48 protein-coding genes (2 of these 48 cut by a window edge) are annotated in these 57,671 nt (G+C 61.3%); 27 read left to right on the top strand and 21 right to left on the bottom strand.

Annotation, left to right across the window (positions count from 1 at the left end; translation table 11 throughout):
- The 4 genes in view from AC097P_RS04550 to AC097P_RS04535 are tightly spaced (at most 38 nt apart) and all read left to right on the top strand, a layout consistent with a single transcriptional unit that may run on beyond the window.
- On the top strand, positions 1–770 hold the 3' portion of the coding sequence (locus AC097P_RS04550; protein ID WP_479609169.1) for a c-type cytochrome. 538 nt of this gene lie to the left of the window's left edge; the window shows 770 of its 1,308 coding nt (coding positions 539–1,308); the start codon falls outside the window, past its left edge; the stop codon is at positions 768–770.
- A gap of 38 nt (positions 771–808) precedes the next feature.
- Positions 809–1,537 (top strand): phytanoyl-CoA dioxygenase family protein, encoded by a 729-nt coding sequence (locus tag AC097P_RS04545; RefSeq protein ID WP_479609168.1) that lies wholly within the window; start codon positions 809–811, stop codon positions 1,535–1,537.
- Positions 1,538–1,573: 36 nt separating this feature from the next.
- On the top strand, positions 1,574–3,598 hold the full coding sequence (locus AC097P_RS04540; RefSeq protein WP_479609167.1) for a sensor histidine kinase: 2,025 nt from the start codon (positions 1,574–1,576) through the stop codon (positions 3,596–3,598).
- Entirely contained in the window at positions 3,555–4,220 is a 666-nt protein-coding gene (locus tag AC097P_RS04535) for a response regulator transcription factor (protein ID WP_479609166.1), read from the top strand. The genes AC097P_RS04540 and AC097P_RS04535 overlap by 44 nt, the downstream gene beginning before the upstream one ends.
- Before the next feature lie 27 nt (positions 4,221–4,247).
- On the opposite strand, the gene AC097P_RS04530 is transcribed toward AC097P_RS04535, so the two are convergent.
- Both AC097P_RS04530 and AC097P_RS04525 read right to left on the bottom strand, forming a co-directional pair.
- Entirely contained in the window at positions 4,248–5,750 is a 1,503-nt protein-coding gene (locus tag AC097P_RS04530; protein ID WP_479609165.1) for a S10 family peptidase, read from the bottom strand.
- Positions 5,751–5,781: 31 nt separating this feature from the next.
- Positions 5,782–6,453 (bottom strand): TetR/AcrR family transcriptional regulator, encoded by a 672-nt coding sequence (locus tag AC097P_RS04525; RefSeq protein ID WP_479609164.1) that lies wholly within the window; start codon positions 6,451–6,453, stop codon positions 5,782–5,784.
- Between the two features lie 218 nt (positions 6,454–6,671).
- Between AC097P_RS04525 and AC097P_RS04520 the strand changes: the two genes are divergently transcribed.
- The 8 genes from AC097P_RS04520 (at position 6,672) to AC097P_RS04485 (ending at position 12,697) form a co-directional block, all read left to right on the top strand.
- On the top strand, positions 6,672–7,064 hold the full coding sequence (locus tag AC097P_RS04520; protein WP_479609163.1) for a DUF4345 domain-containing protein: 393 nt from the start codon (positions 6,672–6,674) through the stop codon (positions 7,062–7,064).
- Between the two features lie 160 nt (positions 7,065–7,224).
- The gene (locus AC097P_RS04515) at positions 7,225–7,440 is read left to right on the top strand and encodes a hypothetical protein (protein ID WP_479609162.1); all 216 of its coding nucleotides are present in this window, start codon (positions 7,225–7,227) and stop codon (positions 7,438–7,440) included.
- Positions 7,440–8,108: a signal peptidase I gene (gene lepB, locus AC097P_RS04510; protein ID WP_479609161.1), complete on the top strand. Its 669-nt coding sequence runs from the start codon at positions 7,440–7,442 to the stop codon at positions 8,106–8,108. The genes AC097P_RS04515 and lepB overlap by 1 nt, the downstream gene beginning before the upstream one ends.
- 126 nt (positions 8,109–8,234) lie before the next feature.
- Positions 8,235–8,996: a hypothetical protein gene (locus AC097P_RS04505; RefSeq protein WP_479609160.1), complete on the top strand. Its 762-nt coding sequence runs from the start codon at positions 8,235–8,237 to the stop codon at positions 8,994–8,996.
- A gap of 170 nt (positions 8,997–9,166) precedes the next feature.
- Entirely contained in the window at positions 9,167–11,518 is a 2,352-nt protein-coding gene (locus tag AC097P_RS04500; RefSeq protein ID WP_479609159.1) for an NADP-dependent malic enzyme, read from the top strand.
- Between the two features lie 152 nt (positions 11,519–11,670).
- A complete protein-coding gene (locus AC097P_RS04495) occupies positions 11,671–12,057 on the top strand; it encodes a guanyl-specific ribonuclease (RefSeq protein ID WP_479609158.1) in 387 nt (128 codons plus the stop codon).
- 35 nt (positions 12,058–12,092) lie between these two features.
- Complete coding sequence (locus AC097P_RS04490; RefSeq protein ID WP_479609157.1) at positions 12,093–12,494, top strand: barstar family protein; 402 nt, start codon at positions 12,093–12,095, stop codon at positions 12,492–12,494.
- Positions 12,473–12,697 carry a hypothetical protein gene (locus tag AC097P_RS04485; protein WP_479609156.1) on the top strand — a complete coding sequence of 75 codons (225 nt, stop codon included), beginning with the start codon at positions 12,473–12,475 and terminating at the stop codon, positions 12,695–12,697. Before AC097P_RS04490 ends, AC097P_RS04485 begins: the two co-directional genes overlap by 22 nt.
- A gap of 73 nt (positions 12,698–12,770) precedes the next feature.
- On the opposite strand, the gene rsmA is transcribed toward AC097P_RS04485, so the two are convergent.
- The 3 genes from rsmA to AC097P_RS04470 all read right to left on the bottom strand — a co-directional run bounded on the left by rsmA (position 12,771) and on the right by AC097P_RS04470 (position 17,478).
- Positions 12,771–13,595 (bottom strand): 16S rRNA (adenine(1518)-N(6)/adenine(1519)-N(6))-dimethyltransferase RsmA, encoded by an 825-nt coding sequence (gene rsmA, locus AC097P_RS04480; RefSeq protein ID WP_479609155.1) that lies wholly within the window; start codon positions 13,593–13,595, stop codon positions 12,771–12,773.
- A 124-nt stretch (positions 13,596–13,719) separates the two neighbouring features.
- A complete protein-coding gene (locus AC097P_RS04475; protein ID WP_479609154.1) occupies positions 13,720–15,033 on the bottom strand; it encodes a peptidylprolyl isomerase in 1,314 nt (437 codons plus the stop codon).
- Positions 15,034–15,039: 6 nt separating this feature from the next.
- A complete protein-coding gene (locus AC097P_RS04470) occupies positions 15,040–17,478 on the bottom strand; it encodes an LPS-assembly protein LptD (protein ID WP_479609153.1) in 2,439 nt (812 codons plus the stop codon).
- A 107-nt stretch (positions 17,479–17,585) separates the two neighbouring features.
- On the opposite strand from AC097P_RS04470, the gene AC097P_RS04465 reads away from it, so the two are divergent.
- The 9 genes from AC097P_RS04465 to AC097P_RS04425 all read left to right on the top strand — a co-directional run bounded on the left by AC097P_RS04465 (position 17,586) and on the right by AC097P_RS04425 (position 28,112).
- Complete coding sequence (locus tag AC097P_RS04465) at positions 17,586–18,710, top strand: aminoglycoside phosphotransferase family protein (protein ID WP_479609152.1); 1,125 nt, start codon at positions 17,586–17,588, stop codon at positions 18,708–18,710.
- A 66-nt stretch (positions 18,711–18,776) separates the two neighbouring features.
- Positions 18,777–19,532 (top strand): 16S rRNA (uracil(1498)-N(3))-methyltransferase, encoded by a 756-nt coding sequence (locus tag AC097P_RS04460; RefSeq protein ID WP_479609151.1) that lies wholly within the window; start codon positions 18,777–18,779, stop codon positions 19,530–19,532.
- 116 nt (positions 19,533–19,648) lie between these two features.
- A complete protein-coding gene (locus AC097P_RS04455; protein ID WP_479609150.1) occupies positions 19,649–20,914 on the top strand; it encodes an iron-containing alcohol dehydrogenase in 1,266 nt (421 codons plus the stop codon).
- Positions 20,915–20,964: 50 nt separating this feature from the next.
- Positions 20,965–23,271 carry a saccharopine dehydrogenase NADP-binding domain-containing protein gene (locus tag AC097P_RS04450; RefSeq protein WP_479609149.1) on the top strand — a complete coding sequence of 769 codons (2,307 nt, stop codon included), beginning with the start codon at positions 20,965–20,967 and terminating at the stop codon, positions 23,269–23,271.
- A 69-nt stretch (positions 23,272–23,340) separates the two neighbouring features.
- On the top strand, positions 23,341–24,513 hold the full coding sequence (locus tag AC097P_RS04445; RefSeq protein ID WP_479609148.1) for an MFS transporter: 1,173 nt from the start codon (positions 23,341–23,343) through the stop codon (positions 24,511–24,513).
- Positions 24,514–24,515: 2 nt separating this feature from the next.
- On the top strand, positions 24,516–25,139 hold the full coding sequence (locus tag AC097P_RS04440) for a paraquat-inducible protein A (RefSeq protein ID WP_479609466.1): 624 nt from the start codon (positions 24,516–24,518) through the stop codon (positions 25,137–25,139).
- Entirely contained in the window at positions 25,136–25,852 is a 717-nt protein-coding gene (locus tag AC097P_RS04435; RefSeq protein WP_479609147.1) for a paraquat-inducible protein A, read from the top strand. Before AC097P_RS04440 ends, AC097P_RS04435 begins: the two co-directional genes overlap by 4 nt.
- Positions 25,849–27,492 (top strand): PqiB family protein, encoded by a 1,644-nt coding sequence (locus tag AC097P_RS04430; protein WP_479609146.1) that lies wholly within the window; start codon positions 25,849–25,851, stop codon positions 27,490–27,492. Before AC097P_RS04435 ends, AC097P_RS04430 begins: the two co-directional genes overlap by 4 nt.
- Entirely contained in the window at positions 27,489–28,112 is a 624-nt protein-coding gene (locus AC097P_RS04425) for a PqiC family protein (protein WP_479609145.1), read from the top strand. Before AC097P_RS04430 ends, AC097P_RS04425 begins: the two co-directional genes overlap by 4 nt.
- 823 nt (positions 28,113–28,935) lie before the next feature.
- Here AC097P_RS04425 and AC097P_RS04420 read toward each other — a convergent pair.
- From AC097P_RS04420 to AC097P_RS04405, 4 genes are all read right to left on the bottom strand, one after another.
- On the bottom strand, positions 28,936–29,700 hold the full coding sequence (locus tag AC097P_RS04420) for a head GIN domain-containing protein (protein ID WP_479609144.1): 765 nt from the start codon (positions 29,698–29,700) through the stop codon (positions 28,936–28,938).
- A gap of 225 nt (positions 29,701–29,925) precedes the next feature.
- Positions 29,926–31,383 (bottom strand): methyl-accepting chemotaxis protein, encoded by a 1,458-nt coding sequence (locus AC097P_RS04415; protein ID WP_479609143.1) that lies wholly within the window; start codon positions 31,381–31,383, stop codon positions 29,926–29,928.
- Between the two features lie 322 nt (positions 31,384–31,705).
- The gene (locus tag AC097P_RS04410; protein ID WP_479609142.1) at positions 31,706–32,548 is read right to left on the bottom strand and encodes a lysophospholipase; all 843 of its coding nucleotides are present in this window, start codon (positions 32,546–32,548) and stop codon (positions 31,706–31,708) included.
- Between the two features lie 34 nt (positions 32,549–32,582).
- On the bottom strand, positions 32,583–34,043 hold the full coding sequence (locus AC097P_RS04405; RefSeq protein ID WP_479609141.1) for a M20/M25/M40 family metallo-hydrolase: 1,461 nt from the start codon (positions 34,041–34,043) through the stop codon (positions 32,583–32,585).
- A gap of 157 nt (positions 34,044–34,200) precedes the next feature.
- On the opposite strand from AC097P_RS04405, the gene AC097P_RS04400 reads away from it, so the two are divergent.
- The 4 genes from AC097P_RS04400 (at position 34,201) to AC097P_RS04385 (ending at position 39,522) form a co-directional block, all read left to right on the top strand.
- On the top strand, positions 34,201–35,205 hold the full coding sequence (locus AC097P_RS04400) for a Bug family tripartite tricarboxylate transporter substrate binding protein (protein WP_479609140.1): 1,005 nt from the start codon (positions 34,201–34,203) through the stop codon (positions 35,203–35,205).
- A 194-nt stretch (positions 35,206–35,399) separates the two neighbouring features.
- The gene (locus tag AC097P_RS04395; protein WP_479609139.1) at positions 35,400–36,554 is read left to right on the top strand and encodes a glycosyltransferase family 2 protein; all 1,155 of its coding nucleotides are present in this window, start codon (positions 35,400–35,402) and stop codon (positions 36,552–36,554) included.
- Positions 36,555–36,557: 3 nt separating this feature from the next.
- Positions 36,558–37,232: a class I SAM-dependent methyltransferase gene (locus tag AC097P_RS04390; RefSeq protein WP_479609138.1), complete on the top strand. Its 675-nt coding sequence runs from the start codon at positions 36,558–36,560 to the stop codon at positions 37,230–37,232.
- A complete protein-coding gene (locus AC097P_RS04385; protein WP_479609137.1) occupies positions 37,210–39,522 on the top strand; it encodes a GtrA family protein in 2,313 nt (770 codons plus the stop codon). Before AC097P_RS04390 ends, AC097P_RS04385 begins: the two co-directional genes overlap by 23 nt.
- On the opposite strand, the gene AC097P_RS04380 is transcribed toward AC097P_RS04385, so the two are convergent.
- From AC097P_RS04380 to AC097P_RS04360, 5 genes are all read right to left on the bottom strand, one after another.
- Positions 39,519–41,063, bottom strand: a complete 1,545-nt coding sequence (locus tag AC097P_RS04380) for a wax ester/triacylglycerol synthase family O-acyltransferase (protein WP_479609136.1) — start codon at positions 41,061–41,063, stop codon at positions 39,519–39,521. The two genes, AC097P_RS04385 and AC097P_RS04380, sit on opposite strands and share 4 nt — an antisense overlap.
- Positions 41,064–41,082: 19 nt before the next feature.
- On the bottom strand, positions 41,083–41,928 hold the full coding sequence (locus tag AC097P_RS04375; protein ID WP_479609135.1) for an esterase/lipase family protein: 846 nt from the start codon (positions 41,926–41,928) through the stop codon (positions 41,083–41,085).
- Between the two features lie 332 nt (positions 41,929–42,260).
- Complete coding sequence (locus AC097P_RS04370) at positions 42,261–43,427, bottom strand: ATP-binding protein (protein ID WP_479609134.1); 1,167 nt, start codon at positions 43,425–43,427, stop codon at positions 42,261–42,263.
- Between the two features lie 694 nt (positions 43,428–44,121).
- Complete coding sequence (locus AC097P_RS04365; RefSeq protein ID WP_479609133.1) at positions 44,122–47,406, bottom strand: response regulator; 3,285 nt, start codon at positions 47,404–47,406, stop codon at positions 44,122–44,124.
- A 25-nt stretch (positions 47,407–47,431) separates the two neighbouring features.
- Positions 47,432–48,652, bottom strand: coding sequence for a lanthionine synthetase C family protein (locus AC097P_RS04360; protein WP_479609132.1), 1,221 nt, complete (start codon positions 48,650–48,652; stop codon positions 47,432–47,434).
- Positions 48,653–48,806: 154 nt separating this feature from the next.
- On the opposite strand from AC097P_RS04360, the gene AC097P_RS04355 reads away from it, so the two are divergent.
- Positions 48,807–50,384: an alkaline phosphatase D family protein gene (locus AC097P_RS04355; protein ID WP_479609131.1), complete on the top strand. Its 1,578-nt coding sequence runs from the start codon at positions 48,807–48,809 to the stop codon at positions 50,382–50,384.
- A gap of 354 nt (positions 50,385–50,738) precedes the next feature.
- Here AC097P_RS04355 and AC097P_RS04350 read toward each other — a convergent pair whose 3' ends face one another.
- Together AC097P_RS04350 and gntA are read right to left on the bottom strand one after the other, a co-directional pair.
- Positions 50,739–51,353: a DUF1989 domain-containing protein gene (locus AC097P_RS04350; protein WP_479609130.1), complete on the bottom strand. Its 615-nt coding sequence runs from the start codon at positions 51,351–51,353 to the stop codon at positions 50,739–50,741.
- Positions 51,343–52,041, bottom strand: coding sequence for a guanitoxin biosynthesis heme-dependent pre-guanitoxin N-hydroxylase GntA (gene gntA, locus AC097P_RS04345; RefSeq protein ID WP_479609129.1), 699 nt, complete (start codon positions 52,039–52,041; stop codon positions 51,343–51,345). Before gntA ends, AC097P_RS04350 begins: the two co-directional genes overlap by 11 nt.
- 269 nt (positions 52,042–52,310) lie before the next feature.
- Between gntA and AC097P_RS04340 the strand changes: the two genes are divergently transcribed.
- The gene (locus AC097P_RS04340) at positions 52,311–52,775 is read left to right on the top strand and encodes a hypothetical protein (RefSeq protein ID WP_479609128.1); all 465 of its coding nucleotides are present in this window, start codon (positions 52,311–52,313) and stop codon (positions 52,773–52,775) included.
- Positions 52,776–52,832: 57 nt separating this feature from the next.
- On the opposite strand, the gene AC097P_RS04335 is transcribed toward AC097P_RS04340, so the two are convergent.
- From AC097P_RS04335 to metX, 5 genes are all read right to left on the bottom strand, one after another.
- The gene (locus tag AC097P_RS04335) at positions 52,833–53,663 is read right to left on the bottom strand and encodes a YiiX/YebB-like N1pC/P60 family cysteine hydrolase (protein ID WP_479609127.1); all 831 of its coding nucleotides are present in this window, start codon (positions 53,661–53,663) and stop codon (positions 52,833–52,835) included.
- Between the two features lie 80 nt (positions 53,664–53,743).
- Complete coding sequence (gene chrA / locus AC097P_RS04330) at positions 53,744–55,117, bottom strand: chromate efflux transporter (RefSeq protein ID WP_479609126.1); 1,374 nt, start codon at positions 55,115–55,117, stop codon at positions 53,744–53,746.
- Complete coding sequence (locus AC097P_RS04325; RefSeq protein ID WP_479609125.1) at positions 55,114–56,013, bottom strand: chromate resistance protein ChrB domain-containing protein; 900 nt, start codon at positions 56,011–56,013, stop codon at positions 55,114–55,116. Before AC097P_RS04325 ends, chrA begins: the two co-directional genes overlap by 4 nt.
- Before the next feature lie 136 nt (positions 56,014–56,149).
- Positions 56,150–56,737: a methionine biosynthesis protein MetW gene (gene metW, locus AC097P_RS04320; RefSeq protein WP_479609124.1), complete on the bottom strand. Its 588-nt coding sequence runs from the start codon at positions 56,735–56,737 to the stop codon at positions 56,150–56,152.
- On the bottom strand, positions 56,734–57,671 hold the 3' portion of the coding sequence (gene metX, locus AC097P_RS04315) for a homoserine O-succinyltransferase MetX (protein ID WP_479609123.1). The gene runs 226 nt beyond the window's last position; the window shows 938 of its 1,164 coding nt (coding positions 227–1,164); the start codon falls outside the window, past its right edge; it ends in the stop codon at positions 56,734–56,736. Before metX ends, metW begins: the two co-directional genes overlap by 4 nt.

Genomic DNA, 57,671 nt, shown 5'->3' with positions numbered 1-57,671 from the left:
AGGTCGCGCTAGCCGTGTGGCGGGCCCTGTTCTTCCGTGCCACGGAGTTCGTGCCCTACCCCACACAGTCGGCGCAATGGAACCGCGGCGCCTACCTGGTGCGGGGCCTGGGTCACTGCGCCGCCTGCCATGCCGAGCGCAATGTGCTGGGCGCCAGCAGCGGCGCGCAAGCACTGCAGGGCGGCGTGATACCGATGCAGCACTGGTACGCACCGTCGCTGGCATCCACCCGCGAAGCCAGCGTGGCCCAATGGAGCACATCCCAGATTGTGGCGCTACTAAAGAACGGCACGTCGGACCACGGCAGCGTCATGGGCCCGATGGCCGACGTCGTGTTCGGCAGCACGCAGCACCTGCCGGATGCTGACCTGCAGGCCATGGCCGTCTTCCTGAAAGCCCTGCCGCAGCAAACCCCGGCAGCACGGGTGGCCCAGGCCCCGGAGGCATTGCAGTTCACAACCGGCCGGAAGGTCTACAAGGAACACTGCGCCAGCTGCCACGGCGAGCAGGGCGAGGGCGCGCGCGGCGCCTACCCGGCGCTGGCCGCCAACCGCGTCGTGACCATGGACCAACCCACCAACCTGGTGCAGATCGTGCTGCACGGCGGCTACCCACCCGCCACCGCCGGCAACCCGCGCCCCTACGGCATGCCCCCGTTCCAGCAGACACTGGACGGCCCGCAGATCGCCGCCGTGCTGACCTACATCCGCCACGCCTGGGGCCACACGGCCAGCGCTGTAACACCGCTGCAGGTCATACAGAACCAGTGAATCGGGCTGTAGCCCTCGTGCAGAAAGCGTAAGCAGCTATGAAAGATGTAGCAACTCTCAAACCTGACATGCACTGTGTCGATGCAGACCAGTCGGCTTCCCAACAGCTGGCAGAGCAGGGTTTTGCAGTTGTTCACCCGGTGCTGACGGTAGCGGAATGTGATGCGTTGGCGCAGCGCATCGTAGGCAGCGCTTGTGCATCGGCTGGCACACGAAGTCTGCTGCAGCACGAATGGTGCCGCGCATTGGCGGTACGGCTGCGCCAGCATCCGGTGTTGGCACCGTTGCTGGCCCGGGAACTGGTCGCCGTGCAGTGCACGTATTTCGAAAAGTCTTCCACCCGCAATTGGCTGGTACCGGTACACCAGGACGTCAGCATCCCGGTGGCGCGGTATGTGGATCACCCCTGCCTGGGGCCCTGGTCCGAGAAAGAAGGCGCGACGTTTGTGCAGCCCCCGGTCGAGCTTTTGGAGCAACTCATAGCTGTGCGCGTACATATCGATGCCTGCACGGCCCACGACGGGCCACTACGCGTAATTCCGGGCTCTCACCGCGCGGGCAAAGTGGATGCGCAAGCGGCCGTTGCGGCTCGCCAAGGGCAGTCTGAGCAGGTATGCACCGTAGCCCAGGGTGGTGCGATGCTGATGCGCCCGCTGCTGCTGCACGCATCGTCCAAAGCGACCGGCACCAGCCAGCGGCGGGTACTGCACTTTTTGTTCGGACCGGCCAGCTTGCCGCTGGGCCTGGCCTGGCGGGACGCGGTATAGGTGTGCCGCAGTGGTGGGCTTCAGTAGACTCCCCCCATGTCCACCCCCGCCATCGCCCACTACGCGCACCACGTGCCAGTGCCGCCATCGGCCGGGCTGTCGCGGTGGAGCCGGTTCCTGTGGGAGGCGCCGCTGCTGCTGTCCATCCTCTTCACCGCCCTGGTCGTGGCGTGGGCGCAAGAGAACGACACACTGGAGCGCGCGGCGCTGCGCCAATCCGTGATGGCGGACACGCTGAGCCTGGAGGCGCAGTTGGCCGCGCGTTTGGAGACCGAGACCGTCAACCTGCGCGCCGCGGCCACGCACCTGCCGCCGGCAGGTAGCGACCCCAACCGCCAGCTCGCCAACGTGCCCGAAATCGCGGCCGGCCTGGACCGGCGCTGGCTGAGTGTGATCTGGCTGGATGCGAACATGCGCATCGTGGCCGAGGCCAGCCGCGAGCAGCTACCCGCCGCCCAGGTGCAGCCGCAGACCCAGGGCATCACGCTGCACCTGATTGCCCCCACAAGCGACCAACGCCGCCCGCAGACCGGGCAACTGATCGCGCGCTATGACCCGGCCGATTTCATCCAGAGCAAGGACTTCTGGTGGCTGGCCGCGCAGTACGAAGTGCAGCTGCTGTCCGGCCTGGGCCAGGTGATCGTGTCCACCGAAAGCCCGGGCCGCGTGGCCCGTGGCGAGACCTATGAGACACCGTTCAAGGCGATACCCGATGCACGGCTGCGGCTGACACAGCGCGTGCGCCAGCCGCACTGGTTCACGACGCTGCCGGTGGTGCTGATGGCGGGTTTTCTGGTGCTGATTGCCATTGCGACGCTGCTGCTGCGCCGCCAGATGCTCCAGGTGACGCGGGCTGAAGCGGCGTGGCGCGGTGAGGCCGCATGGCGCCAGTCGCTGGAAGAGTCTGCGTTGGTGGGCCTGCGCGCCCGCGACATGCAGGGCCGGCTGATGTTTGCCAACCGTACCTTTTGCGAGATGGTCGGCTATTCGGTCGAAGAACTGACCGCCCACGGCCCTGCGTTTGATGAACTGGTGCAGGCCCAGCACGACACGACCGGCCACGCCCCAGAACGCGTGGGGCATGAGACCCGCTGGCGCCACCGCGACGGGCGCATGGTCGATGTCATGGTGTTCGAGTCCCCGCTGGTGGACGGCGCAGGCCGGCAGGTCGGCTGGATGGGCTCCATCGTCGACGTGACGGAGCGCAAGCGGCTGGGCGAACTGGAGCGCCGCCAACGCGAGGTGCTGGCCAACCATGCGCGCCTGTCCACGCTGGGTGAGGTGGCATCGACACTGGCCCACGAACTGAACCAGCCGCTGACCAGCATCGTCAGCTACAGCGCTGGCATTGCCAAGGCGCTGGAGAAGCAACCCGGCACGCAGCCCGATCTGCTGCACGCGGCACAGGCCCTGTCGCGCCATGCGTCTACGGCCGGCGGCATCGTGCACCGCATCCGTTCCCGGCTGGCACGCCGCGAGCTGGTGCTGGAGCCTTGCGACATCAACCCCGTGGTGTCCGACGCGGTGACGCTGCTGCAACTGGAGCTCAAGCGCACCGGCGTCAGCGTGACGGTGGAACTGGACGCATCACTGCCGCCAGTGCGCATGGACCGCATCGGCATCGAGCAGGTCATCACAAACCTGCTGCGCAACGCCTGCGATGCGATGGCCCACAACACCGCTGCGCAGCCCCGCACCCTGCAGCTGCGAACGGCGCTCATCACCACGCCGCCACTGGGCCGCGACGCCGGCTGGATCACGGTGTCGGTCACCGACAGCGGCCCCGGCCTGGACGGGCGCGATACCGAGACGCTGACCGAGGCCTTTTTCTCAACGAAGAAAGAGGGCACGGGCCTGGGGCTGGCGATTTGCCGCTCCATACTCGAATCGCATGGCGGCGTATTGCACGCCGAAGATGCTGCCAGCGGCGGCGCATGCTTCAGCTTTTCACTGCCACCAGACACGGCCGTGGCGACGACGACAACAAAAAAAGACGCGACAACCGCGACACCTCACCATGACGACAACGGAACCCCCGACCATCACCATCTACCTGTGTGACGACGACGAGGGCGTGCGCTCGTCCATCGCCTTTTTGCTGCGCCAGCACGACCTGCACGTGGTTACCTATGCCAGCGGCCCCGAATTGCTGGCCGCATTGGATAGCGCCCATGGTGCGCCGCGTGGCATCGTCATACTGGATGTGCGCATGGAGCCGTTGTCGGGCCTGCAGGTGCACGACGCGCTGATCGCCAGCGACCTGGGCAACCGCATGCCGGTGCTGTTTCTCAGCGGCCATGGCGATATTCCGATGGCGGTGGGTGCCATGGCCAAGGGCGCGTTCAGCTTTGTCGAAAAGCCCTATGCCGACGACGCGCTGGTGCAGCTGATACACAGGGCGCTGGAGCTGGAGGTGAAGTGGCATGCGCGCATGGCACGTATCGATGCGCTGCGCCAGCTGATCGAGGGTCTGTCACGCCAACAGGTGCGGCTGATGCCATTGGTGGCAGCGGGTGAGCTGAACAAGACCATCGCCTGGAAGATGGAGCTCAGCGTGCGCACGGTGGAGGAGCACCGGCGCAAGATTTTTGACCGGCTCAATGTGCACTCGGCCGCCGAGCTGGCCACACTGCTCGCAGAGGCAAAAAACGCGGGTATTGCAATCCCCTCAGGTGAGGTGTAGCCCCCACGCTCCACCGCTGCGCCCAACTTATTCCAACCAAGCCTTCAGGTCAGCCTTCAGCTTCTTCAGGTCATCGGTGCGGGTGTACATCATGTGGCCGGCATCGTAGTAGTGGTGCGTGATGCGGGCCATGACGTCGGGCGGCACATCCATGCGGGCCAGCGAATAGTCACTGGCCGAATAGGGCGTGCCCAGGTCATAGTAGCCGCTGGCGACCAGCACGCGCAGGTGCGGATTGCGCCGCAGCGCGCGGGCCAGCGAGCCGCTGGTGCTGGTGTAGCTATTGCCCTTGGACTCGCCCTGCAGCCAGTTCCACGACTTGTTGACGTCCAAGTTCAGGATTTCATAGCGCTGGTCGGTAACCACACCCAGCTGCTCGCGCATATACGCATTGCTGGCCATTGTGTACGGCCCGACGATGGCTTCGATGCCCGGGTCAAACTCCCAGGTACGCGCCTTGCGGGCGCCCATAGCCCCGGTCACACGCGACTCCAGCCGCCCGACCATACGACCTTGCTCGCGCAGCAGCTCACCGAAGAACAGTTGGTCTGAGATGCGCAGGTCGTTGTCTTCAATCACGTCAGAGCGCAGCCCGGTGAGTTCGGACAGGCGTTTGGCGACGCGGGTCCGCTGTGCCGGCGCCAGGCGCGCACCCTGGTGCAAGGCACTCAGGTAGTCGGTCTGCACAAAGGCTTCGGCCGCAGCCCGTGCCTGCGCGCCAGACTCGCCCAGCGGCCCTTTAAGTTTGCCGTGGTATTGCGCAGTGGCGGCAAACCCCGGCACGAACAGCGCATGGGCAAGGTCGTTCTTGCCTTCAAACTTCAGCGTCTGGATATCCATGGCGCAGCTGACCAGGATGACGCCGGCCAGCGCAATACCCATGTCCAGCAGTTTGTCGGCCAATGCCGCGCCACGGGTCGTGCCATAGCTTTCACCCGCCAGATAAACCGGCGAGCCCCAGCGCTGCGTACGGCTCAGGTGCAGGCGTATGCACTCAGCCAGCGTGTCCACATCGCCATCCACGCTGAGCATCTTCTTGCGCGCCGCCTCGCTGGCAGTCACCGAATAGCCAGTGTGCGGCGGGTCCACGAACACCAGGTCGAAGTGTTCCAGCCACGTGTGGGGGTTGTCCTCCACACCGTAGGGCGGCGGTGGCATGGTGCCGTCGTCGTTGACGGGCACGCGCTTGGGACCAAGCGCGCCCAGGTGCAACCAGACCGATGCCGAGCCGGGACCACCGTTGAATGCAAACAGGATGGGCCGCTGCGCCGCCTTGGGCGCCACGCCCTTGTGCTGCAAGGTGTAGCTGGTCAGGAACAGCGCGGCGTCGGGCTCGCCTTTGTGGCTGTCGGACATATTGGCGACGATGGGTACGAAGCCTGCAGTGGCGCTGTACTGCAGCGCCTTGCCGCTTACCGTGACACTGCCGGTACTGGTTTGCGCCGGCTGCAGCAGCAGGCGCTCCACGCGCTCGCGCTGGCGCTTCTTCTCGTCGTCTGCAAGGGGTTTGTCGCTGTTGCTGTCCGTCATGGTCTGGGCCTCCTGTTGTGCAGGCCGCAGTCTACGGGACATTCGCCACCCGCCGTCGGCCACCCCGCGGCTTGGTCAGCGGGCCCAAGGCACGCAGCGTCAATTGGCGCACCAGGGTGTCGGGGTCTTCCAGCGCAGCGGGCACGTGGTCCAGCGCGCCATCGATCAGCAGGTTGCTCAGTCCGTGCGACAGGCTCCAGCCGCACAGTGCCAACTCGGGGCCCTGCACCGGATCGTGCGCGCAGGCCGCGGCCATGACCAACGAAAAGGCACGCTGCGATGCGACCTGCAGGGCAGGGTACTGACCGGCCAGGTTCAGCTGCGGCGCAAACATCAACCGAAACCGCGCAGGTTGCGCGCGTGCGCAACGCACATAGGCCTGGCCAATCTGTAGCAGACGTTCATGCGTATCCGCCGTGGCGGTGGCAGCTTCCATGGCGTCACCCAGTGCGGTAAAGCCCCGCTCGGCCACGGCAGCCAGCAGGTCGTTCAGGCTGGCGAAATGGTGGTAGGGCGCGGCGTGCGATACGCCGGCCGCCTTGGCAACGTCACGCAGCGTGGTGCCGTGCAGGCCGCGCGCGGCCAGCGTCGCCTCTGCGGCCAGCAGCAGCGTTTCGCGCAGATTGCCATGGTGGTACGCGGCCTTGGTCGCGGGAGCGACGCGCCGGGCCGACTTGGCGACGCGTTTTGCAGTGATGTTCATGCTTGTATCTTGACACGAGAAAGATGGGCATGCAACAATCGCCCTCTATCTTTTCCATGTAAAGATTAACCCGCCATACAAGGGACCGCCATGCTGCTTGCCTCCTATTTGATCTGTGCCAGAGCCGTAGTGGTCGGCCTTTGGAGCCATATGCGACTGTTTCGCGAAGTTCCTTTGGCCACGGCGCAATGCGTCACAGGTCGGGTACAGGGTCTGCCATGAACAGCCGACGCGCCCTTCAAATCGTCAGCGCCATGATGGGCACGGTACCGGTGGCAACCGGCATGGTGCAGCTGATGGGCGTACATGATCCGCTGTACGCCAGTCTGCACCTGCCGGCCGATGCCACGCTGGACAGCAATCTGCGCTTTCTGGCCGGCGTGTGGCTGGGTCTTGGGCTGGCCAGCTGGTGGTTGGTGCCGCGCATCACGCAGCAGACCGCACTGTTTCGGGCGCTGTGGTTGATGATTTTTCTTGGCGGCATCGGCCGGCTGATCTCCATGCAGCAGGTAGGTTTGCCGTTGACGCCGTTCGTCGCCTTCACGGCACTGGAGGTGCTGGGCGCACCGCTTTTTGTCTACTGGCAACACCGGGTCGTGCAAAGCAGCTGACGCCGTAGGGAGCTGGCATTACGCAGCCTGGTGCGCCAATTCACCCGTTCTTCGCGCGGCGGCGCATTCCGTCGCAAGCCGCTGGCGGCGCAAACCCGTCACTCCTACAGTTCGTTCATCGGGTCCCAAAGACCAGCCAACAAACAACCGGAGTAACACCATGCCCTTCACCACCAGCAACCGTTTTAGCATCAGCGCTTTCACCATGGCCGCCATCGCCTGCACCGTACTCCACGGCGGTATGCTGATGGGCTTCAACCAAATCGCCAGCAATGGCCATGGAGCCAGCCAAGCGACCACCCAATTGGCAAAGACCCAGGCTCCTACACCCATCGTGACCCTTGAGCGCGTCATCATCACCACCCGCCGCGCGTAATGAAAAACTTCTTGAAGCAAAACCGCGGCTTTATCGCGTTCCTGGTCTGCTTCGGCTTCTTCCGCTTGGCAATTGCTGACTGGAACCCTATACCGACCGGCTCGATGCGCCCGACCATTCTGGAAGGCGATGTGGTGCTGGTGAACCGCTTGGCCTACGACTTCAAACTGCCGCTCAGCGATGTCACACTGGTGCGCACGGGTGAGCCTGAGCGCGGCGACATCATCACTTTCACGTCCCCGGCCGATGGCGTGCGCTTGATCAAACGCCTGGTCGCGTTACCGGGCGACGTGGTGGCGATGCGCAACGGGGTGCTGACCATCAACGGCACCGTGGCCGAGTATTCCGCCCCCGACGCGCTGACCGAGCCGCTGGACAATGGCAACAGCACAGTGGCGCTGCAAATACACGAGCGCGTTGCAGGCAACGAGCGAACCGTGCAGTTCTTGCCCGAGATGGATGCGGTGCGCAACTTTGGCCCCCTCGTCGTGCCGCAAGACAGCTACTTCTTCTTGGGCGACAACCGAGACAACAGTGCAGATTCACGCTACATCGGTTACGTGCCGCGCCATCTGCTGATCGGCAAGGCCCACCATATCGTCGCGTCGGCTGCGATCAAGGGTGATTGGCTGCCACGATGGAATCGCACCGGCCAACGTCTCGAATAATGACCGCAAAGCGGGCTGGTGACCTTCTGCTACCCGCGGCATCATTATGTAATACTTAGTCGCAACGCTGACACAATCAAGATCCATATTTCTATACTTCAGTGCACCTTTGGACTGGAGAAAAACATGCATGGATTCTGGAATGCGACGAACAAACTGCTTTGGATGGGCCTGCTGGCGGTCGGCCTGTGGCTGCTGGCATCTTGGCTACACCTGCCGGTAGCGCCCGGTCTGGACGCCGCCATTGGCGTTGTCACTCTACTGTGGCTGTACTTCATCGTCACGGTGCCGTGGAACATGTACTTCCAGGCGCAGCAGGTCATGTATGAGGCACAGGTTTCCCGCAGCCGCGGTATCACGGTCGACCCTGCCGCCTCCAGCTACGCACAGCGCTGGAGCCGTATCGCGCTGGGCATTGCGATTGGTCTGCACCTGCTGACGGCGTTGGCATTGTGTGGCGCGGCGCTGAGTGGCGTAGGCTTTATAGGCTGGTTCGGAGCAGGTGCTGCGATTGTGCTCACGGTGCTGCGGCCGGGCTTGCGGGCCTATGCCCACGTACGCGATCGTTTGAATCGCCTGGTGCGAGAGATTGAGGTGCCACGCGAAGATGCCGTGGACCTGCGCCGCCGCGTCGCGCAACTGGAACAGCAATTGAAAGTCTTGTCCCAGCAGTACGAAAGCCTTTCCGAACACAGCGCGCAGCACCTCAACAAACTCAACCAGCGCGCGACCGAGAGTGATGACCGCCAGACTGCGTTCGCCGAGCACATGCGTCTGGAGCTGGTGCGCGTTGAACGCGATGCCAAGAACACGGTGGCGCAAGTGCTAGGCGACGCTGCCGTGGTCGGCCACGTGCGCGAGCTGGTGCGTTTTTTCAAGCAGGCCTGAGGTTTGGCGCGGTTGGTATAAGCCCATGCCAATTCCGCATTGCACTGTGGCAATTACGGGTTGGCAAGGTGACCCGCAGGCAAAGCCCAGGTCTACAATGCAAAGCCCATAACAGGGCACCGGGCCATGCGCCTTCTTCGCATCGGCTGGCGCCGCAGAGGACGCAAGACATGCCTAACCAGACGCCGATTTCCCCCAAGCCACCGGTCTCCAATTCTGCTGAAAAGAGCGCGCAATTGCGCCAAGCCGCGTTGGAGTACCACGAATTTCCGGTACCAGGGAAAGTCGCCGTCACAGCCACCAAGCAATTGGTCAACCAGCACGATCTGGCGCTAGCGTATTCGCCGGGCGTGGCAGCGCCCTGCGAAGAGATCGTCAAAGACCCCAACAACGCCTACAAGTACACCAGCCGGGGCAACCTGGTTGCCGTCATCACCAATGGCACGGCCGTGCTGGGCCTTGGTGACATTGGACCATTGGCCTCCAAGCCTGTGATGGAGGGCAAGGGCGTGCTGTTCAAAAAGTTCGCCGGTATCGACGTGTTCGACCTGGAGATTGACGAGAAGCACGACCTGGACAAATTGGTCGACATCATCGCGTCGCTGGAGCCCACCTTTGGTGGCATTAATCTGGAAGACATCAAGGCGCCCGACTGCTTTTACGTGGAGCGCAAACTGCGCGAGCGCATGAAGATCCCGGTCTTCCACGACGACCAGCATGGCACGGCCATCTGCGTGGGTGCCGCTATTTTGAACGGACTGAAGGTCGTGGGCAAAGACCCCAAGCACGTCAAACTGGTGACCTCGGGCGCGGGTGCAGCGGCATTGGCCTGTCTGAGCCTGCTGGTCAAGTTGGGCATCCCGCGCGAAAACATATGGGTCACCGATCTGGCCGGCCTCGTCTACGAAGGCCGCGTTGAGCTCATGGACGAAGACAAGGCTGTATTCGCGCAAAAGACCAGCCAGCGCACGCTGCGCGAGGCCGTAGCCGACGCTGACATTTTCCTGGGCCTGTCCGCCGGCGGCGTGCTCAAGGCGGACATGGTCAAGACCATGGCAGCCAAACCGCTGATCTTCGCGTTGGCCAACCCCACGCCAGAGATCCTGCCCGAGGAGGTGAAGGCCGTGCGCGACGACGCCATCATGGCGACCGGCCGCACCGACTACCCAAATCAGGTCAACAACGTGCTGTGCTTCCCGTACATCTTCCGCGGTGCGCTGGATGCGGGTGCGTCGACGATCACTGTGGAGATGGAAATTGCCGCGGTGCATGCCATTGCCGACCTGGCCCAGGCCGAGCAGAGCGAAGTGGTGGCCATGGCCTATGCCGGTGAGCAACTGGCCTTTGGTCCCGAGTACCTGATTCCCAAACCATTTGACCCGCGCCTGATGATGAAGATTGCGCCGGCTGTAGCCCAAGCGGCGGCCGACAGTGGCGTAGCCCTGCGCCCAATTGCAGATATGGACGCGTACCGCGAGCGGCTGCAAAGCTTTGTATACGCCTCGGGCACGACGATGAAGCCCATCTTCACGGCTGCCAAGAAAGCCTTGAAAAAACGCGTAGCCTATGCCGAAGGCGAAGAAGAGCGCATTTTGCGTGCGGCACAGATCGTCGTGGACGAGGGCATTGCCTTGCCCACACTGATCGGCCGCCCCAGCGTGATTGCCGAGCGCGTCGAGAAATTCGGCCTGCGTCTCAAAGAGGGCGTGGACTACAACGTTGTCAACGTGGAGCAGGACCACCGCTACCGCGACTTCTGGCAGACCTACCATCAGATGACCGAGCGCAAGGGCGTAACGGCCCAGATGGCCAAGATCGAGATGCGCCGGCGCCTGACGCTGATCGGCTCGATGTTGCTGCACAAGGGCGATGTGGACGGCATGATCTGCGGCACCTGGGGCACCACGGCGGTGCATTTGCAGTACATCGACCAGGTCATTGGCAGGCGGCCGACACAGGGGGACGATGCCAGCCTGGATGTGTATGCCTGCATGAACGGTCTGATGCTGCCCGGGCGCCAGGTGTTCCTGGTCGACACCCACGTCAATTACGACCCCACCGCACCCCAGTTGGCCAAGATAACGATGATGGCGGCCGAGGAAATGCGGCGCTTTGGCTTCAAACCCAAGGTCGCGCTGCTGAGCCATTCCAGTTTTGGCAGTAGCAATGAGCCCAGTGCGCTGAAAATGCGCGAAACACTGCGGCTGCTGCAGCAGCAGGCACCCTGGCTGGAAGTCGACGGAGAAATGCACGGCGACGTCGCGCTGGACGGCGCCGCCCGCAAGGTACTGATGCCCAACAGCACGCTGCACGGAGACGCCAACCTGCTGGTCCTACCCAATATCGACGCGGCCAATATTGCCTATAACCTGCTCAAAACTGCAGCCGGCGGCAACATCGCGATTGGTCCGGTGCTGCTCGGCGCAGCCAAACCGGTGCACGTTCTTACTGCCAGTACGACCGTGCGCCGCATTGTAAATATGACGGCTTTGACAGTGGCAGACGCCAACGCCGTCCGTTAAGGCCGGTACATTAAGTTTGCGCACACTTACTACACAAAATTTTACAGAATCTTTGCCTAATATTTAGGCAAGGTCTTGCTTTTTTTGGCGGAATACGCGACACTTCGCGACTTGCATTTTTCGGGTTTACCCGGAGTCGCTTGAGAGGTTTCATGGTGCGCAGAGGTATTGCCAAGTTAGTGACCGCCAGCTTTTTGCTGGTCCTGGGCGGGGCTTGGGGGGCTGTTGAAGCCAAGGAAACACATTCCGTCGACGCCACTGTTGCGTTGAACCAATTACCCCCGCAAGGCATCGAAACCTACCAGCTGATTCTCCAAGGTGGGCCTTTTCCGTATGGAAAAGACGGTGTGGTTTTTGGCAACCGTGAGCGGGTGCTACCAGCCGCAAAACGTGGCTACTACCACGAATACACCGTCAAGACTCCCCGGTCCCGTGACCGGGGCGCCCGTCGAATTGTGTGCGGTGGCCGAACCACTGTGCCGGATGCCTGTTATTACACGGCCGATCACTATGCGAGTTTTCGCAAGATCGTGCCTTGAACCGAGTTTTTACCTTTTAAGAAAGTGAAGCGGGAATGGATATGCCACTTCGAACAGTCAGAACGAATATCGTTCAATCGATCCGGGCCTTCAGGGTGCCGGATTTGCAGGGAGCTGCCCAGGGCCTGGGCCACCACTTCCTGTATGCCAATCTGGCCGAAGCCCAGACCAAGCAGGACGTGCTGGACATGATTGGCCAGCAATTCAAGCTGCCAGCGCACGTGGGCAAGAATTTTGATGCCCTGTATGACAGCATGACCGACCCGGTGCACAAGTCTGGTCCACAGCCTGGCTTCATCGCCGTGCTGGAGCATATTCCCGCTAACACCAAGTTCGACAAAGAAGCGCGCGAGCAACTGCTCGACATCTTCCGCGACACTGCAGATTATTGGGGGGACCGGAAAATACCATTCCGATGCTTCTATTCTTTTCTGTAGCCCGTTCTGCACACACCAGCCAAGCAGAACGGGCGAACGAGGCTAACGGCACTATTGCCCAACCCGCAGCATCCATTGCAGGTATTGAGATGGCAAACGAGACCGGCGAGAAGATGCCAACCGACAAGTTGTTGGATGTATCTCCCCTGGCGTTGCGCATGAGCAGCCCCTTCAATTCGGGATACTGGCTCGCGGCTGCTTAAACAGGCAGCCTGCGAAAAGACAAAAGCCCACCAAACGGCGGGCTTTTTTACGCCTGGAGATCCAGTGAATGGCTCAGCGTAGGGACGCCTTCACCAGGCTGGGGTGCTGTACCAAGTTCACATACTCGTGCACGGGCACCTCTTCGGCGCGCCGTTGAACGTCAAAGTCGCCCGTGAAACCCTGCTCGTCCAGCCAACGGCCCAGCGTGTTGCGCAACAGCTTGCGGCGCTGGCTGAAGGCGACCTGCACCAGTTCGCTGAGCAGGTTCACATTCAGCACCGGTGGATGCTCCAACGGCAACATGCGCACGACGGCGCTGTTGACGCGCGGCGGCGGATCGAAGCTCTCAGGCGGCACCAGCAGCACATTTTCCATTGCATAGCGCCACTGCAGCATCACACTGAGGCGCCCGAACGCAGAGGTTGCCGGCTGGGCCACCATGCGGTCGATCACCTCTTTTTGCAGCATGAAGTGCTGGTCTTCTATTGCATCCACGGCATCCAGCAAATGGAACAGGATGGGTGTCGAGATGTTGTACGGCAGGTTGCCGACCACGCGAAGCTTATCGGACGCAGGCGGGATGCCGTTAGTTGCTGCTATTAAATCAGTAGCTGGCCACGCACGCTGGACGAGGGCAAAGTCCACTTTTAGTACGTCGGATTCGATGACAGTCAACTGGCCGTGCAAGCGCAGACGCACCGCCAAATCGCGGTCCAGTTCTATCACCGTCAGCTTGCCCAGGCGCTCCACCAGCGGCTGGGTCAGCGCCGCCAGCCCAGGGCCGATCTCGACCATGCGCTGGCCGGGCTTGGGCGCAATGGCATCCACGATGGCATCAATGATGCCGCCATCGGTTAGGAAATGCTGGCCAAAGCGTTTGCGCGCGATGTGCTTCATGCAATGCCCCGGCCCGCGCAGCGGTGGAGCGTGGGGGCAGGTTTCGCCGCCGGGCCGTCCCAAGGCGAAAAGCACCCCCTTGGGGGGCAGCGACCCGCGCAGCGGTGGAGCGTGGGGGCCATACTTACTTGGCTGGCTCGCGAAACTCCACGAAGGCATTGCCCCGTATGTCCTGTGCCCAACTGGTAAATGCAGCGTCGTAGCGGCTGGTGCGCAGCTGGTTGCGGATGGCCTCGCGCACCTCCTGGGGTTTCATTTCCACACGGCGGCGCTCCAGCATTTCGATCAGGTGCACGCCAAACCGCGACACCACGGGAGGGCTGACCTGGCCTTCGGACAATCGGTTCATTGCCTCTTCAAATTCGGGAACGAAGCTGCCAGGGCTCACCCAGCCCAGGTCACCACCCTGAGTATTGCTTCCGTCCTGGGAATGCTCTCGGGCTAAGGCAGCGAAGGTTGCAGTCTTGGCTTCAATGCGCCGTTTGAAATCCGCTATCTTGGCAACGGCGGCTTGTTGCGTCAACTCCGGACCGGTGCGCAACAAAATATGCCGTGCATGACTCTGAACGATAGCCATCGACGGTGCGGCAGGCGCCTTGCGCTCAACGACTTTGAGGATATGAAAACCGGCACCGGTCCGCACTACATCGGAGACCTCGCCCACGGCCAACGCCTGCGTGGCCGTCAAAAAGGCCGGTGGGTAGCGGTCCGCACGGCGCAGGCCAAGCTGCCCGCCGTTGGCGCGGTCCGCCGCCGAGGACTCCTGAACCACAGCTGCAAAACTGTCACCAGCGCGGATACGGGCCAGCAATTTTTGCGCTTGAGCGAACTGCGCTGCGGCCTGTTCGGTACTGGCGTTTTCGGGAACCGCCACCAACAAATGTGCCAGATTGACCTCTTGCGCCATCGGATCATTAGCACTGCCCTGTTGTTCGGCCAACGCACGGTCAATGTCCGAGTCGGAAATACGGATGCGCGCCTCGACCTGCTGTTCATGCAAGCGCGACAAAATCATCTGGTCGCGCAGCTGCTTGCGAAATTGGGCTACCGAGAGGCCGTCTTTGACGACGCGCTTGTGCAGCTCGGGCACATCGACCTGGTTTTGGCGGGCCACGGCCTGCTCAGACTGCTCCAGCGCGGCGTCATCCACACGGATGCCGGCCTCAGCCGCAACCTGCAGTTGCGCACGTTCGTTGATCAGGCGCTCCAGCACCCGCCGGCGCAACTCTTCAATGGGCGGTGGTGTCTGGCGTTGGGCCGTGATGTCGTTGATGATGCGCTGCAGCGCGATGCGCACCTCGCTGTTGGTGATGGGCTCGGAGTTGACAACAGCCACAATGTAGTCCGCCTGCTGCACGGACTGAGCGTGTACGCCCGCAGCCAAAACGCTGCACACAACGGCCAAGACGGGGGCTGCTGCCCAAAATCTAAAATTCATGGTCTCTCAATCGTAGTTGCTAAAGCGGCTGGTCGTGCCGCCCGAATCACGCAAATTTTGGTAACGCGAAATGTTTTGGGTCAGGGACTGTATGGGATTGCCGCCCAGGCCCAACCGGGTAAAGCCAACAAACTCCAACTGGAACATCACACGCCCGGTTGCCGTGGAGGTACTGGTTTGCGTCCGCTCGAGAACGACCCGCGCCAGCCAGCAGCCCGCATCGTACTCGACGCCTAAAACGGTGTCGACCAGGCGCCGTTCGTTCAAACTGTAGTTCAGGCGCCCCACGCTGTAAAAGCGGCCCTCGCCCTGTCCACGGCCGGAACCCAGTTCCTGACCGGCATCGCCCCACAGGTTGTTGAGCGGCCACTGCCAGCTGACATCGAGCTGCTCGCTGACGTCACGCTGGAAGCGGTAGGCCGCGTTGACCACCCGGTAGTTGCCGGGGTTGTAGCGTGCACCCACCGTGGAGCGAATGGAGCGGTCGGTCTTGCCGTTGTACTGCACCGTGGAATCCAGCGACCAACGCTCAGACAGGTTGACCGACGCGCCCAGCATCACATCGCTGAAGCCGGACTGTTCAGGGGCATCCGTCGGGTTCAGCGTCACGCGCTGTTCGTCAAAGCGCAGGCGTTGGGCCACACCAAAACGTGCCAGCTGGCCACCGGTGTCTGCATCCAGGTAGCGCGTGGTCAGACCCAGTGTCAACAGGTTGTTGTCCGATATCTTGTCGTGCCCGACGAAGGCGTTTTCCGTGAAGATGGTCGCGAAGTTGAAGTCGTTGGTGGCCGTGTCGTAATTGGGCTGCGCGCTCTGGTTGCGGTATGGCGTGTGGACGTAGAAGGCACGCGGCTCCAGCGTCTGCACCAGGTTGCGCCCAAACAGCTGGGCTTCGCGCTCAAACACCAGGCCGCCGTCCAGGCTGAACGTGGGCACAACGCTGTCCGCAGTTTGGGAGCCATTGCCCAGCAGGCGGTCAAACTGGTAGCCGGTGGCATGCAGTTGCAGCTTGGGGGTCACAAAACCCTCGGGCGCCAGCCAGGGGCGGCTCACCTGCAACAAGGCCACGGCGCGCTGGGCATTGGGCTGCAGCGTGCGACGGCTGTCGGCCTCAAACTGCGTGAAGTCGCCGTCCAGCGACCAATCGATGCCATGCACATTGGTCAACGCATAGCGCGCCGAAATCTGCGGCAGGCGGTCGTATGGCGGCACGATAGGGGCCGTCAAGTCCTGCAGGGTCTGCCACTTGAGCACACGAACCGCGCTGGAAAACGCGCCCAGCCCCCAGGTGGCGTTGAAGCCCGAAGGCAACAGGCGCGGGGTCGCCGCCACACCCACACTGGCGCTGGTATTGGCGATGGCGTTGGCAATGGCGCCGTTGCTGGTGAAATCCCGCCAGTAGTTGTCATCGCTAACGCGGTTGATGGTGGCTTCCAGGTTCACCGGCCCCAGCGGGGTGCCGATCTGGCCCCGGTGCAGGAAAGACAGGCCCCAGCGGTCTGAGTCGGTCAGCTTGTCGCCCGGCATGTAATTGGCGCGGACAATGCCGGTATAGGTCGGCTCCAGGTAGCGGAATTCTGCACCGAAGTCGATACCGCGGCGCGTCATGATGGTCGGCGTAATCGTCGCATCGCGGTTGGGCGCGATATTCCAGTAGTAGGGCAGCGTCACTTCCAGGCCACTGTCCGCGCCGACGCCAATTGTGGGCGGCAGCAGGCCCGACTTGCGCTTGTCGGACAGTGGAAAGCTGATGGCCGGTATCGGCAGCAGCGGCACGCCCTTGAAGCTCAGCAGGGCGCCCTCGGCGGTGCCGACATCTTCATCGTTGTCCATGCTGATACGGGTGGCGCGCAGCACCCAGTCTGGCAACCATTCGGGACCGGGCCTGCGCCTGCAGGTCGTGTAACTGGCGTTGTGGATGACGGTGTGGCTTTCGCCGACAAAATCGGCGCGGTCAGCCTCGCCTTGGCCATCGTTCTGCAATAAGTGGTAGCGCGGCGCCTCAATAAAGCCTTCAAAGGCGTCGACCTTGAGCTCCAACAACGGGCCCTCAAACACGTTGCCCTTGCGGTTGATGCGCACATTGCCACTGGCCTTGGCCTGGTCGCTGGGCTGGTCGTACTCCAGCCGGTCAGCCCGGATCACGGTACCGGTCTTGCGCAACTCCACGTTACCTTCGATCACGGTCTCCAGATCGGGGCGGCCGGACATGCGGTCGCCCTCCACAAAAATCGGAAGCCCATCGGCCTGGTCCGGCGGCAACTCCTCTTGCAACTGGCTGCTGGATTTAAGGGGGATGGCATCGGTGGACACCGCGCCCGGCGCGGGCTGGGCCGTTTGCGCACGCAACCCACCCGCGGCGCACACCAAACCCACCAGCACCACCAGAGGGGATAGCGCAAAGTGGGGGCCGGGCGTACGCGAACTCAGACGCGGTTGGCGCATAACAGCAAACGGGGGAATGAAAACGGCATCAGCAGGTGACAGTAGTTTCTGCGCGCTAGGGCGCGGCGAGCGATGGATCCTGTAGGGCTTTGTAGAATGGATTATCCATGAGCCCAATCCCCCTCCCCCCGACACCGGCACAGCCACAAATTCCCGAATGGACCGATGCGTCCCGCCAGGCCCTTTTCGAGTCCTGGTTTGCCAGCGTGCAGGAAACGCACCAGCTGGCCCCGGCCACGCTGCGCCTGGCCTCGGCCGATGCCAGTTTTCGACGCTACCTGCGGGTCGACCGCGTGGCAGAGAGTGCCGCAGCCACCAGCGTGGTCATCATGGACGCGCCACCGGACAAGGGCGAATGCAGGCCCTTTGTGGCGGTTGCCAAACTGATGGCCGACGCCGGCCTGAAGGTACCCGAGGTGCTCGCCTGGGACGAGTCCAACGGCTTCATGCTGTTGACCGACATGGGTACCCACACAATGAAAGACGTGATACAACCGGCCGCCCCGCCGCCGCTGGACCTGTACCTGGACGCGGTGGAAACACTGGTCCAGTGGCAAAAGGCGTCGCGTGAGGGCGTGTTGCCCGTCTATGACCGTGCGTTTGTGATGCGGGAGATGGAGCTGTTCCCCCAGTGGTATGTAGCCGAATACCGCAAGTTCACATTGGACGGCGCGCAGCGCCAAGTGCTGGACAAGACCTTCGCCGCCATCGCGGACAGTGCCCTGGCCTGGCCCAGCGTGTTCATGCACCGGGATTTCATGCCCAGGAACCTGATGGTGAACGACGCTGGAACCCCGGCTTCCACCAAACCCTCTGCCACTCGGCTCGGTGTATTGGACTTCCAGGACGCCGTCTATGGCCCCATCACCTACGACATCGCCAGCCTGCTGCGCGACGCCTTTCTGAGCTGGGAAGAAGACTTCTGCCTGGACGTCACCATCCGCTACTGGGAAAAGGCCCGCAAGGCCGGCTTGCCGGTGGGTGACGACTTTGGCGAGTTCTACAAGGGCGTCGAGTGGATGGGCCTGCAACGCCATCTGAAAATCGCCGGCCTGTTCGCGCGGCTGACACTGCGCGACGGCAAACCGGTCTACCTGGCGGACACACCACGCTTCATCACCTACATCCGCACCACCTGCACACGCTATATGGAGCTCAAACCGCTGCTACGCCTTGTGGAACGCATAGAAGGCATAGAGGTCCCAAATGCCTACGCCTTCGGCAGGACTTAAGCCAAACGGGCCTGCAGCCCTCGTGGAATGAGCGTAAGCCGCTCCTAATTTGATAGCGTTTGTAGTATGCCCCGTTTCTACTGCCCTGCCCCTCTAGCCGCCGACGCACTGCTGGACTTGCCTGCTGGCGCCGCCCGGCATGTGCAGGTGCTACGCCTGCAGCCGGGCGACAGCATCACGCTGTTCAACGGCCGCCACGGCCTGTCGCCTGATGGAGCCGACGCCTGGGCCCGCCTGGGTGGTGAGTTCGAAGCCACCATCACCCACATGGGCCGCAGCGACGTGCAGGTACGCGTGGTTGCCCACAGCGCAATCGAACGCGAGGCCGGTGCCACCGTGCACCTGGCCGTCGGCATGCCGGCCAATGACCGCATGGACTGGCTCGTGGAAAAAGCCACCGAGCTGGGCGCAGCCAGCATCCAGCCGCTGATGACCGAACGCAGCGTGCTGCGCCTGTCTGGCGAGCGGGCAGACAAGAAGATCGCCCACTGGCAAAGCGTTGCGGTTGCATCGTGTGAGCAATGCGGCGGCAACCGCGTGCCGCTGGTGCACAGCGTGAAGACACTGGCCGGTTGGCTGCAGTCGCTGGCACAACAGGCATCTGACACCCGCTGCCTGCTGTCACTGGCCGATGGCTCCGTTGCCTTGCCACCAAGCAACGGCGAACAGCACACTACGTTTCTGTCAGGCCCCGAAGGGGGCTTGTCTGCGGCCGAAGAAGCGGCCGCCATCGCCCGAGGTTTTGCACCCGTGACGCTGGGTCCACGCGTGTTGCGCGCCGAAACGGCTGCATTGACCGCCCTCGCACGCCTGCTGGCGTAGCCACCACATCAGGGTTTGTACGCGTCTAGGTTGGCGCCCCAACTCCTGCATGCATGGGCATACTACAGTGACGCCTTTGGCCCACTTGCAGGAGACATTTCTTGATACCCGAAGCTATGCGCAACACCGTTCGATCCACAGGTCTGGGCGCTCTGATGAAGGGTGCAGGCCTGCTGACCCGCTTCATACCCATCCCGCAACCTACCCTGCTGGTAGGCCCCGGCTCCAGCGGCCGCCTGGGGCAGGCGATTGCAGGATTTGGGCACCGCAAGATCCTGATCGTCACCGACAGCATCATCTCCAAGCTGGGCCTGCTCAACAACCTGACCGATGCGCTGACCGCCGGTGGCGCGCAGTTTGTCGTGTTTGACGAAATCACGCCCGACGCGCCGATCCCGCTGGTGCAAAAAGGTATCGACTTCTACAAGGACCAGGGCTGCGACGCCATCGTCGCCTTTGGTGGTGGTTCGTCCATGGATGCCTCCAAGGCGATAGCCGTGGCCGCCTCCAACCCCAAGCCGCTGAATCAGTTGGCCGGCTACCTCAAGGGCCTGCGCGCGCCGGTCAAGATTTACGCAGTGCCCACCACCGCCGGTACCGGCTCCGAAGTGACCGTGGCCGCCGTGATCTCCGACCCGGTCAACCACAAGAAGCTGGTCATTGTCGACCCCCGCATGGTGCCCAAGATGGCCGCGCTGGACCCATCGCTGATGACCGGCCTGCCACCCCACATCACCGCGGCCACCGGCATCGACGCGCTGACGCATGCCGTGGAAGCCTTTGTTGGCAACTGGACCACGCCGTACTCGGATGGCATGGCGCTGTCTGCGGTCGGCCTGATCTTCGAGAACCTGCGCACCGCGTATACCGACGGCAAGAACCTGGAAGCGCGCGAGAAGATGTCGCTGGCCTCCACCTACGCCGGCTTTGCGTTCACGCGCGCCAATGTGGGCTATGTGCACGCCATCGCCCACCAGTTTGGCGGCCTGTACCACACGCCCCACGGCCTGGCCAACGCCATCATGCTGCCGCTGGTGCTGAAGTATTCGCACCCGGCCATCGTGGACCGTCTGGCGCTGCTGGCGGTCGCTGCCAAGATCGGTACCGAGGGCGACGACAAGGACGAGTTGGCGCAAAAATTCCTGGATGCCGTGGACCAATTGAACCGCGATCTGGGTATTCCCACTTTCCTGGTGGCATTGAAGGAATCCGATATCCCCGCGCTGGCCAAGGCCGCTTGCTGGGAGGCACATACCGGCTACCCGGTGCCGCGCTATATGTCGCAGGAAGTGTGTGAAGATCTGATCCGCAAGGCGCTGCCACCCAAGGCTCCCAAGGCCGCCGCGGCGCCTACGAAAAAGAGCAAGAAGGCAGCGGGCTAAAGTTGCGGTTGTTGATGAAGACGGTCTAGAAACGATAAGAGGAGCGGTTGATGAAAAAAGTAGTGACAGTGACACTGGGTTCGTCCAAACAGGATTTCGAATTCAAGACCCAGTTTTTGGGCCAATCCTTCTCGGTCCGCCGCATGGGCGCAGACCAGGACACCGGCAAGGCCTGGGAGCTGATGCGCCGCCAGCAGGCCACGGCCGATGCCATTGGCCTGGGTGAAATCCCTGACCACTACCAGGTCGGTCTGCGCACTGTCATCAACAAGGAAACCCAGCGCCTGCTCAACGTCGTGACCCGCGTGCCGGTGACCACTGGCGCCACGCTACGCCGCCTGTTGCAGGTGCGCGCCGTGCGTTATGTGCAAAAAGAACTGGGCCACTATTTCAACAACAACCTCGTACTGTTCCTCTCGGGCATGCGCAATTACGACATGGCTGTGGCGATGTCCGACTACACCAAGAACCTGAGTTTTGCCGACGCGCTGTTCCAGACCGGCGCGCCGACGATGCTGGGCTCGCTAGACCAACTGGAGCTGTACGCCAAGGGCAGCAAATACATGCTGCAAGGCAAGTCCGGCCAGATGCTGGAAGCAGCCATGGCCGGCTTCAAGAACCGCATGGTGGCCGATGTGGTGGCCAAATCCCACGTCATCGTCGGCACCTTTGCGGAACTCAAGGCGGTCAGCAATGCCACCAACCTGGAAGGTAAGACCATCATCACCTCGGCGGTGGACGACGAGCGCCAGGCCTTCTTCACCAAGTGCAAGGTCAACCTGGTCATTGACGTGTCGCCCAAGCTGTTCCCCGAAGTGGTGGGCATTAATACCATCGAGGCCATGATCCTGGCCACGCTGGAGAAGCCGCAAGAGGAAGTGTCAGACGACGACTTCGACGAAATTCTGAACGAGCTGGACATCAAGCCACGCCTGTTGCACCCCACTGGCAAGTTCCGCAACATCCGCCGCTTTGCGTTTGTAATCCACCCCTTAAGCCAAAACTACATCCGCAACGCATTCCCCATTCCAAAGTCCACGCCCAAGTTCGTCATGGACAAGGTCGAGACCTTTGCAGCCCATATGCCACCCATGGTGTATTGCAAGATGAGCAACATCGTCTCGCCCAGCGGCGCCGAGGCCGAGGGCTGGCTGATCAGCGTGGGCGGCACGCCCAAGGAAATGCTGTCGCGCAGCCCCGAGTTCACCTACCGCCGCCTGCTGCAAGCGTCCAAGATCGCCGAGAAGATGGGTGCGCAGATCATGGGCCTGGGCGCGTTCACCAAGGTGGTGGGCGATGCCGGTGTCACCGTGGCACGTCGCTCCAGCCTGCCGATCACCACCGGCAACAGCTACTCCGCATCGGGCGCACTGTGGGCTGCAGCCGACGCCATGCGCCGCATGGGCCTTGTGCACGTCAACAAACAGAACAAAAAGGTCGCGGCCAAAACTATGGTTATCGGCGCGTCAGGCTCCATCGGCTCGGTCAGCGCGCGTCTGTTGGCCATGTCGTTTGACGAGGTCTATCTGGCCGGCCGCACGCTCTCCAAGCTCGACGAACTGAAAGCCTCCATCCTGAAGGAAACGCCAGACGCCAAGGTGTTCACGACCATCGACTACAACGACCTGCTGGCCGACATGGACATGATCGTCACGTCCACCTCCGGCGCTGGCAAGGAGATTCTGGACATCATGCGTGTCAAACCCGGCTGCGTCATCACCGACGTGGCGCGCCCGCTGGACCTGCCCGCATCGGACGTGGCAAAGCGCCCCGACGTGCTGGTCATTGAGTCTGGCGAGATTGATTTGCCCACCAAGGTCAAGGGCTTGAAGAGCATTGGCCTACCACCCAACGTGGTCTACGCCTGCCTGGCCGAAACCATTGTGCTGGCGCTGGAAGGCCGCTTTGAAGTGTTCACGGTCGGCCGCGACACCGAGTGGGAAAAGGTCAAAGAGATTTACAAACTGGGCCTGAAGCACGGCATGAAGCTGGCGGCCATTTCCGGCGTGAACGGCGTGTTCTCGGACGAAGACATTGCCAAGGTGGTCGCGCGTGCCAAGAAGGCACGGTTGACCTGGAAGGACGGTGGCAGTGCCAAGGCCAGCAAGCCCGCAGCAGAGAAAGCGCCAGCGGCCAAAGCACCAGCAAAAACTGCTGCCAAGGCACCGACCCAGGCGCCTACGAAAACGGCCACCAAAAAGGTCGCTGCGGCTCCAGCCAAAAAGGCCAAGGTCGCAAAAACCGCTGGCAAACCGGTTGCCAAAAAAGCCCCGGCCAAGAAGGTCGCGGCAACTCCCGCCGTAGCCAAGAAAGCGGCGGCTAAAAAAGCCACGCCACGCAAGGCCGTTGCAGCCTGAGTTGACTATGGCCTCTGACCAGCCTCGCACGCGCGGGCTAGTCCGTGGCGCCGCACGTACACTGGGCGCATGAACCGCAACCTCTGGCTGCTGGCCCTGTGCCAAGGGCTTTTCCTCACCAATAACGTCGCCTTCATCGCCATCAACGGGCTGGTGGGCTTAAGCCTGGCGCCGTTCGGCTGGATGGCCACGCTGCCCGTCATGGCCTATGTGGTGGGCGGCGCGCTGAGCACGCCGCTGGTGGCCCGCACGCAATCGCGTTTTGGTCGGCGTATCTCGTTTCAGATGGGGCTGGCCGTGGCCTTTGTATCAGCCTGCGTGGCGGCTTGGGCCGTGCTCGACAAAAATTTCTGGTTGCTGGTGGCCGCCACCGTGGTTGCGGGCTACTACAGTGCCAACGGCCAGTTGTACCGCTTCGCCGCCGCAGAACTGGTGCCCGCGCCGCAGCGCGAAAGGGCCGTGTCGCTGGTTTTGGCAGGGGGGCTGATTGGCGCAATTGCCGGCCCCAATCTGGCAGCGCGCACGCGTGGTTTATTGGAAGTGCCATTTGCGGGTGCTTATGTCGTACTGGCGGTCGTGGCCTTGTTGGCCATGGTGCTGATGGCCATTGTGCGCTTTCCACATCACATCGTAGCGCCGAAGGGGCAGGACGGCGGTCGACCGCTGAGCGTCATCATGCGCCAACCGGTATTCATCGTCGCCTGCGCCAGCGCTGCCTTGGGCTATGGTGTCATGAACCTGCTGATGGCCGCCACGCCGCTGGCGATGCAGCAGTGCGGCTTGTCGTTTGACGACGCAGCCTTCGTGCTGGAATGGCATGTGATCGGCATGTTTGCGCCGGGCTTTTTCACCGGCGGCTGGATCAAGCGCTTTGGTACGCTGCCCGTGATGGGCGTGGGCGTCCTACTGAACCTGCTGTGTATCGTGATCGCCCTGTCGGGTGTGGAACTGCACCAGTTCACCATCGCCCTGTTCCTGCTGGGTGTTGGCTGGAATTTCATTTTTACCGGCAGCACGGCGCTCGCATTGAACGCCTACCGGCCAGAAGAAAAAGACCGGGCCCAGGCGGCTATCAATTTTTGCGTGTTTGCGGTTCTCGCTATCACCTCATTGGCATCCGGTGCCCTGGTCACAACGCAGGGCTGGAGTCTATTGAACTGGGGCTCACTGGTGCCGGTGCTATTGACGGCTGGAACGCTGGCATGGTTCGCGGCGCAACGCGGCGCAGGACGTCGGGGCTGACCATGGAGCGGGTGGCGGACACCATCGTTTGTGAAGGCTGCGACGCAGTCTACAGCCGTCCCACGCTGCGACCCCGTGATGTGGCGCGCTGCCCGCGGTGCAACTCCGAACTCGACCGCCACAATGGCGAGCAGCATCGACGCATCTTGCCGCTAACCGTCGCGAGCTTGGTCATGTTCGCCATAGCCAACGGCTTCCCGATTGTCGAAATGGAAATGCAAGGTCTTCGCAGCCAGACCACGTTGATGGGCGCCGTGGTAGCGCTTGGTAGCGAGGGTAAATCGCTCGTTGCGCTGCTGCTGCTCGCAACGACACTGCTGTTCCCCCTGCTACAACTGTGCATTCTGGTTTACCTGCTCGTGCCGCTGGCCCGCCGGCGCAGGCCTGCCGGCTTTGCGGTGCTCGTGCGGGCGATGCAGACGCTGCGGCCCTGGGGGATGATCGAGGTTTTTCTACTCGGCGTTTTGGTCGCCATCGTCAAACTCTCCAGCATGGCAACCGTTCTGCCAGGGCCGGCGCTATATGCCTTCATGGTGCTCACCGTGCTGTTGTCGGCGGTGCTGTCGTTCAATCCGCGCGGCTTCTGGGAAATGGCGTTCGACACGACAGGAAAGGAAACCGATTGAAGCACCCCTTCTTTCACGTGTTACCCCAAGACGTAGCCCCGGTCGTCACCGCGGCGGCGCTGGGTCTGGAGGCATGCCCGCACTGTGCGGCGGTGTGGCGCGACGCGAAGGATGGCGAGCCTTGCGGAGTCTGCGGTACGCGGCTGCACACGCGCAAGCCAGACAGCCTCAACCGCACGTGGGCGTTACTGATCGCGGCGTGCATCCTTTATATCCCCGCCAACTTGCTGCCGGTGATGGTCACCAAAAGCTTGCTCGGTACGCAGCAAGACACCATCTTAAGCGGGGTGATCTTTTTCTGGGTATCGGGCGCCTACGGGCTGGCGGCTATTGTCTTCATCGCAAGTTTTTTGGTGCCGCTGTTCAAGTTGTCCGTGCTCATGATTCTGCTAATCTCCGTGCAGCGGCGCAGTGCCTGGCGGCAGCCCGAGCGGGTTAAGCTGTACCGCATCATAGAAATCATCGGCCGCTGGTCCATGCTCGACGTATTTGTAGTTTCGCTGCTGACTGGATTGGTGCAGATCCAAGGATTTGCACAGGTCACTGCGGGCGTAGGAATTGGGGCGTTCGGCGGGGTCGTGGTGTTGACCATGATGGCATCGCTGTCGTTCGACCCTAAGCTGATCTGGGACACCGCCGATCCCGACACACCCGACACACCGGCCACTTCCAAAGTGCTGTCCGAACCAACTGCTGAGACAAAACCCGCATGAGTGACGAACAAAACCCTTCGGCCGAGCCGTTGCCCGCACCACAGCTTCCCGCGCCCACCGTAGAGCGCCGCCGCGACTGGCTGCCCTCGCTGATCTGGCTTATCCCTATCGTTGCCGCACTGGTCGGCATCACGCTGGTCGCCAAGCTGCTGCTCGACCGTGGCCCGGAGATCACGCTCAGCTTCAAGTCGGCCGATGGACTCGAGGCGGGCAAGACTGCCGTCAAATACAAGGAGGTGCAGATCGGCACCGTGCAGGCCATCACGCTGGCGCGGGACCGGCTGACGGTCAATGTCACCGTGCAGCTCAAAAAAGAGGCGAGCAGCTTCACCGCCGAAGACACGCGTTTCTGGGTGGTGCGCCCTCGGCTTGATACCTCGGGCATTTCCGGGCTCAGCACCCTGTTGTCGGGCGCTTACATTGGTGCCGACGCAGGCGTGTCAGAGGAAACCAAGCGTGAATTCGCGGGCCTCGAAGTGCCTCCCATCGTGACGCGCGATTCATCCGGGCAACAATTCCTATTACGAGCCAAAGACATTGGCTCGCTCGATATCGGCTCGCCGGTCTACTTCCGGCGCATCAAGGTCGGGCAGGTGGCAGCTTTCGAACTGGATGGCGATGGCCGGGGTGTGACCCTGCGCGTGTTCGTCAACGCGCCTTATGACAAGTTCATCGGTGTCAATACACGCTTCTGGCAGGCTAGCGGCATCGACGCGCAACTCAGCGCCAGCGGCTTCACGCTGCGTACCCAATCACTGGCAACCATATTGCTCGGGGGTATCGCGTTCCAATCGCCCGATGACGTGATGGGGCCCGTCGCGAAGGAAAACACGGTGTTCAGCTTGGGCGAGGATGAGGCCACCGCGATGAAGGAGCCAGATGGCCCGGCCCAGACACTGCTGCTGTACTTCAACCAGTCGCTGCGTGGCCTGTCACCTGGTGCTGCGGTGGACTTTCGCGGTGTTGTGATCGGCGAGGTCAAATCGATCGGTGTCGAGTTCGACCGTGCCGAGCGAGACTTCCGCATGCCAGTGCTGGTGCAGGTCTACCCCGACCGCTTGCGCCGCAAGGCAGGCGAACCGGGGCGGGTATCGACCGTTACGCAACAGCAGCGTCTGCAGTATCTGATCGGCAAGGGGCTGCGCGCTCAGCTGCGCAACGGCAACCTGCTGACAGGGCAGTTGTACGTTGCGCTGGACTTCTTCCCGAAATCGCCGCAAGTCAAAGTCGACACGACCCAGGCGCTCATCGAATTGCCGACGGTGCCCAACAGCCTGGACGAAATCCAGTCGCAGGTGCAGGAGATCGCCAGCAAGCTCAACAAGGTGCCGTATGAAGAGATCGCAGCCGACCTGCGCAAGACGCTTGCCACGCTGAACAAGACGCTGACGGGTGCCGAGGCGGCGGCGCGCAACATCGACAGCACCGTCACGCCTGAACTCGCGGCCGCCCTAAAAGATGTGCGCAAGACGGTGAACACTGCCGACCGCACCCTCGCCGAGGATTCGCCGCTGCAACTGGACTTGCGCCAGACGCTGCAGGAACTGACACGCGCTGCAGGCTCGCTGCGCATACTGACCGACTACCTCGAACGCCACCCCGAGTCGCTGCTGCGCGGGAAACCGGAAGACAAAAAATGAGATTCCAATTTTTTATCGCGGCGGGTGCGCTTGCCACCTTGTTGATCACGGGTTGCGCGGGCAAGCCCACGCTGTACTACTCGCTGGCGGACAGCGGATTGCCAACCGCCACACCCACAACTACCGGCGCGGCACCGGTTTACCTGGAGATGGCACCTGTCGCGGTGCCCGAGCGACTGGCTCGTCCGCAGATGGTGGTACGCCGCCTGGGCGACGCCAGCGCACAAGTTTACGTACTGGAAGAGAGCCGCTGGGCGTCGTCCTTCGAGAACGAGCTGCGCGATGCATTGGCCAGCGGTGTGGCCGTCCGGCTCGGAGCCATCGATATCACCAAGGGCGGCAGGCAGGCGCCCACGCCGGCCCACCGTATCGCCGTGCAGGTACGGCAGTTCGATGCAACCGAGGGTGTGCGCATCGACGGTAACTTCAGCTGGACCATTCGCCGTACGGACGAGACCCGCGCCACGGTGTGCCAGCTGAGTCTCAGCGAACCGGTGGGCACCGCCGGCATGGACGCAGTTGCGCAAGGCGCGCGGCGGCTCACAGGTAGCCTTGCGGCCGCCATCGCGCGCAGCGTAGCATCGTCGGCAACAGCGCCCGAGGCTTTGTGCGCGATGTGATTCTTTGCCTCCTATTCTGTGCGGCATTTGCCAGATATAGGCTAAAGCCATGGTGAATAAGCCTAGAAACGGCAGTTCACTATCTGCGATAGCCCTCTGACCGAGCATTGGTGCCGGTCGGCTGAATGGGCACGCTACCCGTCATGGCCTATGCCGTGGCCAACGGGCTGAGCACGCCGCTGGCGGCGCGCACGCAATCACGGCTTGGTCGGCGTATCTCGTTTCAGATGGGACTGCCCATGGCCTTCTTGACGGCCTGCGTGGCCGCTTGGGCCGTGCTGGACAAAAATTTCTGGCTTGTGGCTGCTGTTGGCTGCTACCGTGGTTGCGGGTTATTGCAGCGCCAACGGCCAGCTGTACCGTTTTGCCGCTGCCGAGTTGGTGCCCGCGCCGCAGCGCGAAAGGGCCGTGTCGCTGGGTTTGGCAGGTGGGCTGTTTGGCGCAATTGCCGGTCCCAATCTAGCTGCGCGCGCGGGTTATTGGAAGTGCCCTTTGCGGGTGACTATGTAGTACCGGCGGTCGTGGCATTGTTCGCCATGGTGTTGACGGCGTTTGTACGTTGCCCTCCACATGTGGCAGCCGGTGTTTGTCGTTGCCTGCGCCAGCGCGAGCGCTGGGCTACGATGTCATGAATCTGCTGATGGCTGCTATGCCGTTGGCTATGTAGCAATGTGGCTTGTCGTTTGACGATGCGGCGTTTGTACTGGAATGGCACGTGATTGGCATGTTCGCGTGAGGCTTCTTTACGGGTGACTGGATCAAGCGTTTTGGCACGCTGTCTGTCATGGGTGTGGGGACCGCACCACGCCATTCATCGGTATTTCTACATGGTGGGTGCTGTACCAAGGCTGCGAACGGTTGCTTTTCCAGATGTGGACAGGACGGGTTTCACATTACCATAGTAGCTGACGCCAGACGAGCCGCCCAGTGAAAGCTGCAGTGATTCGGTGGCCCACACTACTGCTTGCGCGGAACCACTACTATCGACTGACACCGCGCTAGCCGCAAGTTCTGACGCTTCTACGACAGCTGCACCACCGAGTTCAAACGCAAATTCTTTGGCGGTGCCGCTAACCTTCAGCGCCGTCGCCCCGCCTAGCGAAGCATGCAGCTTACCGATTGAAACCGATTTCAAAGCGACGACACTGGACCCACCCATGCTGAGCCGCAGTGAAGGAAGTTTCAGCTCCTCGACCAATACGGCAACCGATCCCGTCGTTTCGATACTGCTAATGCGCGGTGCGAAAACCACGACCTCAGCATTACCAGACTTGTAGCGCCGAGTATCTGTAATGATAAGAGTATCGCCCTCAACGTACGCCTCAATCAGCGGTGCAATGTTGCCTTCGGCTTGAACCTCGACATAGAAGCGATCGCCCTGCCTGACCACGATCCGCGCGCCCGTGTCCAACTTCAGCGAATGAAAACGGTCGACGCCTCGACTCTCCTTTACGACGGAACCCGCAGCGGTGACTGGCCAGATACGGCTCAGATCCATCGCGGACGTACGTTCGGAAAGCATCAGTGCAAGGCCAAGGATAAGCGCATGGCATAAATGCGGACCCATACGAACTGCGTTTGATTTCATAGGTACCTCGTGATCAGAATGTACCCATCATCGTTGCAGGTCCTGCTTTTGCCAACGGAATACCGACAGGATGCAAAACCGGAGGACAGGCTGTAAATTGACATGCAAAAACTGCGAGCCCGTCACAAATTTTGTGTGTAAGGCTTACGTGCCACCAACGAACACGAATACCAAATAAGACAAGACCCGCCCGTCGGCGTTATCGTCACACCCCTAGTTGATTCACTACCTGAACAAACGCAGTGAAACAGAGGCCTGCGGCCTGTCGTCCGAAGTAAATACCGCCACGGTGTGAACTAGCTCCTGGGCTTGGCCCCTCAGGCTGGAGGCCGCTGCAGCCATTTCTTCTACCAACGCTGCGTTTTGCTGTGTTGCCTGGTCCATCTGAGACAGGGCATCGCCAACTTGGGCAACCCCCGCGGCTTGTTCGTCGCTCGCTATGCTAATTTCACCCACGATTTCTGTAACACGACGAATACTCGATACCACTTCGGTCATGGTTTCACCGGCTTTATCAACCAGTGCTGTTCCCTGTTCCACCCGCTCCACGCTAGAGTTGATGAGTGTTTTAATTTCCTTTGCCGCCTCTGCACTGCGACCCGCAAGCGATCGAACTTCTGAAGCTACTACCGCAAAGCCCCGACCCTGTTCGCCCGCCCGAGCCGCCTCTACCGCCGCGTTCAATGCCAGGATATTGGTCTGAAAGGCGATTCCATCAATTACACCAATGATGTCTGCTATCTTGCGCGAAGCAGTATTGATGCCTTGCATCGTACCGACCACCTGCTCTACAACCTTTCCGCCTCTTACAGCCACTGCGCTCGCGCTTAAAGCAAGTTCGTTTGCTTGTCGGGCGTTGTCTGCAGACAGTCGGACGGCCTCGGTAAGCGCGGCCATGCTGCTCGCGGTGCGCTGCAAATTGCTCGCTGTTTGCTCAGTCCGGTCGCTTAAGTCCTGGTTGCCACTGGCAATCTCCGCCGAAGCTACATCGATACCAGATGCACTGCCTCGCACGGAACCGACGGCAACATCCATGCGGGCAAGGGTCGCCTTCAGAGCGTCCCCTCCCGTAGTGCGGGTCTGAATCTGAGCCACATTCAGGGATATCGCATGGCTGCGATTTACGCTGGACACCAGCACCGCGAGCTCCTCACCCTCTTTGGCCGCACGACTCATTTGCAATGCGAGCACAATTTCTACACCCGACTGGGTCACGACATACAGTGCGTGCAACAAGATGCGTAGGAAATCGGGCTCGGTGGTGCAATAAAACCCCAAGCCCGCAGCCTGTAACCGGTCAAACACGATATGGTGCACCGCAAACAACGCCGCGCCAAAGACGATCAGCTTCCAGTCCAGGTAGACAAGCAAAAAAGCTAACACCACGAAGACGCCGAAGTGCAGCTCAATCATTCCCCGCGCCAACTGAATATGGAGGGCCACAAAAGAAACCGCAACGAAGGTCAAGATGTAACGGCTGGCGATTGTTCCCCGCGATGCAGCGTAACTGCCCCCTGCAAGCACCAGAAGTGAAAGGGTGACACCGATCGCCAAGCTGGAATCTACGAACTGTAGGCCCAAAACGATACTGGCCAGTGCACTGATGCCTATGGCGACCAGAAGCACGCGATCACCTAACAACGCACGGGGCGACAGTGACGAAACACTTGGGCTATTGGTCATTGCAGGTACTTTCGTTCGCTCGACCCACTACGCAAATATGTGCGGAGATAGCGTTCGAGCACGAATGTCAGTATAGGGTCCTACCCCAGGATTATCGGGAGTCCTTCGGGGGCTGCGTCTGATACCGGCAACGTGACTCCCTGGCGGAGAACCGATACACACGGCGGTCGCGCCCTACCAACGTGTGACAACCTTCGTCGCCGACAAAATGCCAACCTGGCTACGCTCCCAGCCGCAAACCATCAATGCATAGGCGCAACGGTTCGCTATCAAAATAATAGCGCGGCGCCCTTATTTCACGAGGGCTCGGAGCCAACTCACTTCAAAACCGCTGATCCAACCACCGCTTGAGCACGGCAAACACTGGCGCCGCGTCCAACTCGTTGAAGATCTCGTGGTACAGCGCGTCAAAGCACTGCGTGGTGACCACTTCCTGGGGCGCCTTCGCTGCAAAGGCGCGGCTGCCATTTGCGTTCAGCAGGCGGTCGTCGCCCGCATACATCAGCAGCGTGGGCACCTTCCACTGTGGCGCGGCCTCCAGCGTCTTGGGACCAGCCTCGGCGATGAATCGCGCCAAGCGCGCAGAGATGCGGTCATGCACCAGCGGATCTGCCTTGTAGGCAGCGACCACGGCCGGGTCGTGCGACACGAACTGCGGCTTGACACCGTTGCCCACGCGCAGGTCGGGTGCAATCTTGGGTAGCACGGAGACCAAAAATTTCTGGAACGCATTCATACCCGCATCCAGTGCGGGCGATGACATGACCAGTCCATCTACCTTGCGCAAACCCAGGGACACAAAACGTCCGACCACCAAGCCACCCATGCTGTGGCCCAGCAGAACCAGCGGTGTGTCTTTGCGCATGCGCGAACGCGTGCTGTCCACAATATCGGCCAGATCATCCAAGAGCCGCGTATCGGACGGCAAACTGCCACGCGCGCCATTCGACTCACCGTGGCCGCACTGGTCGTACCCACGCACCGCGAAACCCCAATCGTTGAGTTGCCGCGCCACGTGGTCGTAGCGCCCGGCATGCTCACCCAGACCGTGGACCACGATGACGACACCGCGCAATTTCACCGTGGGGTCCAGCAACCAGTCCTGGACCATGACGTTATTGCCGTCCGTGGCGGTGAAGGTAGAGAGTTTGGATTCCGTGGTCATGCGGGTGCTTTGCAGGGCTTGTGGGGTACGGGTCTTACGGAAACTGTGCAATGACCTGGGCCACGGCTGCGGTCAGCTTCTTGGCATAGGGAATGTGCAAGAACTCATTGGGGCCGTGCGCATTGCTCTTGGGGCCTAGCACACCGCAGACCATCATCTGCGCGGCAGGGAATCCGTGGGACAGCATGTTCATCAATGGAATAGTGCCGCCCTGGCCTATGTATCCGCACGATGCGCCAAAGTGGGTCTGTGATGCAGCGTTGAGCGCATCTTCAAACCACGGCGCAGTGCTGGGTGCGTTCCAACCAGTAGCGCTGGACAGGCCTTCGAACGTGACCTTGGCCTGGTAGGGTGCGTTGTCTTCCAACAGGGCCTTCAGTTCCTGCACCGCGGTGGCAGCTTCTACCAGAGGGGGCAAGCGCAGCGACAGTTTGAATGCGGTGTAGGGGCGCAGGACATTGCCAGCGTTTTTCATCTCGGGGAAGCCATCGGCACCTGTCACGCTCAGCGTGGGCAGCCAGGTGCGGTTCAGCAATGCTTGCAGCGGGTCGGTGGTAGTGGGCAATGCAAACTGGGTGGAGCCACCGCAGTCGTAATGCGCCCAGGGGAAACGTTTGTAGATTTCATCGCCCAGAATGGCGGCCGTGGCCTTGGCCTGGTTGAGACGGTCGTGTGGCACTTCGCAGTGGAAGCTGGCCGGCAGCAGGCGGCCGGTGGCGCTGTCTTCCAGCCGGTCCAGCACCTGGCGCATGATGCGAAAGCTCGATGGCACCAGGCCGCTGGCATCACCCGAGTGCACACCCTCGGTCAGGATTTCGACCTTGAGCACGCCGCTGGCCATGCCGCGCAGGCTGCTGGTCAGCCACAGCTGGTCGTAGTTGCCGGCGCCCGAATCCAGGCACACCACCAGCCCCACATCGCCCAGGCGAGGCTTCAGCGCGTCGATATACGGCAGCAAATCGTAGGAGCCGCTTTCTTCGCAGCTTTCGATCAGACCGACGATGCGGGGGTGGGGTGCGTTCTGGGTCTTGAGCGTCTGGATCGCGGCAATGGCGGCATAAGCGGCATAGCCATCGTCGGCACCACCGCGGCCATAGAGCTTGCCGTCGTCCATCTTGGGGGTCCACGGGCCCAGGTCGTTGCGCCAGCCGGAGAACTCGGGTTGTTTGTCCAAGTGACCGTACATCAACACGGTTTGTGTGGAGCCGACCTTGGTGGCGGGCACTTCAAAGAACAGCACCGGCGTGCGGCCCGGCAGGCGAATCACTTCCAGCTTCAGGCCGCTGACTTTTTGTGCTTCGATCCACGTTGCCGTGTTACGCACCACGGTGTCGAGGTAACCATTCGCTTCCCAGCTTGCGTCGAACATGGGCGACTTGGCGGGAATGCGGATGTAGTCTTGCAGCTGGGGAACAATCTCAGCATCCCATAGCGCGCTGACCTGGTTCAGGGTTTGTGCTGCATCCAGCACGGTGGGGGGTACACGGGCGTTCATAGGGTGCTCCTTTTGATACTGCCATGTTTGGGCAGGGCAAACCGCCATCATGCCACGGGTAGCCAACATCCGTGGCCCAACGCGGGTTCGCGCGCAAAGCTTGCTACAGTGATGCCGATTTTTACCCCGCACGTCCACCCCCTTATCGGAGTCCACCATGGTTCTTTCGCACCCCCACGTTTTCACCACAACGCTATCCCGCCGATTGGCCATCACGCTGGCTGCCAGCGCGCTGTGTCTTGGCAGCACCCTGGCACACGCACAGCAGACCGGCACGGTCAAGCTGTTGGTGGGCTTTCCGCCCGGTGGCGGCACCGACGCGATCGCCCGCATCCTGGCAGACAAGCTAAAGGAGCCCTTGGGCAGCACCGTTATCGTTGAGAACAAGGCCGGCGCCGGCGGGCAGATCGCAGCCCAGGCGCTGAAGGCCGCGGCACCCGATGGCACCACGCTATTTCTGTCGCACGACCACACCGTGTCCATACTGCCACTGGTGGTCAAGAACCCTGGCTTTGAGCCTGCGCGCGATTTCGTTGCCGTGGGCGGTTTCGCGACGTTTGTGAATGCGTTGGCTGTATCGGGTGGCACGCCAGCCAAGTCCGTGGCCGAATACGTGGCCTGGGTGCAAAAGCAGGGCGCGGGCAAAGGCACCGTAGGCGTGCCGGCACCAGCCTCGGTACCCGAGTTTTTGGTCAAGATGGTGGGTCAGAAGTACAAGCTGGATCTACAGTCCGCCCCCTACCGCGGCAGTGCGCCAATGATGGGTGACATGCTGGGTAACCAGATTGCGGCTGGCACAGGCTCGGTGCCCGATTTCATCGAGAACCACAAGGCCGGGAAGATACGCGTCGTCGCGGTGATGGGCAACGCGCGCCAAGCCACACTGCCCGACGTGCCCACCTTTGCCGAACTGGGCCTCGCCGGCTTCGAAGACCTGCCCTATTACGGCATCTTTGCGCCGGCTGGCACACCCCAAGCCACCATCGACAAGATTTCCGCCGCACTGGCCAAAGTGGTTGCGCTGCCGGACGTGCATGAGCGTCTGACGGCCATGGGACTGACGGTGGCGTATATGACACCACAGCAACTGACCAGCCGAGAGCAGGCCTACAGCCAGACGTGGGCGCGCATCATCAAGTCGACAGGGTTTGTGCCGCAGTAGTGCCATTCGCCCCCTAATAGGATTGGAAGAACCCCATAAACATGGGAGAGACTTCATCTGCACGGCATGCTACCGTCGCCGCCTTTGTGCCTTTACCAGCATGCAAGCTTGATGCAGGGCACCCGCCACGCCCGCTCTGCTGCACGCTGGCCCGCCGCGATATCCCTCGGCGGTTTAAATTAAGAAAGCCCTGCGTGGAACTCACCATCTTGATGCCCTGCCTCAACGAGACAGAGACCCTGTCTATTTGTATTGCAAAGGCAATTGGATTTTTAAAACGCGCCGGCATCGATGGAGAAGTGCTCATCGCCGACAACGGCAGCACTGATGGCTCGCAAGACATTGCACGAGCAAGTGGCGCAAGGGTCGCAAATATCCCTCAGCGCGGCTATGGTGCAGCCCTGATTGGGGGCATAGCTGCCGCGCGCGGTAGGTTTGTCATCATGGGAGACGCCGACGACAGTTATGACTTTTCTCAACTGGACGCCTTTGTAGAGCAACTGCGCAACGGTGCTGAACTGGTGATGGGCAACCGATTTCGCGGCGGCATCGCGCAGGGGGCGATGCCTGCACTGCACCGTTATTTGGGCAACCCGGTGTTGTCGAGCATTGGGCGACTATTCTTCCCCAGTGCGATCCGGGACTTCCATTGCGGCTTGCGCGGTTTTGATCGGGCTGCCATAAAAAAACTCGACCTCCAAACGACAGGAATGGAATTTGCCAGTGAAATGGTGGTCAAGGCCACTGTTCAAGGTCTGCGAGTCGTTGAAGTTCCTACTACGCTGCAACCCGATGGTCGCAGCCGCCCGCCGCATCTGCGCAGTTGGCGCGATGGTTGGCGGCACCTGCGCTTCCTGCTGTTATTTTCTCCCCGCTGGTTGTTTCTCTACCCAGGTTTGACGTTGATGGTCGCGGGGCTTCTGTGCATGTGCTGGTTGGAACCGCAGCCCCGAGAGTTTGGTGGTGTCGTACTAGGAGTGCACACCCTGCTATATGCTGGTGTTGCCACCGTACTGGGTGTTCAGGCTTTCTGCTTTGCAGTCTTTGCCAAGGTTTTTTCCGTCCAGGCGGGCTTGCTCCCTATGGACGCCCGCATAGATTGGCTGATGCGACGGGCAACACTGGAGCGGGGCCTGATTTGGGGCGTGCTATTGGTGTTGTCGGGTTTGACCGGCTCTGCGTATGCCTTGTTCCAGTGGGGCAATGGTGATTTTGGCCCGCTCGTGTCTGACGGCACCATGCGCATAGTGATTCCGTCTGTCGTCGCTGTATTGGTGGGTTTCCAATTGGCTTTTGCCGGATTTTTTCTGGGCGTACTGCAATTGGCACCGCGTCCGAAGGCTCAGTAGATTTTGGCAATTGATTATTTTTCTTTGGGCCATCCGCTTGCGGGTTTGCGCAGCTATTTCGCCTGGCGCGCACGCGAATACATGCTTCAACGCTTTCTGACAGCTCTGCAACCAGGGCCAAAGACGCGTGTACTGGATTTGGGGGTTACACCCGACCTTGTATTACCGGAATCCAACCATTTTGAGCAGCGCTATCCGTTCCCAAACAGTCTGACGGCGGCGAGCATAGAAGACATCACGCCACTTCGCCAACGCTTTCCAAACATCGAATTTGTGCGCGTAGCGCCTGGGCGCTTGGAGTTTGCCGACAACAGCTTTGATCTCGTGTTCTGCTCGGCTGTACTGGAACATGTTGGCAATGAAGAACAACAACGGCAATTTATTGCAGAGGTCATGCGCGTGGGGAAGGCATTTTTTCTCACCACACCCAACCGATGGTTTCCTTTGGAATTTCACACGCTATTGCCGCTGCTGCACTGGTTGCCGCGACCGCGGCACCAGCAGATACTGCGGTCGCTTGGCAAGCCATTTTGGGCGAGCACCGACAACCTCAACTTGCTGTCGGCTGGTCGTCTGCGCGGGCTCTTCCCGGCGCAACAGCCCGTGTCGATCGAACGCGTACGCCTGTTTGGATGGACCTCTAACCTGATTGCCCATGGCCGTGTTGAGCGCGTCTGAGAGCTCTGCCATACGCGCGTACGGGCGCTACCTGGCGGTTGCTACAGTGGTCGGACTGATTACTGTGGGTCTACGCGAGGTATTGGGACTTTTGGCACCCGCAATGCCCGGGCACTACGCTTGGACCATGGTCCTGGCGTACGGGGTAGGCGTGGTGCTGAGCTACTTTGCGCAAGCACGCTTCACGTTCGGCGCAAGTGGCCACACCCCTTCACGTGTAGCCTTGGCCAACTTTGCTGTACTGGCAGTCCTGTCAGCTTTGCTGACTGCCATGACGGCCTATCTCTTACGATACGGCTTGGCATTGGAGACGCTATTGCCCATGCTTGCGGCGCCTCTGGCATTTGCGGTGGCGGCCTTGTTGGTGGCACCGGTAAGCTTTTTACTCGGAAGGCAACTTGTGTTTAGCAAAGGCGTACAACCAGCTGCAGCTACGCGTGAACCGTGGCGGGTCTGGTTGGTACTGCTGGCAATGGTTATTGGCCAGGTTGCACTGTTTGCGCAGGTGACGTTGCGCTACAAGGCCAACGCCGGTCATGATGAGGCGCTGTTTTTGCAACTTGCGCAAAATTTGGTCGATGGTAATTGGTTAGGTGCCTATTCAGCCACAACCTTGATCAAAGGACCTGGGTTCCCGCTGTGGTTGGCGGCAGCTCATATTTTGCAGGTGCCGGTTTCCTGGGCTGCTGCCTTAACCTATGCATTCCCCTGCGCTCTGGTTTTTCTGGCCCTGAGGCCGCTTGTGCACAGTGCGTGGCAGCGCCTGTGTGTCTTTGCGCTTCTGCTGTTGTCACCGGTTGCCCTGAGCGACTTTTCGGTATTGCGAGAGTTGATCTATCCATCGCTAACCCTGACAGTGGTTGCCTGTGGGATTGGTCTGGCATTGCGGATTGAACAGTTGGGCCAACGGCTGCCACCATGGTGTTGGGCGGCCGGATTGGGTCTGTGCTCTGCTCTGTTTGCTCTGACGCGTGAGGAGTCCATCTGGCTGTTGCCGCTGTGGGTGGGGGTGGCGCTACGCGGGGTCTGGATGGGCCGGCGCGGCAACGCCAAGTACCCAGCGTTAGGAGCGGCTGCGGTGCTGACCACCCTGTTTTGCGTTCTGCCAATGCTGGTTGTAGCCAGTCAAAACAGGTTTCACTACGGTGTGTTCACGATACTCGAAATCAACAGCCGCCCGTTCGTCTCAGCCTATGGTGCTCTGGTCAGGGTACGCCACACCGAAGCAGCATCGCAGGTACCGTTTCCGCGTGACGAATGGCACCGCGTGGCGCAAATCAGCCCAGCTTTTGCCGAGGTGCGTGAGCGATTGGAAAGTGGCGCAGCCGATACCTGGGTCCGTGCCACGCCCAGTGTGACCCGGCTTGGGGCTGGTATGGATGCGGACCCCAACTTTAAACGCAAGGCTTTGGACCTGCTGCAGCCCACTCTCCCAACGGGCGATCTGGCCGGAGCTGACTTGCTCAGGTATCTCTACAACAACGAGCCGGCGGTCAGAGGGCGCATTGAGTCGTACTTTGGTGGGTCTGAAAACGCTGAGCGGTTTTTCCATACAGAAAATGAGATTGGCGGAGGGTGGTTTGTATGGGCACTGCGCGACGGTGCAACAGCGGCCGGACATCACATAAACGCCGTGGAGACCAGGGTGTTCTATCAGCGCATGGCTGACGAGGTAAACGCTGCCTGCGCCCAACGCAAACTCCAGTGCGATGCTGAACGCAATAGCTTGCGCCCACCGTTCCGTACGTCTCAACTGACTCCGTTTGGTGTCGCCCTGATCCAGGCCGCGGGCGTTCTCGTGAGCCTGCCCGGCTTAAGCACGGGTGCCCCAACAGGGCCCATGGGGGAGCAGACTGCGCTCATCTCGGCAGAGTCCTTCATGCATGAAAGCCTTGCAGCATCGCAAACAACGCTGGCCCCGGTCGAACCGCTTGAAACACTCATTGTGGGTTACCGCAAGGTATTGCCATGGATTACAGGTATCGCGATGGCAGCCTGGTTGCTGTCAACGCCGTTACCCCACCGCCAAAAAACGACTGCCAAACAACAAACGCTGTGGTTGCTGGGCCTGGTGGTATTGGGCTTGGTCATCGTCCGTCTGGCGCTAGTTGCGCTTATCCATGTGACGTCTTGGCCATCTCTGGACGTCCGATACGTGGCACCCGCTTTGCCTTTGCTTGTGCTTTTTGACACCATCAGTCTGCTGTTGCTGATAGGGGCCCCGTGGACCTCTCAGGCAGCCAGGTTTGACACCCAGGACGGCATGAAGCCAGTCCAACGCCCAAGTTAAGGGGATACCGTCTCAGATTTACCGCCCGCCACCCGGCGGCGTGGCCGGGCCGACTTTGCCGGCACCGCCAGAACCTGGGGCGTTTTGCGGACCACTGCACGTGGCGTGCGAGGAGCGGGTTTGCGCGTCAGTGCCAAGTACTCCTGAAAGCTGTCGCGCAAGCACTGGGCAAGCACATCGGGGTCGGGCAGTTGCTCATAGCAGGACGTGAACGACACCACGATGGTGTCGTTGTAGCCCGTCACCGAAAACACCAGACCCATGCCGTCGGACACGGGCATGATGGCCGACAAATAGGTGAGCCGTGCACCAAGCAGGTACAAAGGCTCGCGCGAGCCCGGCACATTGGTGATGGCGCAGTTGGCCAGCGGTGCCCAATCACCCAGCAAGGCGGAGGCCGAACGCAGCATCTTGCTGGTGGCCACGATGGCCAGCGATGGCGCCTGCTGCGCCAGCAGCGTCAGCTCGCGGGCGCTCAGCGCCTGGGCCATCACTTCGGACGAGGAGCTGGCATGCTGGATTGCCGCCAGGCGCTGCACCGGGTCCGCGATGTCGGTACCCAGCCCGACGCGTACCCACGAATAATTGCCGGTGGCGTCGCTTTCCACGTCACCCTCTATGTCGCTGTGCACGGCGATGGGCGCCGCGGCAACCAGGCTTTGCTGGGGCAGTTCGTCCTGCTTGTACAAATAGCTGCGCAGGCCACCGGCGCACACGGCCAGCACCACATCGTTGACCGACGCACCGGGTACCAGCGCGCGTATGGCTTTGAAATCGGCGAGCGCAAAGCGGCGAGTCTCAAACACACGGTGCGGCGAAACCTCGGTATTGAAGCGGGTAATAGGGAATGCCTGGGGCTTACCCAGAAACTCGCCGGCAAAGGTCTTGACCGTGGCTTTGAGCGCCGTCCAGCTGTTGCTCAGCGGTTGGGCCAAGCGCAGCGGCAGTGTGGCCAGATTCAGCCCTGCCAGCCACAGCAGCTGCAGATTGCCGGGTGCCGTTTCGGGGAACCAGGGCGCGGCAGGTGCCGGTGCGGTAGCGACCGGGGACAGGTCATGCAGCAGGCTGGTAATCTCATTGCCATGTGTAACGTCAATCGCAGCGTGGTGGATCTTTAGCAGTACCGCAAAGCTCCCCACTGGCAGGTCCAGAAAACTGTCCAGCCCTTCGATAACATACATCTCCCACAGCGGGCGCTGCAGGTCCAGCGGGCGCGCATGGATGCGCGAGGACTGGATGCAGAACTGCCGCCAGTCACCCGGCTTGGGCAGTGCGATGTGGCGCACGTGGTATTCAATGTTGAAGTTTTCGTCTTCGACCCAGTAGGGATAGTCCAGGTCCAGCGGCACGCGCAGGATTTTTTCGCGGAAGTTGGGCAGCTTGTCGAGCCGGCTTTCGACGTGGGCCAGGATCTGCTTGAAACGCACCACGCCGCCGGGCGCCGTGGACTGGTCATAAATGTGCAGCAGCGTCAGGTTGGAGTTGGCGTGCGCGTTGTCAGAATAGATGTAGGCCGCGTCGTGTTCGCTCAGTTGGCGCATGCAAAGGTTCTTTCGAGATTCAAGTCCGGCTGTCGGCCGGGCCGTCGCCAGGCTTGGCTCCGGTAGCGTTCAGCACCCGAGCCAGTAGCCCGTGGGGTACAAATGGCTTCCATTGGTTTTCGGGCTGGGCCAGCCGGTCCGCGACGATGGACAGCACGATACCGTTGAAGCCCAGGCCGATGTGGCTACCCGGCACCTGGATGTTTTCGTGCAATGCCGGGTCACCGTCAATCGTTGCCTCTTGCGGCGGTACGACGCCATCGGTGACGGAATACAGGCAACTGGTAGGTATGGCCAAACGGCGGCGCTCACGCATCACCTTGACCTTAGGCTGCATCACGTGGGCGCCAGCACCCAGGCGGTGCGACACCAGCCGGTACAGCGCCTTGACGGCAGTGGGCGACTGGCTGCCCGCAGCATCCACACTGACCGGGCTGCCCAGTGTGATGATGGAACGCACGCAGTCCAGCGAATTCTGTGCGCCGTACATCGAGAACACGCCACCCAGACTCCAGCCGACGAGGCTGACCTTCTTGCCGGTGGTGTAGTGCAAATGGCGGATTTTTTGGGGTAGAGCGTTGGCATGCTTGCTGCGAAAGCCCATGTTGCGGCCCAGGCCCCAGGTGTGCACGTCATAGCCCTTGTTCTGCAGCATCAGCTTCAAGCCGATCAGCGAAGTTTCGCTGGCCATGAAGCCCGGCACCAACAACACCGGGTGGCCGTCGCCGTGGGGGGCCTCCATCAACAAGGGCAATGAAGCAGGTAACAGGGCCATTTCCAGTAGACCCCGGCCTTCCAGCAAAGAGCTCAGCACATGGGGCGCACCCACATGGGAATGGCGGACGACGGGGCGGCGACGGTGCATTTTTTCGAGACTCCTGTTGTGCGGACGTTCCAACACTGCACAGTCTATGACGAATTGGTGACAGCAGAGTTAGGAGACAAGCCTAATACAGCGTCCAGCAAAGCCCGAAAAGGGGCTTGCGCGCACGGGTTTTCGGCATCGCCCGGGCCGCATTCGCCCTGCCTGGTGGCCCACAGAGATCTTTTTTCGAACTCAAATTCAGTTGGCTAAGCCGTCTTTGGGGTTTCCCCGTTACTGTATGCATAAATGGGCTGTAGGCCTCGCGGAAACAGCGTAAGCAGCTATCTTATTTATAGCAAGGTAGAGTCGGCATATTGCGTGGGCCGTGCCACCTATGAAGCTAGGCTTTTCAGACGGCCATCCGCTATGTATTTGCCCACAAACGACTTCACCACAAAGTCCTTGAACAGCCGGTCTTCAATCATGTAGCCAACGGAAGGGGGCTTGGACAAGATGCCGGCCTTGCGCATGCGGTCCAGCGCCACGCGCACCTTGGCCAGCGTCGCCGCCTTGCCGGTGATGCGCGCCAGGGCCTGCAGGCTGTCTCTGCCCATCGGCGCCATGCCATGGGCCAGCACTACCAACAGCGCTTGTTCGATCGGCTGCAGATTAGCCAGAACGCCCTGCCAGGCCGGCACATTGCGCTCGTCGGACATGAAACGGGACAGGGCCTGGCCCACATCGGTGATGCCCTCGGCCGACATCTCCTTGACGATGTCCTTCATCAGCGCCGGCTTGTAGCCGATATGCGCAAACAAATTTTGCAAAGCGGCAATATCCAGGCTCTTGTTGGGGTGCACGCGGTGGTAATGCGCAGCCAGCAATTGCAGGTAGTTGGTGTCCAGAAACGGGAAAGTCAGCAGCTGCGCAAACTGGTACATGGGGCCCCCAGCGGCCATCATCATCTCGCCCAGTTCTTCCTGCGACGAACCGGTGAACACGGCATACACCTTCTTCTTGTGCTTTTGCAACACGGCCCGCACCGCAGCCACCGCCGCCTCACCAGAAGTGGACTGGCCCAGCACCTGGATCTCGTCCAGCATCAGCAAGATCTGCTTGCCTGACTCGCTGGCCAGCCGGCTGATGAGCGCGTCCATGCGCAACTCGGCCTTGTCAGGTAGCGCGCGGCGCGCGGGCTCATCACCCAACTCAACGCTGGCGCCGAGCGCGCCGATCTTTTTGACTGCGGTCTTGGCTAGACGGGCGGCGGACGATTTAGGCACCTTGGCATCATCTAACGCCTCTTCCAGCGCGTGGTTGATGGCGTCCAGCGGCGAGGCGCGGTTGAGCCACAGGTCGGCATAGACCGGCAGCAGACCCACTTTTTCAGCGGCCGGCGCCAGGTCGCCGTCCAGAAAATAGGTCTTGCCCACACGCCGGGGCGCAAACAGCGCAATCGGCCGGCCGGGCTGGGCCTTGAGCAACGCGATATAAGAATCCGCCAGCGCTGGGCGGCGGATGGTGATGTCGTCGAAGGTCTGCATAGGCAGGATTGTCATGTATTGCTATAAAAACAGCAATTGCTATCTTTATGGCAGCAGACAGCAAGCGGAAGATCAGTCTGAGCGTAGCCACCACCTGCGCTAGTCCGCACTAACACTCCCAACAAAAACCAAAACGTCGGTGGGAGCCCAAATGTGCCCAGGCCATGATCGATAGCCGCGAAGCCAAGGAACGCCTTCAATGACGCGAAGGTAGAAGCCTTTGGGCACATCTTCATCTTCTGAGATAGGTTGCGACGCGACGGTCACTGAGCCGGGTGGGGCACAGTTCTGGGAGGGTGGTTGACCCAGGAGTCCTTCCTCTTGGTCAACAAAGGCAAGGCGCAAGTGAGGACCGAGTTCCAACGGGCAAAGAGAGTATCCCCGCGCAAGCGCACGCGAACAGATTTCATCGAAGACTCCTCCTTGGCTAAGTCCAAGCGCAGCGACCGAGATTGGCACTATTGACAGAAAGCGCGGTTCGACACTGGTCTGAAAGCCGTCATGCGAAAACAGTTGAGTAGCGAGGGGGTTGAGTTGAACACCTTTACTGCAAAGCTGGCTGAGCAAGTCTGGCTTGCCCACCCCGCCGACCTGCACTGTGCGTGTGGACTCAAAAGGGAAAGATGGCATCGCGAGAAAGTGGGCTGTGCCGCCGGACGGGTAGAAGTGTGGGCGAACGATGGACCCAAAAGATAGCCATACCGCTTGCCTACACCCGGCTTAAAACTGCAACCGCTTGCTGCAGTGCGTCCTGTGCCACCGCAATACAGGCTTCCAGCCCCGGAATCCCGTCCCGCACAGGTTCCATACTGCCCTGGGTGGTACACGCTTGTTCCAGCCCACCCAGTACGCTGGCCAGGCGATCCAGCCCCAGGGTGGCGGCATTGCCCTTGAAACTGTGCAACAACAGCTTGACGCCTTTCATATCGCTGCCAGCAATAGCTTTGCCCAGGTCTGTCGGTAGCGTGGTCAGCATCCCTTGAAACTGTTCGGCCACTTTCACATACACATCCTGCATGTCACCCAAGCGTGCCAAGGCCGTGGGCAGGTCAATGTCTGGCGTACGCAATGTCTGCGCGCTTGGCTGCCCCGGGAATGGTTGCAGCAGCGCGGGTTGCACCCCGTCAGTCTGGTCTGCTGCCGTGAGCCGCAGCAGCAGCGGGACCAGGTGCGCCATCTCAAAAGGTTTGCCGACGTGCTCATCCATACCGGCGCGCAGGCAGGCCTCGCGGTCGGAGGCCATGGCGTTGGCCGTCAGGCCAATGATGGGCAGCGTGGTCAGGCCCAGTTCCTGCCGGATGAGCTGGGTTGCGGCGTAGCCATCCATCACTGGCATTTGTATGTCCATCAGCACCGCATCAAACTGCACCGTGGCCGACACAATGGCCTGCACGCCCTGCCGGCCGTCAGACGCGATAGCCACCAGCGCACCTTCAAAACCCAGCAGCTCTTCGGCAACCTGCTGGTTGATGGCGTTGTCATCCACAACCAGAATGCGCATGCCCGCCAGTTGGCGCTTGCTGCTACGAGATGGTGAAGGCCGCGCGGACCCCGTTGGCGCGGTCAGGGTTCGCGACGCGGCCATCAGCATCGCTGCCGTCACGGGCTTGACCAAAAACCCGCTCAGCTGTTCTTGCTCTTGTGGCGTGCGCTGCGACAGATGGTCCCGGCCGTTATCTGACAGCATGACAAACCGGGGTGATGGCCCCACCATCGTGCCGCACAGTGCTTGCAACTGTTGCAAGCACTCCCAGCCATCCAGCTGCGACATCTGCCAATCGATGAACACGCAGTGGTAGGGAAAAGCACCGCCCTTGTTGGCGCTTGCGCGTACCTTATCGAGTGCAAGTTGCCCGCTGTAGGCGATGTCCACGGTCCAGCCACAGGCACGCAGCATGTTGGCACTCAGCTCAGCAGCCCTGGCGTTGTCGTCAACGACCAGCACGTTTTGCGGTGCTACTTGCAAGACGGGGGCAGCGTCGGCTGACACGCGCGGCAGGCTCAGCGTGAAACTGAAGCGGCTTCCAACGCCTAATTCGCTGCACAGCACCAGGCTGCCACCCATCAACTCGACAATGCGCTTGCTGATGGCCAGCCCCAGCCCGCTGCCGCCGAAGCGCCGCGTCGTTGTGGATTCGGCCTGTGAAAATTCCATGAAGATGCGGGCGTGGTTTTCGGGGGCGATGCCGATGCCGGAATCCTCAACCCAAAATTCAAGCAGCAGCTGGTCCGCAGTGTCCGCAGCGCTGGCATCGGCCAGCCGCAAGCCCACTACCACCTGCCCGGCGGCGGTGAACTTGACTCCATTGCCGCCCAGGTTGATCAGCACCTGTTGCAGCCGCAGCGCGTCGCCGACCAGCTGCGGGGGAACGCGCGGGTCTATGTCGTACAGCACTTCAATATTTTTGCCGCCAACATTCGCAGAGAGCACCACCGATAGATCGCGCAGCAGCTGCTCCACCTCGAAGGGTTGGGGGTCGAGCTCCATCTTGCGCGAATCGATCTTGGCGAGATCCAGAATGTCGTTGAGCAGGCTCAGCAGCGACTTGGCTGCACCTTCGGTTTTGTTCAGGTAGTCAAACTGGTTGGCATTGAGCGGGGTGTTACCCAGCAGGGTAAGCATGCCCAAGATGGCGTTCATCGGCGTGCGGATCTCATGGCTCATGTTGGCCAGGAATTCGCCCTTGGCGATGGCTGCATCTTCGGCAGCGCGCATTGCATTCGTCAGCTTGCGTTCGTGGGCCTTTTGTTCGGATATGTCTTCTATGATGGACCAGATATAAGGCTCCCCATCTGCCCCCCGTATCAACATGCCGTTGAGCCGCACGGGGATGGTGTGCCCGAGTTTGTGGATATACTCTTTCTCATACGGGCCGTAGGTGCCCCGCGCGCGCAAGCTCTCCAGCTGGGCTTCTTCCTGTTCCGCGTAGTGCTGTGGTGTCATGTCCCTATAACGCATGTCTTTCAGCTCATCTTTGGGGTAGCCAAACAGCCGGCAAAAAGCGGTGTTCACCTCAAAGAACTGGCCGTCCATGCTGTTGCGGACCATGCCCAGCGGGGACAGGTCAAACAGCCCTTGGAACTTGACCTGGCTAGACAGCAGTTCGTGTTGTGCGCGGTGGCTTGCTGTGACATCGCGAAAGCTCCAGACACGTCCCACCACTTGCGTGCCCACCGAATTGGGCTGGGAGTAGCGCTCTATGATGCGGCCGTCCTTAAAGCGCAGCGTGTCGAAACTGGTGCCATCTGGATTCGCATAAATCTCGCCCACCCCACGGCGAAAGCCCTCCGGATCCTCGACCATGCGCATAACCGATGCAAGCATGGCCGCGTCATCGCGCGTGGCGATGAGCTCTGGGGCCACACCCCACATGTCAATGAAACGCTGGTTACAACTTTCGGTCTGACCCGCCAGATCCACAACCAGCAATGCGTCGGACGTGGCCTCGAAAATTGAACGCTGCAGTGCCGCGCCCCGGTGCATTCCCTTGACCAGTTCGGGCACTGGAATCAGAAGCAGCCAACACGCGCCAGCAGCAATAAGCCAACCCTTCAATGGCACACCGGCAAAGTAAGGCGGCGGCGCTAAACCGTAGCGGCCCAGCATGATGAAGACAAACCACGCCAGAAAATACGAACCTGCAAACACCATACCCGCCCGTGGCGAGACCACAACACCAACCATCAGCGCTACCGCCAATGTGATGGCTGCACCATTGGTGGACAGGCCTGCGTAGAGCAGGCCAACCATCGTGAGCCATATAAAACCAGAAAAGAAGAGCAGCGACTTCTCAGGGTAGCCCCGGCGGCTGAAGTACCAGGCAGTAAAAATGCCGCTCAACAAAAACAGCAGGCACAGTGCGGCCGCCATTTTTCTGACAAAGACAAATGGCACCCCTACCACCAACAGCAGCAGGCTGAATACCGTGAACACCATGTAGAAGCGATCCACGATGCGGATCTCTGGCCTTTTGTCGGCGATGCTCAGGTTCATGGGTTCCCCTCTCGGGCGTCAAAGCTCAATCGATGATATCCAGCGCAGGCATGCCGTCCTTGCCTGTGATGCAATGCCACAGGTACACAGCCACGCCCAGGTCACCGGTCCACAGGTTGTAGCGGCCCCTGCCATATTGCGCGTGCATGGTATTGCGCTGCGCAATGGCATGCACCGCGAATGACCGGGCGCGGGCTAGCCACAGTGCGTCGCCGGTACGCTTGTAGAGCTTCAGGAAGGCATAGCCATTGCCCGCCGTACCGTGGCACAGACCAGCGCCCTTGGAAAGCGGGCCTGCGGCCCACACCGCCTCACCCCCAGCCAGCAGCATGGCGTCCATGTCGGCCGATTGCTGCTGCGGATAATCGGCCGCCAGCGCGGTAATCACGCCGGGTGCACCATGGCACCACTGCATCAGTTGGTGGGTGCGACCAGGGCGGGGGGTGCCAATACCCTGCGGCCAATTGGCTTGGTCATTTTCAAACCGACCCGTCCGTTGCAGGGTCTGCACGGTGCGGGTGTACAGCGCGTCGCGCCGGGCGTGGTCCAGCAGCGCCGCACCGCGCAGCAGCGGGTACACGTTGCCGACAAAGCCATGGCCCGCACCCAGTAGCTGCACGATGTTGCCGTACAAGTCTTGTGTCCAAAGGTAGAAGTCTTTGTCGGGTACCGGCAACCAAGTGTTCCACACATGCTCGATGTTCTCGACAAACAGGGCACTCCAGCGCGCATCACCTGTGTGCTCCCACATGTGCCAAGCCGCCACCATGGTGCCGGGCGCGGCCCACAGTGCCTCGTTCGTCGGGTTGGAAATGTTCTGCTGGATGGATGCGTAGAGCCGATCCGCGGCCTCAACCGATCCGGTCAGCCGCCAGTGCACCAGTTCGATACCCACCTCGCCCAAGAAGTAGGACGGCACGACTTCGCCAGTGTCGGGCGCGCTGCGGTAGGCACGCGCTGCCTGGGCAATGGCATGCTGCGTGTCCAGCTGGCAATCAACAACCCCCTCGCGCTGCAGGTACCACAGCGCCCAGATGACACCCGCGCTGCCGAGGTAAAGGCTGTGGAATCGGGTGTCCGGTGGGGGATCGCCACCGTCAAGGTCCAGCGCGTGCACCGGCCAGTGGCCCTGGGGCAGGCGAGCCTGCTCCGCATCGCGCACGATGGCCTGGATCGTCCGCTGGGCTTGCGCCGGGTCCCATTCGGTAGAGCCTAGCGCTTCGTGTCGCTCGGTTTCAAACAGCATGCGTGGCGCCTCTCAAGGATGGTTGTGCAGCCGTGCAAGAGTAGCACGCAGCCGTAGAGCCGGCGGCGCCCCGCGATGGATGCGTCACGCCATTGACATCTGCGTTTTCAAAAATCCGGGTTTGCCATACACACCACACTGGAGAGCTTTAGCCATGGACCGTCGTGATTTCCTTGCCACCACCACCGCTGCCGGCTTGCTGGGCAGCGCCGCCGCACGGGCGGCCACGCCGCTGATCACGCCGGACGCGCTGCGCCCGCAGATGGCACACGGCGTACAAAGCGGCGACCCGCTGGCTGACGGGGCCATCATCTGGACCCGCAGCGACCGGCCCGCGCGCATGTGGCTGGACTGGTCCACCACGGCCAGTATGGCCAACGCCACCCGCGTGCGCGGCCCCTACCTGCTGGAGGACAGCGACTACACCGGCCGCCTGGACCTGCGGGAACTGCCCGCAGGGCAGGAAATTTTTTACCGGGTGGTGCTGCAAGACCTGCACAACGAGCGGGTGCTGTCTGAAGCCTTGCCCGGCCACTTGCGCCTGCCCGCCGCGCTGGGCAAAGCCACACGGGATGTGCGCTTTGCGTGGAGTGGAGACACCGCTGGCCAAGGCTGGGGCATCAACGAGGCGTGGGGCGGCATGAAGATCTACGAACAAATCCGCCAGGTGCGCCCCGACTTCTTTTTGCACAGTGGCGACACGATTTATGCCGATGGCCCGATCACCGCCCAGGTCAAGCTGGCCGATGGCACCCTGTGGAACAACGTGGTCACCGAAGAGGTCAGCAAGGTCGCCGAAACCATCAACGAGTTCCGCGGCCGTTACCGCTACAACCTGATGGACGCCAATGTGCGCCGGATGGCGGCGCAGGTGCCGCAGATCTGGCAGTGGGACGACCACGAGGTCTGCAACAACTGGTCCGACTCCAAAGACCTGCGTGACGACAAGCGCTACACAGAGAAGAACATTCCACTACTCACAGCCCGGGCCAGCAAGGCCTTTATGGAATACGCGCCGCTGCGCCGCACGGGCGGCGACATCGAGAGCCAGCGTGTCTACCGCCACCTGCCCCAGGGCCCGCTGCTGGATCTGTTTGTGCTGGACATGCGCAGCTACCGCGGCCCCAACAGCCACAACCTGCAAACCTCCGAGAACGACGAGAGCGCCTTCATGGGCCGCCCGCAGATCGCCTGGCTGCTGGAAGGCCTGAAACGCTCCAAAGCCACATGGAAGGTTATTGCCGCGGACATGCCGATTGGCCTGCACGTGGCCGACGGCAAGGATGCCCAAGGCCGCGACAAGTGGGAAGCCATTGCCAATGGCGAAGACGGCGCACCGCTGGGCCGTGAGATCGAAATTGCGCGGCTATTGCAGGGCATCAAGAAGGCCGACATCCAGAACGTGGTGTGGCTGACCGCCGACGTGCACTACACGGCCGCGCATTACTTTGACCCGAACAAAGCCAAGTTCAGCGACTTTGCGCCGTTCTGGCAATTTGTCTCCGGCCCGCTGAACGCCGGTGGCTTTGGACCCAACAAGGTCGACGCTACGTTCGGCATGCAAGTCATGTACCAGAAGGCCCCTACCGAAGTAAATGCACCGCCGACCAACGGCATGCAGTTCTTCGGCCAGGTAGACATAGATGCCAAGTCCAAAGCTATGACGGTAACGCTGAAAGACATTGCCGGTGCCGCGCTGTACTCCAAGACGCTGGCACCGCAACACGTCTAACGATTAGAATTTGCTATAAAAGTAGTAGCTGCTTACGCACACTTGGCGAGGGCTCCAGTCCGATTCGGCAATACGCATGGCGAATGCACTTGCTGACACATCGCATCAGGAGCGAGGCCGCATCATGTGCGAGTACATTTTCGCCCAGCATCCTCCACAGCGCCATTTGCCGGCAGAGATCTCAATACCACCCTGGGTGGGCTTTACAGCATGGCATTTACCTGTACACAGGCGGTAGTGGTTTGAAGTGTTCGAGTTCATCTGATTTCTTGGTACCTGAAAATAAAGCCTTAGACAAGAGAGAGAGAGAGGCAATCAAGATATTGGGCAGGCGCAACGGGATGCGCCTGGAGATCACACCGTTACCTCCGCCGTTCGAAGAATGGAATAGTCGATTGGCTTGAAGGTGCCGTTATTCGATTGCTCGGCGGAACATGCCGTCAAACCGCAAACCAAATCCATCTCCGCCCGCAGTTCAATGAAGTCACCTGGCCGTGATGTGGGTGGCAGCACCCGCACGACGCCGTCCGGATCAACAGTCACATTCATAAAAATGTTGAAAGTTGTCGAGATATGCTGTGGCTGAACACCGTGTGGCGCAAACGCGGTACTCAGATTTTCGAAGCAGCTCGGATGGTGGCCCTGGCAGTGGTGGAGCTTTTCAAACATCTCCTGGCTGCACGGCGTCAACAGGAAATCATGTCTACCTACGCTGTCAGCCACGATGGTGAACATGGCTCGGCTGTCATTGGCATACAGGATGTCTCCACAGCTGAGATAGATTTTTCCGGCGTAGTCGATACTGCGGCCGGATGAGAGGCTACAAGCCAGATCGCCGTCGCGGAACGCGAAGAGGTCAGCTACTTGCTCGCCCAGCGGATCGTATATCCGCAGCAAGTCACCCTTGCGCAGCTTGAACGCCGTGCCGCTTTGCGGCGCAATGCGTGATTTTGCGTGCTCAGGCTGCATTTCGACCCCCCGGTCTAAACGGGCATTGCCACTGATTTTCGACGGAGCGCCCCGAATATTGCCGGGCTTCTGAGGCTTCACCAAAACTCTTGAGTACCGGGTTCGCATTGCCTTGCAGGGAAACGTCACGCAAGCGAATGGCGCGTTGCATTTTCTCGAACTTTCCGCTGGCCCGCAGCAGTTCGAACTGGTCATGAAAATTGAATGCAAGACAGGGCACCGGTGCGCGACGCGCGATGCGCGAAGAACGCGGGTGAAGACCCACAATGAAAAATGCCCTGCCTGCAATGCTGAACGAAAACTCCGGTGATTCAGGATCATCGCTGACACCCGGTGCCCAATCGAAGGTGTGGCTGTCGACGCCATGCAGGAGTTGCAAGTGGCGCCAAAGCCGGCGCTCAAAGTCCTCCTCATCGCGCACGTCGTCGTCAAACAGCGCCATATACGTGACAGGTACTTCGCCTGGATCAGAATAAGCCTCTGAGAACTCCATCAAGCTGTCGCACATCGCTTGCAAACGCGTAGGCTCATCGCTGCCCAAGGACCCAAAGCTGCCGAACATAGCGCGGTGCGAATTGACGGCAGAGCGCGCACCCACACAAGGAAAGCTTGCACCCAACACATAGGCTTTCACGCGCTCCAACACAACGGGGTCAACGGAAACAAGGCTTGGCGATGAGGTGTGCATGTCTAGGATTGCAGAACGCTTTGGCTTTAGAGGTACTCACAGGCCACAGGGCCTGCGCAAATTAAATTTATCCTTTCACGTCACTGTGATCTGTGTAGTAGCAGACATAGCGCACACAAGCCTTGTCGGCGATGCAGGCTGGGTATTGAAATACGGTACCCAACATGTCTGCAGCCAATACCCGCTTACATTGCCGATGCTGTACGCGCCAACACCGTCCAAGAATGCACCCACAAGCATGTGCTTGGGCCTTGAGGAAATGTATGGGAATGACACGATCCAGTGTGGGTACGCAACGCCGTGTTGCGATGGCTTTAGGGATGGCCGCAGCTGTGGCCGCACTGTCGGGATGCTATGTGGTGCCGGTCAGCCAGTACCCGTCGCACTATCCGGCAACAACACAGATGGTGGTGCCCATGACGCCGCCTGCGCCGGTCACGTTCGCAGCAAGGCTGTATCCGTCCAACGATCTGGCCACCACATACGGCATGGTCAATGCCATCGTCACCAGCGACCTCAATGGTCGCGGCGCCTTCAACAGCACGATCAATGGCGAGTCGTTTGTCGGTGAGTCCACGCGGCGCGGTGGTGCATCGCGTGACGGTATCGCCAACGGTACAGGCAACCGCGGTAGCTATATCAACTGCGTCTACACAATGAACTCTGCCACGCTGGGCACCGGGAGCTGCACCTTGAACAACGGCGCACGCTTCTCGATGCACGTAGGGCAATAGGCTGTAGCCCCGGCGCTCCGCCGCTGCGCGGGCCGCTGCCCCCCGAGGGGGTGTGTTTCACCTTGGGGACGGCCCGGCATTGAAACCGGCGACCTCGACGTCGGTAGTTGTTGGACCGGCCTTCAGGTGGCCCACATAGTGCAAGGCCTGTTCAATGCGCACCGAGGGAACATCGCCCTCGCGCATGTGCAGCAGGTCGGCCGGGCTGACCAACAGCGGGTCGGCGGTGGTCAGCGGCAGCTTGGCCTCTTGGTAGGCTGCCAGTACAAACTGCGAACAGAAGAAGCGGTCGTTGCGTGCCACGCCGAGCTGGATTGCGGCCAGCCCGCGGATACAGGCATCACGCACAAGGCTGGGGACCAACGGCAATTCGCAGTACTGGCGCTGCAGCGTAAATGGCGCCTGCAGCACGATACCGACCACGTTGTACTTCTTGCCGGCATGCGCCTGGGCAAAGCTGCGCATGGTTTCGGCATGCTCAGCGCGCACACCAGGGTGGCGGAAGGCGACGATCGTGGATTCATCTGCGATGAAGTCCGCAATTTTGCGGGTGCGTATGCCGGAGCCCACGGCCTCGGCGATATCGTCATTGCCCAGGTACAAAGCCGCGTGGCTGACTGGCGAGATGGTCAGCAGACGTATGCCCATTGAGGTGACGCCATTGGTCGACGACAAAATGATGTCCCCGGGTTGCAGCGCGGCCGACGTGACGTGCCGGCCGCCATTGGCCGGCGTCAGCAGCAGGCGGTTCTGCACCTGAAAGGCCGGCGTGCCCGATGCGGGGTCGGTGCCGATGCCAGTGGCGCAGGCACCCAGCAGACTTAGCATGGCGCCCAGCCCCACTATGCATAGCGTGCGCAGCCAGCGGTTGGCCAAAGAAAGGGGCATCGTAGGGTGCATGGGGTGTGCTTCGCGCAAGGGTTAATGTGCCAGTGTAGACCTGGGGGCGGTCGACCCTATTGAGCCATTCAGGCCCACCCGGCCCAGCGGGCCGCCAGCCCTGCCAGCGCACAAGCCGCAATGACCGGAATCACACCGATCTTGTACCGCAACAGCGCCACCGCGGCTAGCGCAGTCAGCACCGATGCCACGACATCCAACCTGGTAACGAATGCACCGCTAGCCCCCGTCCTGATTGCAATATGCGCTATGAAAAATAGAGCAAGACTGGCGATGACACCGACCACCGCCGCGGTGATCGCGGTCAGCGGTGCGGTCAGGTGCAGCTTGCCATGCGTGGACTCCACCAGCGGACCTCCGGCCAGGATAAACAGAAACGACGGCAGAAAGGTGAACCACGTCACCACCGTGGCAGCCAGCGCAGCGCCCAGGAATTGCGCGTCGGGCCCCAGTACTTCCTTGGTCCAGCCGCCCACAAAGCCGACAAAGGCCACGACCATGATCAGCGGCCCGGGCGTGGTCTCCCCCAGTGCCAGGCCGTCGATCATCTGCGCGCCGGTCAGCCAGCCAAACTGCTCCACGGCGCCCTGGTAGACGTAGGGCAGCACGGCGTAGGCACCGCCGAATGTCAGCAACGCGGCCTTGGTGAAGAACCAGGCCATCTGCGCCACCGCGCCATCCCAACCCTGCCATGCCACCAGCACGCCCATGGGCAGTAGCCACAGCGCGGCGGCCGCTGCGAGCACGGCAGCCAGTCGCGAGGGCTTGAAACGGGCATGGGGCGGCGTCGGCGTGTGGTCGCCAATCACCCAGTCAGCCTGGCCGGCGGCGAGTGCCTGCGCCTTGGCCGCTCCATGGCCACCCGCGCCCGAAAACTGCGCTGGCGCCCAGCGTGCGCCCAGCCAACCGATCAGCGCAGCCCCGAACACGATCCATGGAAAAGGCACGTCGAATGCGTAGATAGCCACAAAGCTACTGGCCGCAATGGCCCACAGCACAGGTGCTGTCGTCGGCTTTTTCAGGGTCTTGCTGCCGATGCGGTGCACCGCCTGCAACACGATAGCGGCCACCGCGGGCTTGATGCCATACAGCAGGCCAGCCACCCACGATACGCTGCCAAAGGCCACGTAGACCCAGCTCAGGCCAATCAAGATGAATAGCGAGGGCAGCACAAACAACCCGCCCGCCACCACGCCGCCCCAGGTGCGGTGCATCAGCCAGCCGATGTAGGTAGCCAGCTGCTGGGCCTCAGGGCCAGGCAGCAGCATGCAGTAGTTCAGCGCGTGCAGAAAACGCGACTCCGAGATCCAACGCTTCTGCTCCACCAGCTCACGGTGCATGACTGCAATCTGCCCAGCCGGGCCGCCAAAGCTTATGAAGCCCAGCTTCAGCCAAAAGCGCAGCGCTTCGGAGAAAGACACGGTGGTCTGTGGTGCGCTCATTCAGGGGCTCCAGTAGTCATGTGGGTGGGTTTCCAGTTGTGGGTTTCGTCTTGCGCCGCTACCCGGTCACGGCACCATGCATACAGCGCGTCATACAGCGGCATGGCTGCTTCCAGCATGGCGTGGTCATCGGCCGCATGCAGGCGTGACAAGCCCAAGGAAAGCGCCAGTAGACCAGCCGATTGCGGCGCCAGTTCCAGGTGATCGGTATCCGCGCCGCGCACGATGGTGGCCAGGAGGTCCAGCGCGGCGTCGTGCAAATCAAAACCCTTCAACAAAGCACCAAAACTGCAGAGCGCACCGACGTGGGACACCAGCGCGCCGGGTATGTCATAGGCCACGGCACCCAGTTGCTGGGCCTGCGACAACACTTCACTGACTGGCACATAGAAAAACTCGGCCCGCGTGTCAATGAAGCGGCGCACCAGCCACGGGCAGGCGATGCGGTCGATCTTGGGCCGCTCTCGCGTTATCCAGCGCGAGGGCTGCTCACCCGTCACGCCCCAGTCGGGGCGCTTGGCGAACGTCAGCGGCGGGTTCGCACGCCACTGGGCCATGGCTTGCACATCGTCCACGCCCTCTTGGCCGCCCTCGATACCGCCGGCTACGGCATGGGCACGCCAGCCTGCGGCCTGCAGCGCCGTGGCAGCCTCTTCGCTCACGTTGTGTCCATACACGCAATAGACCACGACCTCGCCGGCAGGCCGAGCAGCAGCCAGCGCCGCCACGTCTTCAGGTGCACAGCGCTGCGCTCCTGCCAGCAAGCGCGGGCTCTCGTCAAAGCGTGCCTGGCGGCGCACGTCCAGCACCAGCGGTGCGCCGGCACGGCCCAGGCGAGCATTGAATGCCTGGGGGGAAATCGGGGGGGGAAAAATAGACGGATTTTGGGTGTCCACGGATAACTCCTGTTGCGTTACCAGCCATTGGATGGGACACCATCTTGGGGCCCTGTGGGGCCCGACACCGGGGAGCTGAAACCCCGATGGGCGGACTTTACCACGGGCTTTCCGGCCGCATCAGTCCAAGCTGAGGCTAGCGCGGTAGCGTCAACTTGTAGACCGAAGTGCCTGCCCGCAGATTGGGCATGAAGCGCACTGTCTGGCTGTTCTGCAGACCAAAACTGTCCTGCACCTGCAGGCCATTGCGGGCGGCCAGCAGGGCCAAGTCGGCGTGGGTGCCCACGCGAATATTGGGCGTGTCGTACCACTGGTAGGGCAGACGCTTGGTGACCGGCATACGGCCTTTCAAAATGCTCAGGCGGTTGGGCCAGTGCGCAAAATTGGGGAAGGCCACGATGCCCACACGGCCGACGCGTACGGTCTCACGCAGCATGACCTCCGCATTGCGCAGGTGTTGCAACGTGTCGATCTGCAGCACCACGTCAAACGACGCATCACCAAAGATGGCCAGGCCCTCGTCCAGGTTCAACTGGATGACATTCACACCGCGCTGGACGCAGGCCAGCACATTGGCGTCGTCTATCTCGACGCCATAGCCGGTGCAGCCGCGCGTTTGCTGCAGATGGGCCAGCATGGCACCGTCGCCACAACCCAGGTCAAGTACACGCGAGCCCTCGGGGACAAGTTGGCTCAGCGCGTGCATGGTATTCATATCCGTCATGCTGTTGCTCCCTTCGCAACGCTCTCAAAATAGGAGCGCACCACGCCCATATAGCGAGGGTCATCGAGCAGAAAGGCATCGTGTCCATGGGGCGCATCAATCTCGGCGTAGCTGACGTCACGCTGGTTGTCCAACAAGGCTTTGACGATCTCGCGGCTGCGTTTGGGGCTGAAGCGCCAGTCGGTTGTGAAACTGACCAACAGGAATTTGCAGGTGGCCTTGGCTAATGCCTTGCTCAGGTCGCCACCGTAGGCACTGGCCGGGTCGAAATAGTCCAGCGCGCGGGTGATCAGCAAGTAGGTGTTGGCGTCAAAGTATTCAGCGAATTTGTCGCCTTGGTAGCGCAGGTAACTCTCGATCTGAAACTCGACATCCTGCGTGCTGTATTTGTACGAGCCCGTGCCCAAAACCGCGTCCCGGAGTTGACGACCAAACTTCTCATTCATGACGTCGTCACTGAGGTAAGTGATATGGCCAATCATGCGGGCAATCCGCAGGCCGCGCTTGGGCACGGTGCCGTGTTCGTAGAAGTGGCCACCGTGGAAGTCGGGGTCGGTGACGATCGCACGGCGCGCCACCTCATTGAAGGCGATGTTCTCGGCGGTCAGGTTGGGTGCACTGGCCACGACGACGGCGTGGCGCACGCGGTCGGGGTACTGCAGTGTCCAGCTCAGGGCTTGCATGCCGCCCAGGCTGCCACCCATGACTGCGGCCAGCACATCGATGCCCAACGCGTCCATCAACCGAGCCTGCGCGTTGACCCAGTCTTCCACCGTCACGACTGGAAAATCTGCACCGTAGACCTTGCCGCTTGCGGCGGGCGCATCCGGGTTGGCGTGCATGGGCCCGGTGGTGCCGAAGCAAGAGCCCAAATTGTTGACGCCAATGACGAAGAAGCGGTTGGTGTCCACCGGCTTGCCGGGGCCGATCATGT

The sequence above is a fragment of the Rhodoferax sp. ZS1R8 genome (assembly GCF_056521325.1).
The sequence above is the reverse complement of the archived record's forward strand: the minus strand, read 5'-3'. Positions and strand labels throughout refer to the sequence as shown.

What these genes read in the sequence shown, in the direction of transcription:
- AC097P_RS04425 (WP_479609145.1), top strand. Translation starts at nt 27,489, where the DNA reads ATGAGATTCCAATTTTTTATCGCGGCGGGTGCGCTTGCCACCTTGTTG.
- AC097P_RS04415 (WP_479609143.1), bottom strand. Translation starts at nt 31,383, where the DNA reads ATGACCAATAGCCCAAGTGTTTCGTCACTGTCGCCCCGTGCGTTGTTA.
- AC097P_RS04405 (WP_479609141.1), bottom strand. Translation starts at nt 34,043, where the DNA reads ATGAACGCCCGTGTACCCCCCACCGTGCTGGATGCAGCACAAACCCTG.
- gntA (WP_479609129.1), bottom strand. Translation starts at nt 52,041, where the DNA reads ATGCACACCTCATCGCCAAGCCTTGTTTCCGTTGACCCCGTTGTGTTG.
- metW (WP_479609124.1), bottom strand. Translation starts at nt 56,737, where the DNA reads ATGACGGATATGAATACCATGCACGCGCTGAGCCAACTTGTCCCCGAG.
- AC097P_RS04450 (WP_479609149.1), top strand. Translation starts at nt 20,965, where the DNA reads ATGAAAAAAGTAGTGACAGTGACACTGGGTTCGTCCAAACAGGATTTC.
- AC097P_RS04410 (WP_479609142.1), bottom strand. Translation starts at nt 32,548, where the DNA reads ATGACCACGGAATCCAAACTCTCTACCTTCACCGCCACGGACGGCAAT.
- AC097P_RS04545 (WP_479609168.1), top strand. Translation starts at nt 809, where the DNA reads ATGAAAGATGTAGCAACTCTCAAACCTGACATGCACTGTGTCGATGCA.
- AC097P_RS04485 (WP_479609156.1), top strand. Translation starts at nt 12,473, where the DNA reads ATGCTTCTATTCTTTTCTGTAGCCCGTTCTGCACACACCAGCCAAGCA.
- AC097P_RS04420 (WP_479609144.1), bottom strand. Translation starts at nt 29,700, where the DNA reads ATGAAATCAAACGCAGTTCGTATGGGTCCGCATTTATGCCATGCGCTT.
- AC097P_RS04465 (WP_479609152.1), top strand. Translation starts at nt 17,586, where the DNA reads ATGAGCCCAATCCCCCTCCCCCCGACACCGGCACAGCCACAAATTCCC.
- AC097P_RS04515 (WP_479609162.1), top strand. Translation starts at nt 7,225, where the DNA reads ATGCCCTTCACCACCAGCAACCGTTTTAGCATCAGCGCTTTCACCATG.
- AC097P_RS04370 (WP_479609134.1), bottom strand. Translation starts at nt 43,427, where the DNA reads ATGACAATCCTGCCTATGCAGACCTTCGACGACATCACCATCCGCCGC.
- AC097P_RS04525 (WP_479609164.1), bottom strand. Translation starts at nt 6,453, where the DNA reads ATGAACATCACTGCAAAACGCGTCGCCAAGTCGGCCCGGCGCGTCGCT.
- AC097P_RS04430 (WP_479609146.1), top strand. Translation starts at nt 25,849, where the DNA reads ATGAGTGACGAACAAAACCCTTCGGCCGAGCCGTTGCCCGCACCACAG.
- AC097P_RS04340 (WP_479609128.1), top strand. Translation starts at nt 52,311, where the DNA reads ATGACACGATCCAGTGTGGGTACGCAACGCCGTGTTGCGATGGCTTTA.
- AC097P_RS04350 (WP_479609130.1), bottom strand. Translation starts at nt 51,353, where the DNA reads ATGCAGCCTGAGCACGCAAAATCACGCATTGCGCCGCAAAGCGGCACG.
- AC097P_RS04400 (WP_479609140.1), top strand. Translation starts at nt 34,201, where the DNA reads ATGGTTCTTTCGCACCCCCACGTTTTCACCACAACGCTATCCCGCCGA.
- AC097P_RS04475 (WP_479609154.1), bottom strand. Translation starts at nt 15,033, where the DNA reads ATGAATTTTAGATTTTGGGCAGCAGCCCCCGTCTTGGCCGTTGTGTGC.
- AC097P_RS04540 (WP_479609167.1), top strand. Translation starts at nt 1,574, where the DNA reads ATGTCCACCCCCGCCATCGCCCACTACGCGCACCACGTGCCAGTGCCG.
- AC097P_RS04470 (WP_479609153.1), bottom strand. Translation starts at nt 17,478, where the DNA reads ATGCGCCAACCGCGTCTGAGTTCGCGTACGCCCGGCCCCCACTTTGCG.
- AC097P_RS04445 (WP_479609148.1), top strand. Translation starts at nt 23,341, where the DNA reads ATGAACCGCAACCTCTGGCTGCTGGCCCTGTGCCAAGGGCTTTTCCTC.
- AC097P_RS04530 (WP_479609165.1), bottom strand. Translation starts at nt 5,750, where the DNA reads ATGACGGACAGCAACAGCGACAAACCCCTTGCAGACGACGAGAAGAAG.
- chrA (WP_479609126.1), bottom strand. Translation starts at nt 55,117, where the DNA reads ATGAGCGCACCACAGACCACCGTGTCTTTCTCCGAAGCGCTGCGCTTT.
- AC097P_RS04385 (WP_479609137.1), top strand. Translation starts at nt 37,210, where the DNA reads ATGGCCGTGTTGAGCGCGTCTGAGAGCTCTGCCATACGCGCGTACGGG.
- AC097P_RS04375 (WP_479609135.1), bottom strand. Translation starts at nt 41,928, where the DNA reads ATGCACCGTCGCCGCCCCGTCGTCCGCCATTCCCATGTGGGTGCGCCC.
- AC097P_RS04355 (WP_479609131.1), top strand. Translation starts at nt 48,807, where the DNA reads ATGGACCGTCGTGATTTCCTTGCCACCACCACCGCTGCCGGCTTGCTG.
- AC097P_RS04460 (WP_479609151.1), top strand. Translation starts at nt 18,777, where the DNA reads ATGCCCCGTTTCTACTGCCCTGCCCCTCTAGCCGCCGACGCACTGCTG.
- AC097P_RS04455 (WP_479609150.1), top strand. Translation starts at nt 19,649, where the DNA reads ATGCGCAACACCGTTCGATCCACAGGTCTGGGCGCTCTGATGAAGGGT.
- AC097P_RS04380 (WP_479609136.1), bottom strand. Translation starts at nt 41,063, where the DNA reads ATGCGCCAACTGAGCGAACACGACGCGGCCTACATCTATTCTGACAAC.
- AC097P_RS04335 (WP_479609127.1), bottom strand. Translation starts at nt 53,663, where the DNA reads ATGCCCCTTTCTTTGGCCAACCGCTGGCTGCGCACGCTATGCATAGTG.
- AC097P_RS04360 (WP_479609132.1), bottom strand. Translation starts at nt 48,652, where the DNA reads ATGCTGTTTGAAACCGAGCGACACGAAGCGCTAGGCTCTACCGAATGG.
- rsmA (WP_479609155.1), bottom strand. Translation starts at nt 13,595, where the DNA reads ATGAAGCACATCGCGCGCAAACGCTTTGGCCAGCATTTCCTAACCGAT.
- AC097P_RS04520 (WP_479609163.1), top strand. Translation starts at nt 6,672, where the DNA reads ATGAACAGCCGACGCGCCCTTCAAATCGTCAGCGCCATGATGGGCACG.
- AC097P_RS04535 (WP_479609166.1), top strand. Translation starts at nt 3,555, where the DNA reads ATGACGACAACGGAACCCCCGACCATCACCATCTACCTGTGTGACGAC.
- AC097P_RS04365 (WP_479609133.1), bottom strand. Translation starts at nt 47,406, where the DNA reads ATGAACCTGAGCATCGCCGACAAAAGGCCAGAGATCCGCATCGTGGAT.
- AC097P_RS04440 (WP_479609466.1), top strand. Translation starts at nt 24,516, where the DNA reads ATGGAGCGGGTGGCGGACACCATCGTTTGTGAAGGCTGCGACGCAGTC.
- AC097P_RS04505 (WP_479609160.1), top strand. Translation starts at nt 8,235, where the DNA reads ATGCATGGATTCTGGAATGCGACGAACAAACTGCTTTGGATGGGCCTG.
- AC097P_RS04490 (WP_479609157.1), top strand. Translation starts at nt 12,093, where the DNA reads ATGGATATGCCACTTCGAACAGTCAGAACGAATATCGTTCAATCGATC.
- AC097P_RS04500 (WP_479609159.1), top strand. Translation starts at nt 9,167, where the DNA reads ATGCCTAACCAGACGCCGATTTCCCCCAAGCCACCGGTCTCCAATTCT.
- AC097P_RS04495 (WP_479609158.1), top strand. Translation starts at nt 11,671, where the DNA reads ATGGTGCGCAGAGGTATTGCCAAGTTAGTGACCGCCAGCTTTTTGCTG.
- lepB (WP_479609161.1), top strand. Translation starts at nt 7,440, where the DNA reads ATGAAAAACTTCTTGAAGCAAAACCGCGGCTTTATCGCGTTCCTGGTC.